General features: G+C 38.5%; 52 protein-coding genes and 1 tRNA gene (2 of these 53 only partly in view). 6 read left to right on the top strand and 47 right to left on the bottom strand.

Annotated elements, in window-relative coordinates; translation table 11 throughout:
• The 9 genes from ilvC to ACQ334_RS17070 form a co-directional block, all read right to left on the bottom strand.
• On the bottom strand, positions 1–812 hold the 5' portion of the coding sequence (gene ilvC, locus ACQ334_RS17110) for a ketol-acid reductoisomerase (RefSeq protein ID WP_430989470.1). 673 nt of this gene lie to the left of the window's left edge; the window shows 812 of its 1,485 coding nt (coding positions 1–812); the start codon lies at positions 810–812; its stop codon lies beyond the left edge, outside the window.
• A gap of 33 nt (positions 813–845) precedes the next feature.
• Positions 846–1,310 (bottom strand): DinB family protein, encoded by a 465-nt coding sequence (locus tag ACQ334_RS17105; protein WP_430989469.1) that lies wholly within the window; start codon positions 1,308–1,310, stop codon positions 846–848.
• Positions 1,311–1,379: 69 nt separating this feature from the next.
• Entirely contained in the window at positions 1,380–1,970 is a 591-nt protein-coding gene (gene ilvN / locus ACQ334_RS17100) for an acetolactate synthase small subunit (RefSeq protein WP_430989468.1), read from the bottom strand.
• Positions 1,971–1,991: 21 nt separating this feature from the next.
• Positions 1,992–3,740: a biosynthetic-type acetolactate synthase large subunit gene (gene ilvB, locus ACQ334_RS17095; RefSeq protein WP_430989467.1), complete on the bottom strand. Its 1,749-nt coding sequence runs from the start codon at positions 3,738–3,740 to the stop codon at positions 1,992–1,994.
• A gap of 11 nt (positions 3,741–3,751) precedes the next feature.
• Positions 3,752–5,431 (bottom strand): dihydroxy-acid dehydratase, encoded by a 1,680-nt coding sequence (ilvD, locus tag ACQ334_RS17090; protein ID WP_430989466.1) that lies wholly within the window; start codon positions 5,429–5,431, stop codon positions 3,752–3,754.
• 574 nt (positions 5,432–6,005) lie between these two features.
• On the bottom strand, positions 6,006–7,127 hold the full coding sequence (gene leuB, locus ACQ334_RS17085; protein ID WP_430989465.1) for a 3-isopropylmalate dehydrogenase: 1,122 nt from the start codon (positions 7,125–7,127) through the stop codon (positions 6,006–6,008).
• A gap of 6 nt (positions 7,128–7,133) precedes the next feature.
• The gene (gene leuD, locus ACQ334_RS17080; protein WP_430989464.1) at positions 7,134–7,721 is read right to left on the bottom strand and encodes a 3-isopropylmalate dehydratase small subunit; all 588 of its coding nucleotides are present in this window, start codon (positions 7,719–7,721) and stop codon (positions 7,134–7,136) included.
• A gap of 58 nt (positions 7,722–7,779) precedes the next feature.
• Positions 7,780–9,183: a 3-isopropylmalate dehydratase large subunit gene (gene leuC / locus ACQ334_RS17075; protein ID WP_430989463.1), complete on the bottom strand. Its 1,404-nt coding sequence runs from the start codon at positions 9,181–9,183 to the stop codon at positions 7,780–7,782.
• A 74-nt stretch (positions 9,184–9,257) separates the two neighbouring features.
• On the bottom strand, positions 9,258–10,430 hold the full coding sequence (locus ACQ334_RS17070; protein ID WP_430989462.1) for a 2-isopropylmalate synthase: 1,173 nt from the start codon (positions 10,428–10,430) through the stop codon (positions 9,258–9,260).
• Positions 10,431–10,557: 127 nt separating this feature from the next.
• Here ACQ334_RS17070 and ACQ334_RS17065 point away from each other — a divergent pair, with 127 nt between their 5' ends.
• Positions 10,558–12,180, top strand: coding sequence for a hypothetical protein (locus ACQ334_RS17065; protein ID WP_430989461.1), 1,623 nt, complete (start codon positions 10,558–10,560; stop codon positions 12,178–12,180).
• A gap of 12 nt (positions 12,181–12,192) precedes the next feature.
• Here ACQ334_RS17065 and ACQ334_RS17060 read toward each other — a convergent pair whose 3' ends face one another.
• Positions 12,193–13,131, bottom strand: coding sequence for a redoxin domain-containing protein (locus tag ACQ334_RS17060; protein ID WP_430989460.1), 939 nt, complete (start codon positions 13,129–13,131; stop codon positions 12,193–12,195).
• Positions 13,132–13,410: 279 nt separating this feature from the next.
• Here ACQ334_RS17060 and lpdA point away from each other — a divergent pair, with 279 nt between their 5' ends.
• Complete coding sequence (lpdA, locus tag ACQ334_RS17055; protein ID WP_430989459.1) at positions 13,411–14,799, top strand: dihydrolipoyl dehydrogenase; 1,389 nt, start codon at positions 13,411–13,413, stop codon at positions 14,797–14,799.
• A gap of 193 nt (positions 14,800–14,992) precedes the next feature.
• Here lpdA and ACQ334_RS17050 read toward each other — a convergent pair whose 3' ends face one another.
• From ACQ334_RS17050 to ACQ334_RS17025, 6 genes are all read right to left on the bottom strand, one after another.
• Complete coding sequence (locus tag ACQ334_RS17050; RefSeq protein WP_430989458.1) at positions 14,993–16,390, bottom strand: TolC family protein; 1,398 nt, start codon at positions 16,388–16,390, stop codon at positions 14,993–14,995.
• Positions 16,391–16,422: 32 nt separating this feature from the next.
• On the bottom strand, positions 16,423–19,590 hold the full coding sequence (locus tag ACQ334_RS17045) for an efflux RND transporter permease subunit (protein ID WP_430989457.1): 3,168 nt from the start codon (positions 19,588–19,590) through the stop codon (positions 16,423–16,425).
• 27 nt (positions 19,591–19,617) lie between these two features.
• Positions 19,618–20,700, bottom strand: coding sequence for an efflux RND transporter periplasmic adaptor subunit (locus ACQ334_RS17040; RefSeq protein ID WP_430989456.1), 1,083 nt, complete (start codon positions 20,698–20,700; stop codon positions 19,618–19,620).
• A gap of 676 nt (positions 20,701–21,376) precedes the next feature.
• A tRNA-Leu gene (locus ACQ334_RS17035) sits at positions 21,377–21,460 on the bottom strand.
• A gap of 159 nt (positions 21,461–21,619) precedes the next feature.
• On the bottom strand, positions 21,620–22,543 hold the full coding sequence (locus tag ACQ334_RS17030) for a DMT family transporter (RefSeq protein WP_430989455.1): 924 nt from the start codon (positions 22,541–22,543) through the stop codon (positions 21,620–21,622).
• A gap of 62 nt (positions 22,544–22,605) precedes the next feature.
• Positions 22,606–23,430, bottom strand: a complete 825-nt coding sequence (locus ACQ334_RS17025; RefSeq protein WP_430989454.1) for a 2,3,4,5-tetrahydropyridine-2,6-dicarboxylate N-succinyltransferase — start codon at positions 23,428–23,430, stop codon at positions 22,606–22,608.
• Between the two features lie 69 nt (positions 23,431–23,499).
• Between ACQ334_RS17025 and waaF the strand changes: the two genes are divergently transcribed.
• Both waaF and ACQ334_RS17015 read left to right on the top strand, forming a co-directional pair.
• Entirely contained in the window at positions 23,500–24,504 is a 1,005-nt protein-coding gene (gene waaF / locus ACQ334_RS17020) for a lipopolysaccharide heptosyltransferase II (protein ID WP_430989453.1), read from the top strand.
• On the top strand, positions 24,504–25,073 hold the full coding sequence (locus ACQ334_RS17015; RefSeq protein ID WP_430989452.1) for an L-threonylcarbamoyladenylate synthase: 570 nt from the start codon (positions 24,504–24,506) through the stop codon (positions 25,071–25,073). Before waaF ends, ACQ334_RS17015 begins: the two co-directional genes overlap by 1 nt.
• Positions 25,074–25,131: 58 nt before the next feature.
• On the opposite strand, the gene ACQ334_RS17010 is transcribed toward ACQ334_RS17015, so the two are convergent.
• Both ACQ334_RS17010 and ACQ334_RS17005 read right to left on the bottom strand, forming a co-directional pair.
• Positions 25,132–25,710 carry a porin family protein gene (locus ACQ334_RS17010; protein WP_430989451.1) on the bottom strand — a complete coding sequence of 193 codons (579 nt, stop codon included), beginning with the start codon at positions 25,708–25,710 and terminating at the stop codon, positions 25,132–25,134.
• Between the two features lie 87 nt (positions 25,711–25,797).
• Entirely contained in the window at positions 25,798–26,790 is a 993-nt protein-coding gene (locus tag ACQ334_RS17005; protein ID WP_430989450.1) for a hypothetical protein, read from the bottom strand.
• Positions 26,791–27,119: 329 nt separating this feature from the next.
• Between ACQ334_RS17005 and ACQ334_RS17000 the strand changes: the two genes are divergently transcribed.
• On the top strand, positions 27,120–28,862 hold the full coding sequence (locus ACQ334_RS17000; RefSeq protein WP_430989449.1) for a DEAD/DEAH box helicase: 1,743 nt from the start codon (positions 27,120–27,122) through the stop codon (positions 28,860–28,862).
• A gap of 23 nt (positions 28,863–28,885) precedes the next feature.
• Here ACQ334_RS17000 and ACQ334_RS16995 read toward each other — a convergent pair whose 3' ends face one another.
• The 8 genes from ACQ334_RS16995 to ACQ334_RS16960 form a co-directional block, all read right to left on the bottom strand.
• The gene (locus ACQ334_RS16995) at positions 28,886–29,644 is read right to left on the bottom strand and encodes a DUF4184 family protein (RefSeq protein WP_430989448.1); all 759 of its coding nucleotides are present in this window, start codon (positions 29,642–29,644) and stop codon (positions 28,886–28,888) included.
• A 46-nt stretch (positions 29,645–29,690) separates the two neighbouring features.
• Complete coding sequence (gene mnmE, locus ACQ334_RS16990) at positions 29,691–31,073, bottom strand: tRNA uridine-5-carboxymethylaminomethyl(34) synthesis GTPase MnmE (protein ID WP_430989447.1); 1,383 nt, start codon at positions 31,071–31,073, stop codon at positions 29,691–29,693.
• A gap of 39 nt (positions 31,074–31,112) precedes the next feature.
• Positions 31,113–31,643: an ExbD/TolR family protein gene (locus ACQ334_RS16985; protein ID WP_430989446.1), complete on the bottom strand. Its 531-nt coding sequence runs from the start codon at positions 31,641–31,643 to the stop codon at positions 31,113–31,115.
• 108 nt (positions 31,644–31,751) lie between these two features.
• Complete coding sequence (locus ACQ334_RS16980; RefSeq protein ID WP_430989445.1) at positions 31,752–32,573, bottom strand: energy transducer TonB; 822 nt, start codon at positions 32,571–32,573, stop codon at positions 31,752–31,754.
• A 267-nt stretch (positions 32,574–32,840) separates the two neighbouring features.
• Positions 32,841–33,671, bottom strand: coding sequence for an energy transducer TonB (locus tag ACQ334_RS16975; RefSeq protein WP_430989444.1), 831 nt, complete (start codon positions 33,669–33,671; stop codon positions 32,841–32,843).
• 49 nt (positions 33,672–33,720) lie between these two features.
• Complete coding sequence (locus ACQ334_RS16970; RefSeq protein WP_430989443.1) at positions 33,721–34,269, bottom strand: ExbD/TolR family protein; 549 nt, start codon at positions 34,267–34,269, stop codon at positions 33,721–33,723.
• Positions 34,270–34,314: 45 nt separating this feature from the next.
• Complete coding sequence (locus ACQ334_RS16965; protein ID WP_430989442.1) at positions 34,315–34,968, bottom strand: ExbD/TolR family protein; 654 nt, start codon at positions 34,966–34,968, stop codon at positions 34,315–34,317.
• 58 nt (positions 34,969–35,026) lie between these two features.
• Positions 35,027–35,878, bottom strand: coding sequence for a MotA/TolQ/ExbB proton channel family protein (locus ACQ334_RS16960; RefSeq protein ID WP_430989441.1), 852 nt, complete (start codon positions 35,876–35,878; stop codon positions 35,027–35,029).
• Positions 35,879–36,216: 338 nt separating this feature from the next.
• Between ACQ334_RS16960 and ACQ334_RS16955 the strand changes: the two genes are divergently transcribed.
• The gene (locus ACQ334_RS16955; protein ID WP_430989440.1) at positions 36,217–38,754 is read left to right on the top strand and encodes a zinc-dependent metalloprotease; all 2,538 of its coding nucleotides are present in this window, start codon (positions 36,217–36,219) and stop codon (positions 38,752–38,754) included.
• 100 nt (positions 38,755–38,854) lie between these two features.
• Here ACQ334_RS16955 and ACQ334_RS16950 read toward each other — a convergent pair whose 3' ends face one another.
• The 21 genes from ACQ334_RS16950 to ACQ334_RS16850 form a co-directional block, all read right to left on the bottom strand.
• Positions 38,855–40,135 carry an ABC transporter permease gene (locus tag ACQ334_RS16950; protein ID WP_430989439.1) on the bottom strand — a complete coding sequence of 427 codons (1,281 nt, stop codon included), beginning with the start codon at positions 40,133–40,135 and terminating at the stop codon, positions 38,855–38,857.
• A gap of 131 nt (positions 40,136–40,266) precedes the next feature.
• Positions 40,267–41,670, bottom strand: coding sequence for an NADH-quinone oxidoreductase subunit N (locus ACQ334_RS16945; RefSeq protein ID WP_430989438.1), 1,404 nt, complete (start codon positions 41,668–41,670; stop codon positions 40,267–40,269).
• Positions 41,671–41,712: 42 nt separating this feature from the next.
• Positions 41,713–43,209, bottom strand: coding sequence for a complex I subunit 4 family protein (locus tag ACQ334_RS16940; protein WP_430989437.1), 1,497 nt, complete (start codon positions 43,207–43,209; stop codon positions 41,713–41,715).
• A gap of 12 nt (positions 43,210–43,221) precedes the next feature.
• The gene (gene nuoL, locus ACQ334_RS16935) at positions 43,222–45,150 is read right to left on the bottom strand and encodes an NADH-quinone oxidoreductase subunit L (protein ID WP_430989436.1); all 1,929 of its coding nucleotides are present in this window, start codon (positions 45,148–45,150) and stop codon (positions 43,222–43,224) included.
• A 6-nt stretch (positions 45,151–45,156) separates the two neighbouring features.
• Positions 45,157–45,489 (bottom strand): NADH-quinone oxidoreductase subunit NuoK, encoded by a 333-nt coding sequence (nuoK, locus tag ACQ334_RS16930; RefSeq protein ID WP_430989435.1) that lies wholly within the window; start codon positions 45,487–45,489, stop codon positions 45,157–45,159.
• Positions 45,490–45,492: 3 nt separating this feature from the next.
• Positions 45,493–46,020: a hypothetical protein gene (locus ACQ334_RS16925; protein WP_430989434.1), complete on the bottom strand. Its 528-nt coding sequence runs from the start codon at positions 46,018–46,020 to the stop codon at positions 45,493–45,495.
• Between the two features lie 30 nt (positions 46,021–46,050).
• Positions 46,051–46,554, bottom strand: coding sequence for an NADH-quinone oxidoreductase subunit J family protein (locus ACQ334_RS16920; RefSeq protein WP_430989433.1), 504 nt, complete (start codon positions 46,552–46,554; stop codon positions 46,051–46,053).
• 16 nt (positions 46,555–46,570) lie between these two features.
• Positions 46,571–47,119 carry an NADH-quinone oxidoreductase subunit NuoI gene (gene nuoI / locus ACQ334_RS16915; protein WP_430989432.1) on the bottom strand — a complete coding sequence of 183 codons (549 nt, stop codon included), beginning with the start codon at positions 47,117–47,119 and terminating at the stop codon, positions 46,571–46,573.
• Between the two features lie 30 nt (positions 47,120–47,149).
• Positions 47,150–48,202 (bottom strand): NADH-quinone oxidoreductase subunit NuoH, encoded by a 1,053-nt coding sequence (gene nuoH, locus ACQ334_RS16910; RefSeq protein WP_430989431.1) that lies wholly within the window; start codon positions 48,200–48,202, stop codon positions 47,150–47,152.
• Positions 48,203–48,222: 20 nt separating this feature from the next.
• Positions 48,223–49,401 carry a 2Fe-2S iron-sulfur cluster-binding protein gene (locus ACQ334_RS16905; protein WP_430989430.1) on the bottom strand — a complete coding sequence of 393 codons (1,179 nt, stop codon included), beginning with the start codon at positions 49,399–49,401 and terminating at the stop codon, positions 48,223–48,225.
• Positions 49,402–49,428: 27 nt separating this feature from the next.
• Positions 49,429–50,784: an NADH-quinone oxidoreductase subunit NuoF gene (nuoF, locus tag ACQ334_RS16900; protein WP_430989429.1), complete on the bottom strand. Its 1,356-nt coding sequence runs from the start codon at positions 50,782–50,784 to the stop codon at positions 49,429–49,431.
• A gap of 42 nt (positions 50,785–50,826) precedes the next feature.
• Positions 50,827–51,249: a nuclear transport factor 2 family protein gene (locus ACQ334_RS16895; RefSeq protein ID WP_430989428.1), complete on the bottom strand. Its 423-nt coding sequence runs from the start codon at positions 51,247–51,249 to the stop codon at positions 50,827–50,829.
• A 1-nt stretch (position 51,250) separates the two neighbouring features.
• The gene (locus tag ACQ334_RS16890; protein ID WP_430989427.1) at positions 51,251–51,682 is read right to left on the bottom strand and encodes a nuclear transport factor 2 family protein; all 432 of its coding nucleotides are present in this window, start codon (positions 51,680–51,682) and stop codon (positions 51,251–51,253) included.
• Positions 51,683–51,696: 14 nt separating this feature from the next.
• Positions 51,697–52,116 carry a VOC family protein gene (locus ACQ334_RS16885; protein ID WP_430989426.1) on the bottom strand — a complete coding sequence of 140 codons (420 nt, stop codon included), beginning with the start codon at positions 52,114–52,116 and terminating at the stop codon, positions 51,697–51,699.
• A 10-nt stretch (positions 52,117–52,126) separates the two neighbouring features.
• Positions 52,127–52,627 carry an NADH-quinone oxidoreductase subunit NuoE gene (gene nuoE, locus ACQ334_RS16880; protein ID WP_430989425.1) on the bottom strand — a complete coding sequence of 167 codons (501 nt, stop codon included), beginning with the start codon at positions 52,625–52,627 and terminating at the stop codon, positions 52,127–52,129.
• Between the two features lie 85 nt (positions 52,628–52,712).
• Positions 52,713–53,939: an NADH-quinone oxidoreductase subunit D gene (locus ACQ334_RS16875; RefSeq protein WP_430989424.1), complete on the bottom strand. Its 1,227-nt coding sequence runs from the start codon at positions 53,937–53,939 to the stop codon at positions 52,713–52,715.
• Positions 53,940–54,076: 137 nt separating this feature from the next.
• Positions 54,077–54,577 (bottom strand): NADH-quinone oxidoreductase subunit C, encoded by a 501-nt coding sequence (locus tag ACQ334_RS16870; protein ID WP_430989423.1) that lies wholly within the window; start codon positions 54,575–54,577, stop codon positions 54,077–54,079.
• Between the two features lie 80 nt (positions 54,578–54,657).
• Complete coding sequence (locus tag ACQ334_RS16865) at positions 54,658–55,221, bottom strand: NADH-quinone oxidoreductase subunit B (protein WP_430989422.1); 564 nt, start codon at positions 55,219–55,221, stop codon at positions 54,658–54,660.
• A gap of 72 nt (positions 55,222–55,293) precedes the next feature.
• Positions 55,294–55,689 (bottom strand): NADH-quinone oxidoreductase subunit A, encoded by a 396-nt coding sequence (locus ACQ334_RS16860; protein ID WP_430989421.1) that lies wholly within the window; start codon positions 55,687–55,689, stop codon positions 55,294–55,296.
• A 124-nt stretch (positions 55,690–55,813) separates the two neighbouring features.
• Positions 55,814–57,595, bottom strand: coding sequence for a tetratricopeptide repeat protein (locus tag ACQ334_RS16855; protein WP_430989420.1), 1,782 nt, complete (start codon positions 57,593–57,595; stop codon positions 55,814–55,816).
• A 74-nt stretch (positions 57,596–57,669) separates the two neighbouring features.
• Positions 57,670–57,671, bottom strand: a 2-nt sliver of a protein-coding gene (locus ACQ334_RS16850; RefSeq protein ID WP_430989419.1) for a PstS family phosphate ABC transporter substrate-binding protein. Its footprint extends 946 nt past the window's final position; only 2 of the gene's 948 nt are visible here; its start codon lies off the right edge, out of view; the stop codon is cut by the window's right edge — 2 of its three bases fall inside, at positions 57,670–57,671.

Here is a 57,671-nt window from a genome sequence, read left to right as displayed (position 1 = left end):
GTAATACCACCTTGCTTTAACGCTTCCGTAATTACTTCCACACCATACTGTACCAGCTTAGAAGCATAGCCTTTATCAATTCCTTTTTCTACCATTTTATTAAAACAAAGTATAGAGCCTGTTTGCAACAAACCGCATAAAATAGTTTGTTCGCCCATCAGGTCAGATTTTACTTCCGCCACAAATGAAGAGCGCAATACACCAGCTTTATGTCCACCTGTTCCTGCTGCATACGCTTTGGCTTGCTCCAACCCTTTTCCTTCAGGATCATTTTCGGGATGCACTGCAATTAATGTAGGTACACCAAAGCCACGTACATATTCTGCACGAACTTCTGAACCCGGACATTTTGGTGCTACCATTATTACGGTAAGATCTTTACGTATCTGTGTTCCTTCTTCAACAATATTAAAACCATGAGAGTAAGAAAGCGTAGCTCCTTTTTTCATCAACGGCATTACTGCCGCAACAACAGCTGTGTGTTGTTTATCTGGAGTAAGATTCAAAACCAAATCCGCCGTCGGAATTAATTGTTCGTAAGTACCTACAGTAAAATTGTTTTCAGTTGCACTCTTCCATGATTGTCTTTTTGAATCAATCGCTTCCTGGCGTAAAGCATAAGAAACATCTAAACCTGAATCTCTTAAATTTAATCCCTGGTTTAAGCCCTGTGCGCCGCAACCAATAATTACTAATTTCTTTCCTTTCAATGCATTTACGCCGTTTGAAAATTCACTAATATCCATAAACTCACATACACCCAGTTGATTTAATTGTTCTCTTAGCGGTAATGTGTTGAAATAATTTCCCATCTTTTTCTTTTATTTTTTAATGATTGTGTTGTATTATTTTGTTGATAGACTTTTTCTTATTGCCATCGAATAACCCAGGTGCAACGCATCATGTACTGACACAAATCTTACGGCATCTTCAATGTTATTTAATGGATAGCCATAAGAAGTTACATAAGGTTGATAATTAATAAATACATTTTCGCCTAATGCTTTTTCAAGATCGCTGATATTGGAAAGCATGTATCCTTTAAAGAGATTTATCGTTTCTTCACTAATAAGACCTTCCGGCTTAGTACCTTTCTTAAAATTGGCAATAAAATCAGGTAACACATTTAAAGCCACTCCCGAAAGCCCGTTACACAAACCTTGCTGAGCCGCCACAATATGGCCAAAATTCCAGGCGATATTATTGCTCATGCCTGCAGGAATTTCATTCAGTTGTCCGATAGATAAACCTTCCACCAATTGAATGAAGCGATTTCTTGTTTGTTTTATTAATTCAATTTGTTTTTGCATTGTTTTATTTTTGAAATCACTTTTATTTTTTGGGTGAGCCACCCTTGAAGGGGTGACCCACCCAAAAAATTACATTGAAAACACTTCTTCGTTCTGATTTAAGAATTCATTTTCTACAGCTTCTTCACCCGGCTCCTTGTATTCAAACTCACTTAATTTTTTATGGAAGCCTTCGCTGTCTTTGATGATCGCAATTCTTGCACTGCGTACAAATTCAATCAACCCATAAGGCTCCAGCACTTTTATAAAATTGTCTGTCTCTTCTCTTTGCCCGGCTACTTCAAACACGGTGTAATCTTTACGTATCACTACGGCTTTTGCGCCATGCTGGCTTAATAATCTTTCTACTTTTACTTCTTCAGCAATAATATCAGTAGGTACTTTGTATAATGCCAGTTCCTGCCATATAATTTCGTCATTGGTATTAAAATACACTTTCAACACTTCTACCTGTTTTTCAATCTGGCGACACACTTTACGTACCACTTCTTCCGATTCGTTGATGACAATTGTAAAACGATGTACGCTATCTATTTCGCTAGGTGAAGTATTTAAACTTTCGATATTAATTTTTCTGCGGGAGAAAATAATAGCGATACGGTTTAACAAACCAATCTGGTTTTCTGTATAAACTGTTATAGTATATTCTTGCTTTTGCATGTTGTTGTTTTTTTAAAACAATTAAATTTCATCTTTCGATAAAACGATTTCCGAAACGCCTCTTCCCTGCGGTACCATCGGGAAAACATTATTTTCCTTACCTACCATTACTTCTAATAAGTAACTTCCTTTATGATCAAGCATAGTTTGCAAAGCTTCTTTCAACTGTGCTCTTTCGCTTACTTTTTGTCCGTCGATATAATATCCCTTTGCTACCTGTACAAAATCAGGGCTGGTAATATTTACAAACGAATATCTTTTTTCGTGAAATAATTGTTGCCACTGGCGTACCATTCCTAAAAACTGGTTATTCAATATCAACACTTTTACATCTACATTAAACTGCATGATCGTTCCCAGTTCCTGGATGGTCATTTGAATTCCACCATCACCTGCAATAGCAACAACAGTTCTTTCAGGCGCTCCGTATTTTGCACCAATAGCTGTAGGCAATGCAAAACCCATTGTACCTAAACCACCACTGGTAATATTACTTTTCGACTGATTATATTTTGCATAACGGCAAGCTACCATCTGGTGTTGACCCACATCTGTCACAATCACTGCATCTCCTTTCGTTAATTCATTCAACAAATTAATTACTTCACCCATCGTCAACTCATCTGTAACAGGATTCAACTCTGCATTGATGCATTTTTCTTCTTCCTTTTTTTGATACTCTTTAAATTTATTCAACCAGGCCGTATGTGTTTTTGCTTGTACCAATTCGGTAAGCATGGGTAATGTTTCTTTACAATCGCCCCATACAGGCACGGTTGTTTTTACATTCTTATCAATTTCAGAAGGATCAATATCTAAATGAATAACTTTTGCCTGCTTAGCATATTTATCCAAACGTCCTGTAACCCTGTCATCAAAACGCATTCCCACTGCTATCAACACATCACATTCATTAGTTAAAACATTAGGACCATAATTACCATGCATACCTAACATACCCACTGCAAGCGGATGATAAGTTGGTATTGCACTCATACCCATGATCGTCCATGCACTCGGAATACCAGTTTTTTCAATGAAGGCTGCAAATTCTTTTTCTGCTTTACCTAAAATTACTCCCTGGCCAAAGATCACAAATGGCTTCTCTGCTTTATTAATTAATTCAGCTGCTTGCTCAACATATGTTTTACGTACGATTGGTTTAGGACGGTAACTACGGATATGATCACATTTTTTATAACCTTCGTAATTAAATAATTGTAACTGTGCATTTTTAGTAATGTCTATCAACACTGGTCCTGGCCTTCCGCTACCAGCTATATAAAAAGCCTTTGCCAGCACTGCAGGAATTTCTGTAGCATCTGTTACCTGGTAATTCCATTTTGTAACTGGTGTTGTAATATTGATCACATCCGTTTCCTGGAAGGCATCGGTACCTAACAAATGTGCAAACACCTGACCGGTAATGCAAACCAAAGGCGTGCTATCAATCATTGCATCTGCCAAACCAGTAACAAGGTTAGTAGCACCAGGTCCACTTGTTGCAAATACCACACCTGTTCTGCCACTCACTCTTGCAAAACCCTGTGCAGCGTGTATGGCTCCCTGCTCGTGACGAACCAATATGTGCGTCAGCTTATCATGATAATCATACAAAGCATCATAGATGGGCATAATAGCACCACCGGGATACCCAAAAATGGTATCCACTCCTTCATATAAAAAAGCTTCTAATACAGCCTGCCCTCCGGAGATGGTAGTATTCTTTCTCGCCTCTACTTTTTCTTTAATTAATTCCAATGTTTCCATAACAATTTATTTTAAGCTTCGTCCGTTACACAACCCTGGCTTGCATCTTTTACGCATTGAGCATATTTGTACAAAACACCTTTGGTAACTTTTAAAGCTGGTTGTTGCCATTTTTTTCTACGCTCTGCAATAACTGCTTCGCTTACTTTAAGGTTGATCCTGTTTTTTGTGGCATCTAATTCTATGATATCATTATCTTCTACCAATCCTATTAATCCGCCTTCGTAAGCTTCGGGTGTAATGTGCCCGACGACAAAACCATGAGAACCGCCGCTAAATCTTCCGTCAGTAATTAAGGCTACATCTTTTCCTAATCCGGCGCCAGTAATGGCAGAAGTTGGCTTCAACATTTCGGGCATACCCGGCGCTCCTTTCGGACCTTCATTTTTTATTACCACTACGTCACCTTTTTTCACTCTCCCATTTGCAATGCCTGCCACCAAATCTTTTTCTCCATCAAATACTCTTGCCGGTCCTTCAAAACGTTCGCCTTCTTTACCACTGATCTTTGCCACACTTCCTTTTTCGGCAAGGTTACCATACAATATTTGTAAATGACCTGTTGCTTTCAACGGCGTTTCTAAAGGGAAAATTATTTTTTGTGTTTCAAAGTTTATCGGTTCAATAGCTGCCAGGTTTTCAGCTACCGTTTTTCCTGTTACTGTGAGGCAATCTCCATGCAGCAATCCTTTACTCAGCAAATATTTCATTACAGCGGGTACACCTCCATGTTGGTGTAATTCCTGCATCAGGTATTTTCCGCTGGGTTTAAAATCTGCCAGTACCGGTGTGCTGTTGCTGATCCGCTGAAAATCATCCTGCGTTAAATCAACGTCCACACTTTTTGCCATAGCAATTAAATGCAACACCGCATTGGTACTACCACCGAATATCATAATAGTAACGATAGCATTTTCAAATGCTTTCTTCGTCATAATATCTTTCGGCTTGATATCTTTTTCTAATAATATTTTTATTGCTTTACCAGCATCTAAACATTCCTTTTGTTTATCAGCACTCAAGGCAGGATTGCTGGAAGAATAAGGTAAACTCATTCCCAAAGCTTCAATAGCACTGGCCATCGTGTTAGCGGTATACATACCGCCACATGCACCTGCACTGGGGCAACTATGTTTTACTACTTCTTTAAAATCTTCCGGCGTTATAGATCCTGCCAGTTTTTTTCCCAGTGCTTCAAATGCCGAAATAATATTTAATTCTTCGCCTTTGTAATGCCCCGGTTCAATGGTGCCCCCATATACCATTATTGATGGACGGTTTAATCTTCCCATTGCCATAACAGAACCCGGCATATTTTTATCACAACCAGGTAATGCGATCAATCCATCATAATAAAATCCGCCGCATACGGCTTCAATACTATCCGCAATCAAATCACGGCTAACCAGCGAGTAACGCATACCGTCAGTTCCGTTACTGATACCATCACTAATGCCAATGGTATTAAAGATCAATCCCACCATGTCAGCATCCCAAACACCTTGCTTTACTGTTTTGGCCAGGTCATTCAAATGCATGTTGCAGGTGTTACCATCGTAACCCATACTGCAAACACCTACCTGTGGTTTTTTCAAATCCTCTTCTGTTAACCCAATGCCGTACAACATGGCTTGTGCAGCCGGCTGCGTTTCATCTTGCGTTAATACTTTCGAATATTTATTTAATTCCATCTTATTGAATTGCCTTTGGCGAATTATTTTTCTTTTGTAACAAACTATATTTCTCTTTTCAACTTCATTGGCGTCGCACTCTTGTACGTTATACCATTGGTGAACATTACAGATTTTTTATTTTTTGCTTACTTTCAATTCAAAGCATCTTTTATTTTCTTCACCGGGTGAGCCACTCTTTAAGGAGTGACCCACCCTGGCTTCGGTCTTCGCTTCAATCTTCCGGTTCCCTATCCTCAAGAAGAGGGGTTGGGGTAAGGTCAAAAAAAAACAACCCGCCTTTTTGGAGGCGGGTCGCTATATATATTTACTTTTATTTTATAAGCTTGTTCCTCCTCCATGCAGTGCAGGTATAATAATGACAATCACAATAATAATTACTGCGATTTTTGTAATGACATTATTTAATTTGATGCTCAACATAAAGGAATGTTATTACACAAATATACCTATACTAAAAATAAAAACCAAAGAACTTTTTAAAATAGCTGTAAAGGAAAAAGCCACAAGGGATAACTTATTGCAACCGGCTACTGTTTGCCCCCTTGAAGCTGGTAACTTCTCCCCTTCCTATTTATATAATCGTTGATTTTCTCAACTCAATATTTTCTTTATTTAACCTGCCCGGAATTTTATTACCGATATAGTCGCTGATCAATTCTCCAATGGTGGAAGTGAAATAAAAATTGATGGGCTCAATATCTTTGGTAACAAATTGATTGGTCAATGTCCATTCAACAGCTTCTCTTACTAAGGCAGCTTCTTCTCTTAATTCAAAATAATCCAGCAACATAGCTGCGGATAAAATAGAACCAATAGGATTTGCAATATCTTTCCCGGTGGCCTGAGGATAAGAACCATGAATAGGTTCGAACAATGCTGTTTTATTTCCAACAGATGCAGAAGGTAATAAACCCAATGAACCACTGATCACACTGGCTTCATCGCTGATGATATCACCAAACATATTTTCTGTAAGAATAACATCAAATTGTTTGGGATTTAAAATGATCTGCATCGCTGCATTATCAACAAATAAAAAATCCAAAGCCACATCAGGATATTGAGCTGCCAGATCTTTTACTACCTTTCTCCAAAGCCTGGAGGTTTCCAAAACATTTGCTTTATCAACCAGCGTTAATTTTTTCTTTCTTGTCTGTGCCGATTGAAATGCCAAATGTGCTACTCTTTCAATTTCTTCTTTGGTATAAGTACAATCATCAGAGGCAATAGTTTGTTCTGCATTGATCTCTTTCTTACCAAAATAAATACCACCGGTTAATTCTCTGAAGATGATGAAATCCACCCCTTCGATATTTTTAGTTTTAAGCGGAGATAAATGATGTAAAGAAGAATACGTAGTGATAGGACGAATATTTGCAAATAATTGCAATGCTTTTCTGATACCCAGCAAACCTTGTTCAGGCCTTACTTTTGCTGTTGGATCGTTATCGTACTTCGGATGACCAATAGCGCCAAACAAAATAGCATCGCTATCCAGGCAGATGTCAACAGTTTCTTCCGGTAAAGGTGTTCCTGTTTTGTCAATTGCATCTGCACCTAACAAACAATATTTGTAGTCAAACTCATGGCCAAATTGTTCAGCAATAGCATTCAATACTTTTACTGATTGTTTGGTTACTTCCGGCCCAATGCCGTCGCCTTCAATTACTGCAATATTTTTTTTAAGACTCATAAATTATTATACGGATTGTTTTTCAAAATTTTCTATTTCACCAATGCTGTTGATCAGGTAATCAATATCATCGTACCCATTGATCATGCAGGTTTTTTTATAGGAATTGATCTCAAAACTTTCTTTGTCGCCGTTTGCATCAATAGTAATAGTTTGTGCTTCCAGGTCGATAGAAAGTGTTGACGTATTATTTTGTGTAAATATTTTTTGTACAAAATCTTCCGATACTGTTATTGGCAACAAGCCATTGTTCAATGCATTGTTCTTAAAAATATCTGCAAAGAAACTGCTCACCACTACTTTAAATCCATAATCCACAATGGACCATGCAGCATGTTCTCTTGATGAACCGCAACCGAAATTTTTTCCTGCTACTAAAATGTCGCCTTTATATTGTGCCTGGTTTAAAACAAAATCTGCTTTAGGCGTTGCTTCGTTATCATTTTCATAACGCCAGTCACGAAATAAATTCTTGCCAAAACCATCTTTGGTAGTAGCTTTTAAAAACCTTGCAGGAATAATCTGATCCGTATCTACGTTTTCGTTTTGTAGTGGAACAAACCTGCTGGTGATATTTTTGAAACCTTCTTTCATTGTCGTGAGTCGTGAATTGTGAGTCGTGAGTAAACCACTCAACACTCATGTTTTAATATTAATTGTTAAGAAATTCTCTAACGTCTGATACAAAACCTGTAACCGCAGCTGCAGCAGCTGATAAAGGACTTGCCAGTAATGTTCTTGCACCTGCACCTTGCCGGCCTTCAAAATTTCTGTTGCTTGTGCTGATGCAATATTTGCCTGCAGGAATTTTATCTTCATTCATTCCTAAACAAGCAGAGCAACCTGGTTGACGCAATTGAAACCCTGCGGCTTCAAAAACTTTATCAATACCTTCTTCGATAGCCTGTTTTTCTACTTGTTTACTTCCAGGAACGATCCACACTTCTACATTATCTGCCTTATGTTTTCCTTTTACAAAGCTGGCCACCATTCTCAAATCTTCTATTCTTGAATTAGTACAGCTACCAATAAATACATAATCAATTTTTTGTCCTTTTATAGGATGGCCTTGCTGCAATCCCATATAGGCCAAAGATTTTTCCAAACCGGATTTATCATTGTCATTTACTTCTGCCAGTGTTGGAATATTTTCATTTACGCCAATGCCCATTCCCGGGTTGGTGCCATAAGTGATCATCGGCGTAATATCTGCTGCATCTAAAGTGATCTCTTTATCAAATGTTGCATCAGCATCGGTAAACAATGTTTTCCAGTACGCTAATTTTTTATCCCATTCTGCTCCTGCCGGTGCAAATTTTCTGCCTTTGATATAACTGAAAGTTGTTTCATCAGGAGCGATCATACCGCACCTTGCCCCCATTTCAATACTCATATTGCAAATGGTCATTCTTGCTTCCATGCTTAAACTGCGGATAGCACTACCGGCAAACTCTACAGCGTAACCAGTAGCACCACTTGCAGTAATCTTCGAAAGGACATATAGCACGATATCTTTAGACACAACCCCATTTTTTAATGCGCCATCAATATTGATACGCATTAATTTGGGTTTTGTCTGCATTAAACATTGTGTTGATAAAACCATTTCCACTTCGCTGGTACCAATACCAAATGCGATAGCACCAAATGCACCGTGTGTACTTGTATGTGAGTCGCCGCACACAATCGTGTTACCCGGTTGCGTAATTCCCAACTCAGGGCCAATCACATGCACAATGCCCTGGAAAGGGTGACCAAGGCCATACAATTCAACGCCATGTTCGGCGCAGTTTTTTATCAGGGCTTCTACTTGTAATCTTCCTAATTCTTCTTTAATGGGTAAATGCTGATTTAATGTAGGCACATTATGATCAGCAGTAGCGATAGTTTGTTGGGGGCGAAAAACTTTAATGCCTCTTTTATTCAGTCCTGTAAAGGCTTGCGGGCTGGTTACTTCATGAATAAAATGTTTGTCGATATATAAAACAGAAGGTCCGCCTTCGATATTTTTTACGATGTGTGTATTCCAGATTTTGTCAAATAATGTTTGTGCCATTTCTTTTTTTTAAAAGAGTGGGGGACAATCCCCCACCACTAAACTAAAACTAAACTAAAACGCATGAGAAAGAATTAAGCCGTAGCCAATGTCTTTTGTTGATGGCTCAGCGCCATATGAGCAAGATCGTTATCGTCAACTTCCTTTTTACTGTCAGCTAACTGAGTAAAATGTTCGTATAAAACATCAATATCATTTCTATCAAACTGGTAATTTAATTTTTGAAAACGGTGTGCCAGTGCACTGCGGCCACTTCTTGCCGTTAGTACAATTTTTGAGCTATCAGCACCCACTTCTTCAGGAGCAATAATTTCATAAGTGCTGGTATCTTTTAAAAACCCGTCCTGGTGAATACCAGATGAATGAGAAAAAGCATTAGATCCAACAATTGCTTTATTTGGTTGTACCGGCATACGCATGGTGTCGCTTACCAAGCGGCTCATCGGGTTTAACAAGGTTGCATTAATATCTGTATGTAAACCTAACTCTTTGTGTTGTTTAATTACCATCACTACTTCTTCCAATGAAGTATTGCCTGCTCTTTCCCCCAATCCGTTAATGGTACATTCAATTTGTCTTGCACCAGCAATAACACCTGCAATACTGTTGGCGGTGGCTAATCCTAAATCATTATGACAATGGCAACTGATGATGGCTTTATCAATATTAGGAACGTTATTAATTAAGTAAGCAATTTTTTCGCCGTACTGGTGTGGTAAACAATAACCTGTTGTATCAGGAATATTAACAACAGTTGCACCAGCTTTAATCACGGCTTCTATTACTCTTGCTAAATAACCATTTTCAGTTCTTCCGGCATCTTCTGCATAAAACTCAATATCGTCGGTATATTTTTTTGCCCACTTTACTGCTTGTATCGCCCTTTCTAAAATTTCGTCTTGTGTAGCATTGAACTTTGCCTTGATATGAGAATCAGAAGTACCAATACCGGTATGGATCCTAGGACGTTTAGCAAATTTGATAGCCTCTCCTGCTGCTTCAATATCTTTTTGCACTGCACGGCTTAAAGCGCAAACAGTAGCTTTAGTTATTAGTTTAGAAATTTCAGTAACAGATGCAAAATCGCCCGGGCTGCTGATAGGAAAACCAGCTTCAATAATATCCACTCCCAACTCTTCTAATTTCAGTGCAAGGGCTATTTTTTCGCTGCTTACTAATTTACAGCCCGGCACCTGTTCGCCGTCTCTTAATGTTGTGTCAAAAATGTGAATTTTGTCGCCTGGCATAGCTAAAGTGATTTAAGTACCTCGAAATTGTGTTTCGATTCCCCGTTAAAATTGAAAGTTTAGTTTCCTTTAATAACAAGTTCGCCATAAATTTACCACACAGGCAGCTAAGGATAAAATCAAAAGCATGGGTTTAATACGCTGTATAAGCCCCCCTATTTTCCTTAAAACCCTTACCTGTATTGACTTTAAAAGATTTTCAATTACGATGCCCAACCGCCATACAGATACCTTATTCCAATTGATAAAATCGCTGGGCAAGAGCGAAAAACGGAATTTTAAGCTATATATCAACAGAACCACGGCTTCTGAAGAGCTGAAAATTGTACAACTATTTGATGCTCTTGACAAAATGGATGCTTACGATGAAGTTATCTTGCTGAAGAAAAATAAGGGTATAAAAAAACAGCAGCTTTCCAATCTTAAGGCCTATTTATATAAACAAATTCTTTCAAGCCTGAGGCTGATCAATGACGAAAATAATATCGATATCCAGTTGCATGAACAGATGGATTATGCCCGGATCTTGTACAACAAGGGATTATATCATCAAAGCCTGAAAGTACTGGACAAACTGAAAGAGCAGGCAAAAAGCTATAATCAACTCACTTATTTACAGCAGGCGCTTTTTTTTGAAAAGAAGATTGAAGGCCTTTACATTACCCGAAGCCTGAAGAACCGTGCTGAGGAACTGAGCAGGGAAGCAGATGAAGTAAACGATCATTTGTCTGCTGTATCCAAATTGAGTAACCTGGCTTTGCAATTGTATGGCTGGTACATTAAAAATGGTTTTGCAAGAGATGACGAAGAAGAGGAAGCGGTGAAGAATTTTCTGAACGATAACCTGCCTGCAAACCTGCAACATCCTAATGGTTTTTACGAAAAATTATACCTGTACCAATGTTATTGCTGGAAGGCTTTTATACGCCAGGATTTTTTACAATATTATCGCTATACGCAAAAATGGGTGGATATTTTTGAAGAAGAACCTTACATGATTGCCATTGAAAGCGGCCATTACATTAAAGGCATGCACAACCTGATGGGGGCTCATTTTAACCTGGGCAATTTTCAAAAATTAAACGACACTTTAATTGAGTTTGAAAAATTTGCCAACAGCAAAACGGTGCAACAAAATCAGAATAATTTAATTCAGTGTTTTATTTATTACACTATTTCTCTGCTGAATAAACATTTTATCAGTGGTAAATTTTCTGAAGGTTTATTATTGATAGAAGGTATAGAAGCAAAACTGAAAGAATACGAAATCTATCTTGACCGGCACCGTATTTTAGTGATCTATTACAAAATTGCGTGTATGTATTTTGGTGCCGGCGATTTTGAAACCTCCATAGATTACCTGAATAAAATCATTAACTGGAAAGTTGATTTGCGTAACGACCTGCAATGTTATGCACGCCTCCTCCACCTGATCGCTCACTATGAATTAGGCAATTTTCAATTGCTGGAATACCTTGCCAAATCGGTGTACCGCTTTATGGCCAAAATGCATAACCTGAGTGTGGTGGAAGAAGAGATGTTTAAATTCTTACGCAAGGCATTAACCCTGCCGCCTGATAAATTCAAACCTGAATTTGAAAAGTTGCTGCATAAATTAAAGCAGTTTGAAAACAAGCCTTTTGAAACAAGGGCCTTTATGTATTTAGATGTGATAAGCTGGCTGGAAAGTAAAATTAATAATGTGCCGGTACAGGAGGTTACGCAGAAGAAATATCTGACAAGAAAGTAAAATCAACGGTATCTATTCCGGCTCCTTCATCGGATCAAAGGAATGATCTTTAGCTCCATTACTATTTTTACGTGGCTTAAAATTATTTTTGGAAAGTGCAATTGATTTCTTTGGGTCGTTCATATAAAAATCTACTGTAGGCATTATACTATCTAAATCAAATGCAGCATAACCAATCATCTGATCAGCTTTAATCTTGTCTCCTCTTTTTACTAATACTGATTTAAGATTAGAGTAAGTATAAAACATGCTATCTTTTTCTACAATTACCACTTTTATATCGTCTATAGTAGCAATAGTTGAAACCTTTCCTTCTGTTACTGCAAAAACGGTGCTGTCTTTTGATCTGAAAGTCACCATTGCATCATTGCCATGATACGCAAACGGGTTTTCATTTTCATACTCCAAAACCTTTGCATTATTCATTGGCATATAAAATTTCGGATTTGTAACTGATGTTGTATTCTCCCCTATCGCCTTCTTCAACTCTGCTTCAAATTGTTCTCCATTCAATTCTCCTTCAAAAAATTTCTTATAGCCGGTTCTGGTATTCACCATTATTGTTGCAGGAATAGCGCCGCTCCAGGCGGTATCAATCATCGGGCAAAAATAATCAGCATCGGTTTCGTTGAGCCAGGCAATATTGGTGGTAAAATTATTTTTAGCTGCAAATGTGGCAATACGTTTAGGATAAAAAGAAGGCAGGTCTAAACTTACCAGCAACAGCTTTACTTTATCTTTTTTATATTTATCCGCAATTTTTATAAAGCCCGGAATTTCACCCACACAAGGTTTACAAAACGTAGCCCAGAAGTTAATGACAAATATGCTGTCTGATTTGGTACTGAAGGACCGTACCACATCCGCCATTTTTAATTTAGGGATTGGCTGTGCGGCAGCAGTGAAGACAAAACAAAAAAAGGCAATTACAAAAGCGATCTTTTTAATCATGCTTTAAAAATACACAGAATAACGGGAATGGGTTTACGCCTCCTGTTAAAATAAGCCTTAAATAAATTTATGCTACGCATAAGGGTTGCCACAGATTGCGCAGATTACACAGATAATAAAGGAAAATTTGTGTAATCTGTGCAATCTGTGGCAAAAAAACGCCTTCGCTGAAGGCTCCCAAATAGCTTTTGGCTAATCCCCTATTTCAAACTAATTTTGCTCTGCTTTCAAAAGCAACCGGCATTCTAAAATCGCAAATCTAAAATCTAAAATAACAATATGGCATACGACGTAATAGTGTTGGGCAGCGGTCCCGGCGGTTATCCTGCAGCAATCAGGGCTAGTCAGTTAGGTAAAAAAGTAGCAATTGTAGAAAAAGAAAGCCTTGGAGGTATCTGCCTTAACTGGGGCTGTATTCCTACCAAAGCCTTGTTGAAAAGCGCCCAGGTATTTGAATATGCTAAACATTCAAAAGATTATGGTATTAATATAGTTGACCCTTCTCCCGATTTTGGTGGTGTTATTACACGTAGCCGTGGTGTAGCGGATAAAATGACAAAAGGCATCCAGTTTTTGATGAAGAAAAACAAGATCGATGTGATCATGGGTTTTGGTAAACTGATAGCCCCGGGTAAATTAGAAATTACTGCAGCTGATGGCAGCAAAAAAGTAGAAGAAGCTACCAATATCATCGTTGCTACAGGTGGCCGTGCAAGAGCATTGCCCAGCTTACCAATTGATGGAATAAAAATAATTGAATACCGTAAAGCGATGAGCTTGCCTACGCAACCTAAGAGCATGATCATTTGCGGAAGTGGTGCTATAGGAAGTGAGTTTGCTTATTTCTATAACAGCATGGGTACAAAAGTTACCATGGTGGAATTTATGCCAAGATTGGTGCCTGTTGAAGATGAAGACATCAGTAAAGAACTGGAAAAGCAATTTAAAAAACAGGGCATGACCATCATGACCAACAGCGAAGTGTTGAGCGTGGATACCAGCGGCGAGGGTGTAAAAGCTAAAGTAAAAACTGCAGCAGGTGAAGTAATTTTAGAAGCAGATATTTTATTGAGTGCTGTAGGTGTTGTAGCTAATATTGAAAATATTGGCCTGGAAACTTTGGGTATTAAAACTGAAAAAGGAAAGATCATTGTAGATGCTAACCAGCAAACTAATGTAAAAGGTATTTATGCTATTGGGGATTGTACACCAGGACAAGCGCTGGCTCATGTTGCTACCAAAGAAGGTATAAACGCAGCTGAACATTTAAGTGGCCATCATCCTGAACCGATTGATTACAACAACATTCCCGGTTGTACTTATTGTACACCTGAAATTGCCAGCGTTGGTTATACAGAAAAAGCTGCTAAAGAAGCCGGATACGAAATTAAAGTAGGTAAATTCCCATACATCGCCAGCGGTAAAGCGGTTGCTGCAGGTGCTACCGATGGTTTTGTAAAAGTTATTTACGATGCTAAATACGGCGAATTTTTAGGTTGCCATATGATTGGTATGAATGTAACCGAAATTATTGCAGAAGCAGTTGTAGCCCGTAAACTGGAAACCACTGCACATGAAATACTGAACGCTATTCACCCTCACCCTACTATGAGTGAAGGCCTGAAAGAAGCTACTGCAGCGGCTTACGGAGAAGCGATCGATATTTAATTTTAATACTCCGGTAAAAATATAAGAAAAGGGTTACAAATAATTGTAACCCTTTTTTATGGTCCCAAAGCACAAGAGAAGAGGAAGAACTTTATAACAAAATTTATACCGTATTTATACCTCAAATCAATAACTCATTAGTTTTCAATGAATGTTATTTTCTTTAGCTGCAGGTAATTTGTTGTAAAGTAGCTTATTTCCATCCTCCGCCAAGGGCCCGGTAAATATTAGTAACTGAATTAAACTGGTGTAACCTGGTTTCTATCAACTCTAATTTTGACTCCAGTGCATCTCTTTGCGTCATCAGCACTTCAAAGTAATCGGCTCTTGCTGATTTAAAAAGGTCATTTGATATATCAATAGATTTTACAAGAGCATCTACCTGTTGTGATTTTACTGTATAAAATTGTTGCTGATTTTTTAAATTCGATAATTCAGTAGCTACTTCGATATAGGCATTCAGAATAGTGCGTTCATAATTATACACAGCCTGTATCTGTCTTGCATTAGCATTGTAATACTCTGCCTTGATCGCATTTTTATTAATCAGTGGCCCTGCCACATCGCCAACAAGCGAAGCCAGCAGCGACTCAGGAAATTTTACAAGGTAACCGGGGGTAAATGCCTGGAATCCCACACCTGCAGAAATATTAAAGGATGGATAAAACTCTGCCCTCGCCACATTTACATCCAGCTTTGCTGCCGCTAATTCCAGTTCTGCCTGTTTTATATCGGGCCTGTTCTTTAATAATTGAGAGGGAATACCGGCTGCCACCTGCGAAGGCGTTAAGCTTAAAAAACCTGTGGTATCTCTTGCAACAGGTTGCGGATAACGACCCAGCAGGTAATTAATTTCATTTTCTTTTGCTGTAATTTTTTGCTGAATATCAAATTCCAGGCTTTGTGAGCCGAGTACCTCAGCTTCAAATTTTTTCACCCCTAATTCTGTTGCCCTTGCAGCCTGCTTTTGCACTTTTACAATTTCCAGCGCACTTTGCTGTAATTTGATCGTTTGTTTTACAATATCCAGTTGATTATCCAATGCCAGCAATTCATAATAAGCGTTGGCGATTTCTGCAATCAGGTTAGTGATAACAAAATTCCTGCCTTCCACAGTAGCAAGATAGCGGTCAAGGGCAGCTTTTTTTGAGTTACGCAGTTTCTTCCACACATCCAGCTCCCACGTAGCATAAGCACCAAGGCGGTAATCTGGCAGCCATTCCGGTACTTCCTTACCAGGGGTAATATCTGTAGAAGCGTCACCTGCACCCTGGCTGGTGTACCGGGCTGCTTTTTCAATACCTATGCCACCGCCTGCTTCTACTTTGGGCAATAGCAATCCCTGCCTGCTACGTATTTCATTTCTCGCAATTTCAATTTCCTGCAAGGTGATAGACAGCTCCTGGTTATTTTTCAGGGCCGTATCAATAAGGCTAACCAGGTATTTATCTTTAAAAAACTCCTGCCATTTAATATCTGCAGTATTACTGGTATCGCTGTTGTTTTCATAGGTTGGTGCCACAGCTTTTACCTGCGGAGATTGAACCAATGCCGGCGTTTTACAGCCAGCATAAAAAATGCAGCTAGCCATTACTGTTATAAAAATATTTTTGGTTACATTCATCATCTGTTATGATCTATTTCTTCGGTTAAAGGATTTTCATCTTCATCTTCCACAATGGGATTCTTTTCAGAAATTTTAGCAAAGAGATAATACAAGCCGGGTATCAGCAATACACCAAACAGTGTACCCAGTAACATACCGCCGCCTGCTGCAGAGCCGATGGTTCTGTTGCCCACAGCACCCGGGCCACTTGCAAATACAAGCGGTATAAGACCTGCTATAAATGCAAAGGAGGTCATTAAAATAGGCCGGAAACGTGCCGCCGAGCCCTGGATAGCAGCTTCCATTACAGAACTTCCTGACCTGTGCCGCTGTACTGCAAATTCAACAATCAATACGGCATTTTTGCCAAGTAAACCTATCAGCATTACCATAGCCACCTGTGCATAAATGTTATTTTCCAGCCCCAGTAATTTTAATAAAAGAAAGGCCCCGAAAATACCCGCAGGCAATGAAAGGATTACGGGAAACGGTAACACAAAGCTTTCATACTGTGCTGCCAGTAACAGGTACACGAAAGCAAGGCAAATTATAAATATATAAATAGCCTGGTTACCCTGCCCCACTTCGTCTTTTGAAATACCTGCCCAATCAATCCCAAAACCCCTGGGTAAAGTTTTTTTAGCCACTTCTGTAATGGCAGCAATGGCGGCACCACTGCTATAACCAGGCGCCGGGCCACCACTTATCTCGGAAGAATTGTACAAATTATGGCGTGTAATTTCAGACAGTCCGTATACTTTTTCCATATGCATGAAAGCAAAATAAGGAACCATTTCACCCTTGTCGTTTTTTACAAATAACTTTAAGATATCTTCCGGCAATGCCCGGTATTGAGGCAATGCCTGTACCATCACTTTATATTGCCTGCCAAAACGTATGAAGTTGGTTTCGTAGTTACTGCCCACTAAAGTGGATAAAGTGTTCATAGCATTATCAATGGTAACACCCTTTTGCTGTGCTGCATCATTATCTACTATCAGCATGTATTGCGGATAGCTGGCGCTGTAAAAACTGAATACAGAAGTAAGCTCGGACCTTTTGTTAAGTGCAGCAACAAAATCGTTGTTCACTTTTTCCATCAATTTAAAATCGCCTGAACCTGATTTATCCAATAAGCGCAACTCAAACCCACCGGCAGCACCATAACCGGGCACAGCAGGCGGTGGAAAGAACTCAATAGTGGCCCCTTTTATATCTTTTGCCTTTTCTTCAAACTCTGCAATGGTTTCCTGTACCGAATGTTTTCTTTCGTTCCAGTCTTTAAGATTAACCAGGCAGGTACCCACGTTGGCACCGGTACCTTCAGAAAGTATTTCGTACCCGGCTAAAGACGAAACTGATTTTACGCCATCAATTTTTGCTGCAATATCCTGCAACTGGTGCACCACCGCATCGGTACGCTCCAGCGTAGAACCTGCGGGTGTTTGCACAATGGCATAAAATGTGCCCTGGTCTTCGTTTGGTATAAACCCGGATGGTAATTGTGTATTTAAAAAATAGGTACCTGCACAAAAGCCTGCAAATGCCAGGAAAGTGATCACTCTTTTGTTTACAATAACACCAAGTACGTTTTTATATTTTCCTAATATTCTTTCAAACCAGTTATTAAAGCCCGTTAACCCCCTGTTCAACCATGTTTTCTTTTTAGGAGCTCCGTGGGTATTTTTAAGCATTGCGGCACATAGTGCAGGCGTAAGTGTTAGTGCTATTAAACCCGACAAAATAATTGAAGTGGACATGGTAATAGAGAACTGCCGGTAAAAAATCCCTACGGGGCCACTCATAAATGCTACCGGTATAAATACTGCCGCCATCACCAGGGTAATGGCAATGATAGCGCCGCTTATCTCGTGCATAGCTGCTTCTGTTGCTTTGGCGGGAGACAGATTTTCCTCTTCCATTTTTGCATGCACGGCCTCTACCACCACAATAGCATTATCCACCACAATACCAATGGCAAGTACCAATGCAAAAAGTGTAATAAGGTTTAAAGTAATGCCAAAGAATTGCATGAAAAGAAAAGTACCAATTAAAGATACCGGCACGGCGATAGCCGGTATTAATGTAGAGCGCCAGTCGCCCAAAAATAAAAACACTACGATACCCACCAGTATAAAAGCTTCCACCAATGTGTGTATCACTTTATCAATTGATGCATCTAAAAATTTAGACACATCATAACTGATCTCATAGTCCATTCCTTTGGGAAACGAGTTAGCTTTGATCTCTTCTAATTTTGCCTTAACATTTTTAATTACCTGGCTGGCATTACTTCCATACGATTGCTTAATAACAATTGCAGCCGAGGCCTTGCCATTTAATTTGGAGTAAATATCATAATAGCCACTGCCAAATTCTACATCTGCAACGTCTTTTATACGTAACATTTCTCCCGCAGGGGTTGCCCTTAAAACTATATTTTCATATCCTTCTTTTGTGGTAAAACGGCCGGGGTATTTTAATATATATTCAAAGCTCTGCGATCTTTTACCTGATGCTTCACCTGTTCTTCCGGGAGATGCTTCAAGACTCTGCTCATCCAAAGCTTTTAAAACTTCATCAGCAGATATCTTATACGCCGTCATGCGGTCGGGCTTCAGCCAGATACGCATGGCGTATTCCCTGTTGCCTAATACATCAGCAAATCCTACTCCATCCACACTTTTTAATTCTGCTAACAAATTAATGTCGGCAAAATTGAAGAGAAATTTTTCATCCAGTTTCGGATCATTGGTGTACAGGTTAAGGTACAACAGCATGTTCGATTCCTCACGTGTGATCTTCACCCCTTCCCTTACTACAATGGGTGGTAATTTATTGATAACAGAAGCCACACGGTTCTGGATATTCACAGTGGCAATATTTGGGTCAACCCCGGAGTTAAACACTACCTGTATGTCGCCTTCGCCATCATTACCTGCATCGGATGCAATGTATTTAACACCGGGAGTACCATTGATGGCTCTCTCCAGTGGTATGATCACGGCTTTGGTCATCAACTCTCCGTTAGCACCGGGATACTCGGCAGTGATATTTACTTTAGGAGGTGATATGGAAGGAAATTGTGTTACCGGTAATTGCAACAGGGCCACCACACCCAACAGCGTTATGATGAGTGATATAACGATGGAGAGTACGGGCCGGTGTATAAATTTATTAAACATTTTTTTTGCTTACAGGATTAGGATAATCTATTGTTTGATCAATTGAAGGCTGGATATAACGGCTGCAGGTTCTACATATTTGTACTCTATCTTATCATCATCTTTTACATTCTGCACGCCTTCCAATAAAATTTTATCCCCTTCTGAAAGACCGCCATCAATAACGTATATGTCGGATAGCCTGTTTTTAATGGTAATGTTCCTGGATTTAACCACATTGTTTTTATCCACTACAAATACATACACTTTATCCTGTAATTCATACGTGGCTTTTTGTGGTATCACTAATGCATCCTTTAAAGGAATGGTCATTTGCACCTTACCTGTTTCACCATGCTTGAGTAAAAGTTGTGTGTTGGGAAATTTTGCCCTGAATGCAATATTCCCTGTTTCATTATCAAACTGTCCTTCAACTGTTTCAACCACACCTTTGTATTTGTGTGTTTCATTATTGGCCAGTAGCAGAGAAACGCTTTTCATATTACTGGTATCGCCCAGTGCTTTGTAGTCGAGGTATTCTTTTTCGGGCACATTAAAATAAGCATATACGCTCTTGTTATCAGACAGTGTTGTTAGTAATGCCCCTTCGTCAATAAGACTTCCCAGTTTTAATGGTATCCTGTCGATCACACCATCAAAAGGAGCTTTGATCTCGGTAAGTGACAAGTGTAGTTTGGCAAGGGCCATATCAGCTTTTGCTTCATCCAGTTTAGCTTGTGCAATCGCTTGTTCCGATTTTGAAACGATATCCTTATCAGCAAGTGTTTTAGCATTCAGCATTTCCAGCTCTGCCCCTTTTACAGCAGCCTCTGCTTTTAAATATTCAGCCTGGTACATAGTAGGCACAATTTTAAAAAGTACCTGCCCTGCATGTACATACCTGCCCTCATCTACATTTATACTTTCCAAATACCCTTTTTCCTGTGCCCGTATCTCCACATTGCGGATGGATTGTATCTGTGACACATACTCTTTAATGAAAGAAGTATCAACCCTTAACGCGCTTGTAACGGTATACTTACCGGGCTCTTCCGTTTCCTTTTTTTTGGTGGTGCACCCCGAATTATATGCGAGGGTATAAAGGCTGATCAACAATACAATTCTCTTCATTGATTTTCAGGTGAATTTTAAACAACACAGTCATCATTCCATTCATTAATGACGAACTGCTTTATTATGGAATAATGGTGAAATTCTTTACTAACAGTTATTTCAACTTAATGTACTGTGCAAAAGTAATGTTGGAGAATGTTATAATTTTATCGTTAACATCTGTTTTACAAGAGAGAGAATCGGGTTATTCTGATGGAAATTAGTGCAGGAGATTGACATAAAATTTAATTTAAAGCAGGTCATACAATTATCATTCAGCGTAAAGTTACTTTGCCCAAAAAACAGAAGTTGTAAAATAAAGTGCGGCTGCTACAGGATAAATACAAGTAAAAAATTTCTGTCACTACATGTCACATATCTGCAAACAAAAAAAATCCAGATCAATGAAGAGGCGCCATCAATAATTATTACAACATAATAACCGGCTTTAATTTTCATTACCAAAAGCAATAAAAAAAGGCAGTGAAAAATATTTTTCTCCTTATAATTTTATATTCATTTTCCAATGCATGCTATTCGCTGGGCTTTTTTTGTAAGTTGAATAACAGCTTTGTTGAAGTGGCCAGAGTGTGCCATCATGCATCGAAAGTAAAAGTTACAATGCTGTTGAAATCTGGCAGGAAAATTATTGTATAAAAAAAGAGAATGACTTTTCATCATTCTCTTTTTTGGGTGCCCAGAACAGGATTCGAACCTGCACATCCTTGCGAACGCTGCCACCTGAAGGCAGTGCGTCTACCAATTTCGCCATCTGGGCGGTTTCGTTTATTGGTTAATTTGTTTATTAGTTAATTGGTAAGCCTTACATAATGAAAAGCTGCCAGCAAACTAAAGAACTACCCAGTAAACCAGTTAACCAGTACACCAATTAACTATTACGGGTTGCAAATGTAATTTAAAATTGCTCTCCAAAAAACTATATCTCATTTCTTTTCCAGCCAATCATAACAACCCCGGCAATTACCAGTACGGTTCCAACGATCTGGGCGGTAAAAATTTGCTCTCCTAAAATAAAATGGGCTTGTATAATGGTGGATACCGGGCCAATGCTTGAAACGATAGCTACATTATTTGAACCCATCTTTTTTAACCCTGCGGAGATGAGAAAAGATGGAATAACAGTTGCTACAATGGCCAGTAAGATCCCATATAACCAGAATTTAGTACTACCCGACTCTATCACGGTAAAATTGCCATTAATTACAAAATGCAGCAGTACCGCCGATGCAGCCACCGTCATAGCATAAGCAGTGAATTTTGCAGGGCCAATTTGCGGAATTAACTGGCCGCTGCCGGCTACAAAAAAACCATAGGTAATGGCACATAAAAAAATGAGCAGGCTACCGTAATAAAAGTTAGCATTACCGGTATCCAGTTTCAGCTCGCCATAAAATGCAATGGCAGTACCAAAATAAGTTAACAGCAACGCCATTCTTTGAATGGTTGAAACTTTTTGCTTAAAAAACAAAGTGGTGATGAGCATGGTAATGGTGGGATACAAAAACAAGATCAATCGCTCCAGTCCTGCAGAAATATACTGTAAGCCCACAAAATCTAAAAAGCTGCTGATATAGTAACCTGATAATCCCAGCACCAATAAAAACCACCATTGCTTAGGCGTTAGTTTTTTATTGTCACCCTGGTTGGTTTTATAAAAAGCGATGACTAAATAAAAAGGTACAGCACAAATCATCCTCACCGCCAGTAAACTCAATGCATCTACTTTTATATCTGCAAAAGCTTTTTTCACAATTACTGCTTTGGTAGAAAATAAAATTGCACCGATAAAGGTGACAACAAATCCTGCAAGAGAAATTTTTATTTTAGCTTCTTTATTCATGAAAAAAATAAAACCCCGGCATTACTTCCGGGGTTAATAAAAAATATTGTTTTAACTAACTCCTAAGCACTTACATTAAAATCCCTCAACGCATCGTTCAAACTGGTTTTTAAATCGGTGCTGGCTTTACGCTGACCAATGATCAATGCACAACCAACTCCATATTCACCCGCAGGAAATTTTTTGGTATAACTACCCGGTATCACCACACTTCTTGCAGGCACCCTTCCCTTCATTTCTATCGGCTCTGCCCCGCTCACATCAATGATCTTTGTAGATTGTGTTAACACCACATTGGCGCCTAATACCGCTTCTTTTTCAACAATCACACCTTCCACCACAATACAACGGCTTCCTATAAAACAGCCATCTTCAATAATTACCGGGCTTGCCTGTAATGGCTCCAATACGCCACCAATACCCACACCGCCGCTCAAATGCACGCCCTTGCCAATCTGTGCACAGCTGCCTACTGTAGCCCAGGTATCCACCATCGTGCCTTCATCCACATAAGCACCTATGTTTACGTAGCTGGGCATCAGTACAACGTTCTTAGCCAGGTAAGCCCCATACCTTGCTACTGCATGTGGCACTGCACGTACGCCTAATGAGGCGTAATCGCTTTTCAATTTCATTTTATCATAAAACTCAAATGGAGGTAATGTGTAGGTATGCATCTGCTGAATACCAAAATACATTAGTATCGCCTGTTTTACCCATTCATTTACCTGCCAGCCACCCTGAGCGTCAGTCGAAGGGTCAATTGGAGATGCAGTTCTTAACCGTCCCTTATCCACTTCTTCAATAACTGAACGTACGGCATCTGAATATTTCTCGTTTTTCAACAATTCCCTGTTACTCCAGGCTTCTAATATCAAGTCTTTCATCTTTTAAAATTTTTGCAAACATAATAAATAAAATAGTTGATTTTTGTAACCGTGTATATTTAATTGATATTGAAACAGGTACAACACATATTAATTCGCCTCCCCAACTGGCTGGGAGATATGGTAATGAGCACTGCTTTTGTAAAGGCAGTGCATGATCAATACCCCGATGCTACAATTGATGTAATTGCAAAAAAAGGAATCGATTTCTTATTAGATTATTTTCCTGTGCATAGCCAGCGTTTTATTTTTAATAAAGAAGAATATAGTGGTTTAACCGGTGCTTATAAATTTGGCAGGCAAATTCAAAAGCAAAAAAAATACGACATCTTCTTTTGCCTCCCCGATTCATTATCCTCTGCTGTAATGGGCTTAGCTATTGGTGCAAAAAAAAGAATAGGCTATACAAAAGAATTGCGTTCTGCATTACTTACCAATGCTTATCATAAGAAAAAGAATATACACAGGGTTGAAGAGTATATTGATCTGCTGCAACAATTTTTAAAGAGGGAAATAAATGTGCTACCGGTTGAATTAAAAAATAATGCCCGTGCACAAAAAAATGCAGTGATTGTAAACATAAATTCTGAAGCCAGTTCAAGAAGATTACCGAAGGAAAAAGCAGTGAGTGTTATTAATCTGCTGAGAAAAAATATTGATACAAAAATTATTTTAGTAGGTAGTAATAAAGAGGCAATATTTGTTGAAGAAGTATTTAATGCATTGGATGACAAAAATAATATCAGCAATATGGCTGGTAAAACAAATTTACAGGAACTGCTTATTTTACTTGGCTCCTGTACCACAATGCTTACCACCGATAGCGGGCCTGCGCATGTAGCAAACGCATTGGGCACACATACGATTGTTTTGTTTGGTGCAGGTAACGAAAACAATACGGCACCTTACAATCAACCCGGGCGAACCATCATTCGCCTGGGTGCATTACCTTGCGAACCTTGTGTGAGTAATACCTGCAAAGTATTTGGCACACCGGAATGTTTATTAAGGCTGGATGATAACATGATCGTACAAAATGTAATTACTATACTAAAAAATAAAAAGCATAACTGATGCTGTTTTCAAACGATATAAGAGAGTGCATTACCGTTTTAGAAAATGGTGGCCTTATTCTCTACCCTACCGATACTATCTGGGGTATTGGCTGCGATGCCACCAATGAAAAGGCTGTAGCAAAAATTTACGAATTAAAGCAAAGAGCTGATGAAAAAAGTATGGTGGTTTTAGTAGCTGATGAAAAAACAATTACAGAATACATTACCCAACCTGATGTAAAAATATTTGATTACATAAAAGGCATTTACAAACCCACCACTGTTATTTATGAAGGTGCAACAGGTTTAGCAAAAAATGTAATTGCAAAAGATGGCAGCGCTGCAATAAGAATTGTGAAAGATGATTTTTGCAAACAGCTGATCAGGACTTTTAATAAACCCATTGTATCTACTTCTGCAAATATTTCCGGCTATCCCCCGCCAACTGTTTTTGCAGATATTGATATAGCCATACAAAGCGGTGTTGATTATATGGTGCAGTACAGGCAGGATGATGTAACACCTGCAACCCCTTCTGCTATTGTAAAATGGAAGGCTGATGGTTCTTTACAGATCATTCGTTCATAAAAAATCCCGGAGGCATTAAACCTTCCGGGAATTGTTGTTTGTTTGTACTGTAGTTATTTTATAATGTAAGCCCCACGCCCAACTGCACACTCTGGCTTTTCCATTTATCTTTATTATCAATATCGTTCAGGTTATTTAATCCCACGGCATAACGGCCGTACACTTTAAAATGAGAAATATTTAATTGTACACCACCCAGCATGCTAAAGTCACCGCTTTTAAAAGCATCCTTTCCATTTTCAATAAAGGTGTTGCTTTTATTCATCAATATACCAAACTGTGGACCCAGTTGTAAAGTGATCAGTTTGCCTGCATTGTAATTTAATAATATTGGAATGCTCAGGTATTTCAACTGCACATTGTCTAATTTATTAAACTTATATATAGAGCTGAATGTACTGGACGTATCTACATTAATCTGATTGAATAATACTTCGGGTTGAATAGCAAATTTTTTACCCAGGCCAATGGTTGCAAAACCTCCTATATGATAGCCATAAGAAAATTGCTCTTTAAAAGTTTGCCCGGTTATTTTATTCATTGTAACACCACCTTTTGCCCCGATCTTTAAGCTTTGAGAAAAAGCGCTGAAACTGATAATGCTGATTGCAGCGGTTAATAAGAGTTTTGTTTTCATAAAAATAAATTGTTTAGTTGCGGATTAACATTCAACTAATATGCCAACGGCAAGCCGGCCTGCCTAATTTTTTGTTAAGACGATCAACTAAAAGGATAAACCTGCGGTAACAGAAAAAATTGCCGTAAATCTTTTGGCTGTTGTTTCGGGCAGGTAATAATCTAAATAAAGATTGGGCTGCAAAAAGAATTTGCCTACGCTATAGGTAAAATCCAGGGACGTTGCAATTGACTGCATTTCAAATTTATTAGTAGGTGTATTTTTTTTCCTTCTGGCCAATAATTTTTTAACCAGCGGTCTGTTGATGGTATTAGTATGCGTTTGCTCAAGATCGTCTTTACCAAAATTGAGCAACAGGGATGGCACAAAATCTAATTCATCATCTTTAGAAAATAGTTTGTAAAAACTAAAATCATGCTCAATACTTGCTGTTGCGGAAAAATAAGTAGTCTTGTTGTCGGTTGAGTCAATGCCGGTAATTGTTGTATCTCCTCTCGGATTTAATGGTCGCTTCAAAATAACTGAAGCCAGGTCCGCTTCTTTATATTTACCATTATCAAAACCTAAAGCCAACCCTGGCTGTATAATACCTTTTGCTTTTTTTATAAACCCATAAATATCGTTTTGATAAAGCGACTTGGTATTGTATTTATTTTTGTCACTTAAATACCTTGTATAAGTAATCCCTGTAGTAACTTCTTTTCCATCATATTCATATCCTGCACTAAGGCCTGTTTGATATAACTCTGTACCCTTTGCACTGTCTGATGTTAAAAAACCTGTTACCCCAAAACTGAAACCGCTTTTAGTGCGGTACATTAATGACGGTGTAAAAATCATCTTGTTATCGACCCCGGTGGCATTGGCCGCATTATTGTGGGAACTAAATGCCCCGTTGCCAATACCGATACTCACATCAAAAGAACTTTTTGGCCCGTCTTTCATCATTTTTAAAAACTCATCATTGTCCAGCATTGAATCCAAGGCTGCCTTGTCTTTTAGAGAAAGCGAATCGGTTTGGGCAAAAGCAAGAGAACAACTGCATACAGCTATAACAAGAATCAGGTAATATTTACGCATAAGATTAAGTAGGTTTTGTAAGACTGCGGTAGTCAAAAATAGTTTAACGGCTTGTAAATTACCGGTTAAAAACGCAAACTTTGCCATTAAGATTGTTTTACCGGCTAAAAACCTTACCTTTGCGCCCAATTATTAATAACTGAGAATTACATGACATGCTCAGTTGCTGTTGAAAGAGGATTGCTGCAATCAGGTTTCACTACTCACTAACAACCGCTGAAGGTCCTGCCAAATTGCAGGAGCCAACGGGGTTCTCTAACGGCCAAAGCATGACACACTCCCGATGGATATCGGGAAACAAACATGTGGCTATCACAAAACAAATTTAAATGAATGCATTTGAAGCCTTAGGCTTAAACGAACATTTGGTACAAGCTGTTGCCGACCTGGGATTTGAAAAACCAAGTGAAATACAGGAAAAAGCAATTCCGGTATTATTATCCGGCACCACCGATTTTATCGGCCTGGCCCAAACCGGTACAGGAAAAACTGCGGCTTTTGGATTACCGCTTTTACAATTAATAGATCCAACACAAAGACACGCCCAGGCCTTAGTGGTTTGCCCTACCAGGGAATTGTGCCTGCAGATTACCAATGACCTTGAGAAATTTAAAAAACACAGTAAAAATATCTTTACCGAAGCAGTATATGGCGGTGCATCTATTACTATGCAGATCCGCAACCTTAAAAAAGGAGTACAGATCGTTGTTGCAACACCGGGCAGGTTAATTGACCTGATCGAAAGAAAAGCTATCGACCTGCAGAAAGTAAAATACGTGGTATTGGATGAGGCTGATGAAATGCTGAACATGGGTTTCAGGGATGATATTGATTTTGTATTAAAAAATACCATCAACAGGGAAAGCATCTGGTTATTCAGTGCAACCATGCCACCGGAAGTAAGGGCTATTTCCAGGAACTATATGGAAACACCAAAAGAAGTTACTGTAGGTAAAAAGAACAGTGGTAACGTTAATATCGATCACCAGTATTTTGTAGTGCCACAGCAACATCGCTATGAAGCATTAAAAAGACTGATCGATTTTAACCCGGGTATGTATGGTATCATCTTTACACGTACCAAAATTGATGCACAGGAAATAAGCGAACGCCTGGCAAAATCAGGTTACGAAATTGAAGCCTTACATGGCGATCTTACACAACAACAGCGTGATAAGGTAATGGGCCGTTTCCGTACCAAAAGCCTGCAATTACTAATTGCAACCGATGTGGCTGCAAGAGGAATTGATGTGGATGGCGTTACACACGTAATCAACTTTGAATTGCCTGATGATATGGAAGTGTACACCCATAGAAGCGGACGTACGGGCCGTGCCGGTAAAACCGGTATCTGTTTATCTATCTGCCATAGCAGGGAAACTTTTAAGATCAAATCTTTAGAAAGAATGATCAACGCACAGTTTCATAAAGTGGATGTGCCATCCGGTAAAGATGTTTGCCGCAAACAATTCTTCCATTTTATGGATACTTTGATGCAGGCCGACGTTAGCAGTGGCGATTATGAAACCTACATGCCCGACCTGATGGAAAAATTTGCATCAGTAAGCAAAGAAGAAGTTTTACAGAGAGTGGCCTCTTTGGAATTCAACCACTTTTTAAAATATTACGAAAACGCTGAAGACCTGAACAGAAGCGATATACGTGGAGACAGAAGACAACCGTCGACAGGTGGCGATGCAAGAGATGGCAGCAGAAAAGAACGTACTGATTTTAACAGGCGTGATAATGGCTATACAAGATTGTTCATTAACCTTGGTACCAAAGATGGTTTTTACAAAGCCAGCTTTTTACAATTCATTTTAGATGAAAGCAATCTTAAAAAAGAAGTGCTGGGTAAAATTGATATGAGGGATATGAACAGCTGGATAGAAATTGATAAAGCTGAAGCAGGAAGAATGATCACTGCAATTGATGGTAAACGTTACAACAACCGCACCATTCGTATGAATGAAGCTGACGGTGGTTTTAAACGCCCCAACGATGAAGGCAGCGGCGGTGGAAGAGAAAGAAAAAGAACCTACGCTCCAAAAGAAAGAAGGAGTTTCAGATAATTTTTTGATGCAAAAATCCCCGGTTAAATTTCCGGGGATTTTTTTATTGCAGTATTTGCACGCTTAGAAAATATTATTGACACAATAACGAGGGCATACAAAAAACTACCTGTAACACCAATAATACTATCGTCAAAACTTTTGTGTGTTGTATCCAATAAATAGTGTATCCCAAAAATAGCAGCAGCAAGTAGTATCATACTCAGCCAATAAAAAATTGAACCCTTACTTAATGGCAATTCATTTCCTTTTGGCATTTTAAAGATCACCCACAATATATAAAGGCCTCCCAGCAAAGACCCCATTAGCTGCAATATAAAATATACGGGAAATGTAAATTTCCAAATAGCAATTTCGCTGCTGAGAAAAGAATACATTTTTACAAATACACCATCACCGTGTGTAAACTCGTCTGATAAAACATGTGATAAAATTCCTATCGCAACAGAAATAAAAACCTTTCGTTTATTTTCTTTAAAATAATTTATCCAGTTAAAAACTGTAGATCCAGAAAGCCTTACCCTGAAAAATTTTGGTAAATACTGTACCAACGTATTTCTTATTAATAAATGAAAAACAAAACTCAGCAATAAGGCTACAGGAATATCAAATACAATAATGCCTAGCCAGGTGTGACCAAAGTTTTCCGTATTCCTCAGGAAAATTAAAAATTCCACATCTGGAACAATACTTCCAGCTATTAAACCAGTTAACGAAAATGGCTTTCGCTTTAATTTATCAAAGGGTAAAACAATCGCCGGATGTGAAAATGTAAAAGGCATATAAAAATAAAATCAACTGGTCATTTTAATTGAATGATTGAAAAAATTATTTCCCGATACAGAACTGGCTGAAAATAAGATCCAGCACTGTTTCATTGGTAATATCACCAGTTATTTCTGAAATATAATGCAAACACCTGCGTATATCCAGCGCCAGTAAATCGCCGGGAATATTATTATCAAGGCCATTTTTAATTTCAATTAATGATGCCTGCACCTGTTGCAACGCTTCGTAATGTCGTGCATTAGTTACAATGGTGTTTTCGGTATTGAGGTTTCCTTTAATGATTTTATCTACCAGTTTTTGTTTCAGTAAATTAATATGTTGTTGTTCCTTAGCCGAAATATACAATACGGATTCTCCTGCAAATTTTTCTGCCGCCGCTGCGTCACCTGCCACATCAGTTTTATTACCTACCAGTAAATAATTTTTATTTTTTTCTTTTATCAATGCTTTAGCTCCCTGAAGTTCTCCGGCGGATTCTGTATTCACATCAAAAATATAGATCACTTCATCAGATTGCTCAATTTTTTCTCTGCTTTTTTCAATACCGATTAACTCGATGATATCACTGCTATCATCACGTATACCGGCTGTATCAATCAGCCTGAACAATATTCCATCTATGTTAATTATTTCCTCAATGGTATCTCTTGTAGTGCCCGCAATTTCGCTTACAATGGCCCTGTTTTCATTAAGCAAAGTATTTAACAAGGTAGATTTGCCTGCGTTAGGTTTACCTACAATAGCCACACTAACACCATTCTTTATTACATTGCCTAATTGAAAGGAATGTAATAAACCTGTTGTTGTCTGTTCTGCACTCTGAATTAATGCATAAAACTTTTTCCGGTCTGCAAATTCCACATCTTCCTGGCTAAAGTCCAGTTCCAGTTCTATCAACGCAGAAAACTGTATCAGTTCTTCTCTTAATTTTTTAAGTACATCGCTAAAGCCCCCACGGATATTATGTAAAGCTGTTTGTTGCGAAGCCGCTGTATTGCTGGCAATCAGGTCCGCTACGGCTTCTGCCTGGGTTAGATCCAGTTTGCCATTTAAAAATGCCCGTTGGGTAAATTCGCCAGGTTTGGCCAGTCTTGCGCCTTTATGTATGCAAGCCTGCACCACCTGTTGCTGCACATAAGGGCTTCCATGGCAACTGATTTCCACCACATCCTCGCCTGTGTAGCTTTTGGGATTTTTAAATAACGACACTACCACTTCATCAATTGCTGCATTATCTTCTTTGATCAATCCTACATGTAATGTATGGGAAGGTTGCCTTATTAAATCTTTAGAAGGAAATAATTGATTGGTAATAACAATGGCATTTTTTCCACTCAACCTGATAACACCTATTGCTCCAATGCCCTGTGGGGTAGCTATGGCAACAATAGTATCATCCCAACCTGAAAGTTTTTGCGTCATATTGCAAAGATACTTTCTCTGCCAGCTAAAGGGTAAACTTTACAGCCTATTTTTTGCCAGTAGTTTTTCATCGTCTGCATTTATCTCGTCAAGAAAATAATGCTTTATATTATTGATGGTTACTTCGTCAGCCATATCCACAAAATTTTTAAACGCCGATTCACTGCCTGGCTTTATGATCAACACCATGTCATTGGCTGTTCCTTTTGCGTCTTTTACCGCCTTCAGTTTTTGCAATAATACTTTCCTTATTCCATCTGGTGCAAAAGTAGTTTCTTTAACTACGGCTTCATTTCCGGGCATGCCCTCGTAGTAAAAAATCTTATCGTCCTTATCAAGCATAACGGTTAAAACACAGCTTTCACAAATTTCAGTTGGATTACCTGCTATTTTATCATTTGGAGTAACCAGGTTCATTGCTCTTGGTTTTGCCATTGACGTTGTAAAAACAAAAAATGTGAGTAATAAAAATCCCAGGTCAACCATTGGAGTTAAATCTACCCTGGTACTTTTTTTATTTAGTTTTTTACCGTATTTAGGTTTTGCTGTTGAAGTTTGTATCTCTGCCATAATAATTAGTTTCCTTATAGATAGCAAAGCCATTGTTTTCCATAAAATTGAAATAAAAAAACTTCCGGAAATTTCCGGAAGTTTTATAAGTAACCGAGATAATAATTTTTACAAACCCTGTACCTGGAAAGTAATGGGCTGTCTACGGTATGCGTTAACGTTATTTCCATTCTGAAGTGCAGGGATCCAGTTCTTTGTCTTTTTAATAACCCTGATAGCTTCCTTACAAATGCCATAGCCGGGATCTGATTCGCAGGTGATATCACTTAAGCTACCGTCTTTACTTACAATAAATTTTACAACCACAGTATACACTCCTTCCGGTGCTCCGTTGTCATTAGGTACATCTGCATTAAGATTTCTTTTCAGGAAATTTACCCAGTCGCCATCAAAAGCGGCTTCTTTTTCTACCTTCAAAAATACTTTAGTATCATCTTCGTTTTTCTTTGGCGCTTCAAAGGCACCACTGTTGGATTCTTCAAGTGGCGCCTGTACCACCTGGTTAGTATTGTCCGTTTCTTTTGTCACCGTACTTATAGCCTGGTTGTCTTTTATCTCTTCAATTTTTTCATCTGGTTTCACATCGTCATCTTTTACAATCACAGGAGGTGTAAATCTTACCTGGTTAAGTGGCGGTGGTGGTGTAGCTTGTGGTGGTGGCGGTGGCGGCATTACTGGTGGCGGAGGATCTTTCTTTAATTCTGCCATTCGGGTATCTACCACGTCGATTGCTTCATTTTTATTTTTGCCGATAATATTTGCAAAAACAGAACTGAAGAAAAATAATAGTGCAACCAGTCCCGTTACCGCCAAAGCTTTAACGAGCCTTTTGTTATAAGATTTGCGAAGTGCATACGCTCCGTAATTTTTATTCTTTCCATCAAAAATGATATCAAGAACATCAGCATTTAAAATTTTGTTAGTATCCATAATTATTAGTTTTGCTAATTAGATTCAAAACAAAAGCGCTTCCATAAAATTATTTTCCTAATATTTTTATTAGCGTAATAATATTTCACTCTTTACTACCTGCAATTTTCTCACACCATTTATCTCTTTTTATTATGTATTTTTTTGTGGAGGCTGAATTATTTGTTTCATTAAAATTTATAAAAGATAATTAGCTAAAGGTTGCCGCATAAAAAAAACCTTTCGGTTGTTACCGAAAGGTTTTTAAAATAATTGTTGCTTGATAGCTTATTGAGATTGTACCAGGAAGGTAATTGGCTGACGGCGATATGCATTTACATTACGTCCGTTTTGAATTGCCGGAGTCCAGTTTTTGGTCTTTTTAATTACTCTCTTAGCTTCGTCACAAATACCAAATCCGGGATCATTTTCGCAAGATATATCACTTAAGCTACCATCTTTACTTACGATGAATTTTACCACTACAGTATAAGTACCTTCAGAAGCGCCATTATCAGTTGGCACGTCGCCATTAAGATTCTTCTTCAGGAAATTATTCCATGCAGCCGCTCCACCAGGAAACTCAGCTTCTACTTCCACTTTTGTAAAGATCTTACCTTCATCATCTTCTTTTTGAGGCACTACAGCAACACCAGTTCCTTTATCTTCTATCGGAGCCTGAACAATTTGTTCTTTATTGTCGCTTTCAACAGTTTTATTGCTGATTGCAGCATCATCCTTGATCTCTTCAATCTTTTCTTCAGGTTTTACCTCTTCGTCTTTTACAATTTTAGGAGGTGTAAACTTAACCTGGTTGATTTCCGGTGGTGGTGGTGGCTTTGGTGGTGGTGGTGGTGGTACTACAGGTGGTGGTGGTTCTTTCTTTAGTTCCGCCATCTGGGTATCTACCACATCGATAGTTTCTTTCTTGCTTTTGCCTATAATATTTGCAAAAACAGAACTTAAGAATATCAGCAGCGCAAGGGCAGCTGTGATCAACAAAGCTTTGGTTAGCCGTTTGTTGTAAGATTTACGGAGATCATAAGCACCATACTGTTTATTTTTTCCATCGAATATAATATCGAGGACATCGGCGCTTAAAATTTTGTTTATATCCATTGTAATAGACTTTGTTAATTAGATTCAAAATTGAAACAATTCCATAAAGTTACTTCCCGCCATTAGCTTCTTCTGTTTTTTGAATAAGCATTTCTTCGGTTGGTGTAATATCAACCTCTGCATAGTGGCCGGGAGGAACATTACTGATCGTCATTTCATCCAGGATATCAATAGCATTTTTAAAAGTAGCATCTTTGTTTGCTTTAATGATGTACATTAAATCACCCAAAGGGGTATTTTTTGCTTTTGTAGCTATAATTTCCCTGATGTCTTTAAAAGTCGAACTTTTAAATTGTTCGCTTATCGTTTCAGGTAGTAATTCCCCAAAGTAGTAAAACACATGGTCATCTTTCCCTAACAACAGGGTCATAGCACCTGAGTTTTTTACCTTTAGCTGGTTCAGCGGATCATCTTTAGGTTCGTTCATTGCCATACCCTTTGGTGTACTCATTGTTGTAGTAAACACAAAGAATGTCAGCAACAGGAAACCCAGATCAACCATTGGGGTCAAATCTACCCTGGTAGATAATTTTTTCGGTTTTTTGACGCCGGGGCCTTTCTTATGGCCACCACCCGACGATGTATCCATTTCTGCCATATCAGTACTTTTTTTATCCCTTTATCAACGGGACGTTAATTAAAATTATTTAACCGCTTCCGGTTTTGGCGGGTGCAATCCTAATTCAGAATCAGCAGGTATTCCCTCTGGATTGGTAACGATCTTGAATTTAAAGATATCGGCCTTTTTAAAAGCTGATTTAATGTCTTTAAAGGCAGGATATTTAGCCGCATTATCACCTTTTACTAACAAGTTAAGGTTATCTATGCTTTCGCCTGCAAATGAATTGGAAACACTTTTAATCCAGTCGGCCAGTTCATTATTAGTGCTGTCTGTAGGTATCCCGTCCATTTTTGCAGCAGGTACAGATTCACTTAGGTCAAGAAAACTTTTTAATTTACTAAAAGGCATCCCGATAAAATCCAGTTTTTTAAGTTTAGCTATTTCCGCAGTTGTTAAGCCTAATCCCTTTGTCTTGTTGATATCATCAATGATATCATCTTTATGTTTCCTGTCGTTAAGCATCAGGAAAACCTTCCCGTCCTTTCCTAAGGTTACAACAATGGCTTCGTCTTTAACAACTTTTGTAGACACCGAGGTAGGTGTAACCACTGGTACCGCCTCTGGTGGTTTTGTTTTTGTTGCCAGTATGAAGAACGACAACAGCAGAAAAGCCACATCACACATCGCCGTCATGTCGATGTTTGTGCTCTTGCGTGGTATTTTAACTTTTGGCATTACTAAAATTTAATTATTGATACTTAATAGATGCAAAACTCTTACAGTTCCATAACAATTACTTGTACAGAGAAGCAAAACTTTGCGTTAAAGTAAACCCTGATTCATCAATACCATAAGTAATTCCATCAATTTTTGTTGTAAAGATGTTGTACATAATAATAGAGATGGCAGAAGTACCAATACCTAATGCCGTGTTATACAAGGCTTCAGAGATACCCACAGACAATTGTTCTGCAGCAGCACCACCACCACTATCAGCACCTAAGTTACCGAAGGCTCTGATCATTCCCATTACCGTACCTAACAAACCTAACAGGGTTGCAACAGAAGCGATAGTTGAAAGGAATACCAGGTTTTTTTCCAGCATTGGTAATTCCAGGGAGGTAGCTTCTTCCACTTCTTTTTGAATTGCCATTACTTTCTGGTCGGTACTCAATTCTGTATTGCCGATCATGTCTTTGTAGCGGTGTAAACCTGCTTTCATTACATTACCAACAGAACCTTTTTGTTTGTCGCATTCAGCCAAAGCAGCATCAACATTTTTATTAGCAAGATGATATTGCACTTTGCGGATGAAATCTGCATTACTTCCTGTACCATTAGCTTTAGAGATAGTTAAGAAACGCTCAATCACAAATGTAAGAACGGTTAAAAAACAACCGATAAGGATCGGAACGATAATACCTCCAAGGTACATTTTGCTTAAAGCAGTTTTTGGTTTTTCATGACTTGGCCAAAACCATCCTGTTCCCGGCTTGTCAAAGTTTGATGAGGCGCCCAGCAAAAAACGCCAAATGATGAAGCCAACAATAATACATATTATTGGAGCTAAAAGAGAAATTGCATTTCCTGATTTTTTTACCTGCACTGAAGCTGCTGGTTTTACAGATGGTTTTGATTCTGCCATGACATTCAATTTTTAGTTAGTGAAAATGTTAATTTTGAATTTTTGTTGTTTAAACTTTGCTTGCACAATTCTACTAAAAAATATAATCAAACAATCAGTTTTTCTACACTTTTTTAAGTAGGAACGCACAAGTTAATAAAATAATCGAAAGCAACAACTGACTACATAATTTTTTTTATTTTTTTAATACTGATGCCGGATTCTGCGTTTTGCACAAAAAAAATCAAATTCCTCCAACTGTATTATTTATTTACCTTTTATCCATAAATACTGATATTTCAAATGGTATTCGATATTTTCGTTTATTAACATTATCTGATCAAAATAAAACTAAACACATGAGATTTAATTACTGTAACAAGAAAATCTGCCTTGCGCTTTTGGCGCAATCGTTTGCATTTTTTGTAACGGCACAGGATAAGCCTGCTATGCCGCCAACTACTGCTCCAGGTATGCCTCCTGCTGCTGCAAAAGCAGGCCCAAAGCCTTATAAAGAGGTTATTACAGACAAAGCAAAAACCAGCAAAGGTTTGTTTACTGTACACAAAGTAGAGGATAAATATTATTTTGAATTACCTCCCCGTTTACTGGGCAGAGATATACTAATAATAAACCGTGTGTCTAAGTCTTCGGTAGAGAGCCCTAAACAATTTAATGGATATGCAGGTGATGAAATAGGTAACAATGTCATCCGTTTTGAAAAAGGCCCCAACAATAAAATCTTTTTGAAGAACATCTCTTACAATGTAAACCCGGATAGTACCAAACCAATGTTCCGTTCGGTAATGAACAGTAACGTACAACCTATTGCCATGGCATTTGATATTAAAGCAAATGCATCTGATAGTGCTGGTGGTGGTATTGTAATTGATATTACTGATAACATCACAGCAGATAATGAAATTTTTGGCTTTGCAAGTTTTGCAAAATCATCATTCCAGGTGGGAGGTTTTCAACCGGATAAATCATACATAGTGAGCGTAAGGCCTTATGCCACTAATATTGAGATAACCACGGTTAAAACATTCTCAAAAAGTGCAGGCGCTCCGATGCCGGGCTTTGCTCCATCGGCACCAAGCCAGGCTACGGTAACATTAGAGATGAACAGTTCTCTGCTGATCTTACCTGAAAAACCAATGAAACCAAGGTATGAAGATAACCGTGTTGGTTTTTTCAGCACCGGCTTTACTGATTTTGATGCTAATCCACAAGGTGTAAAAGACATCAACATGATTGCACGCTGGAGATTAGAACCTAAACCGGAAGACATGGAAAAATACAAACGTGGCGAACTGGTAGAACCTGCAAAGCCAATCGTTTATTATATTGATCCTTCAACACCTAAAAAATGGGTGCCTTATTTAATTCAGGGTATCAATGATTGGCAGGTTGCTTTTGAAAAAGCTGGTTTCAAAAATGCTATCATGGGTAAAGAAGCCCCTACAAAAGAGCAGGACAGTACCTGGAGTTTGGAAGATGCCCGTAACAGTGCCATTATTTACAAACCATCGCCGATAGAGAATGCTTATGGACCAAGCACTACTGATCCAAGAAGCGGCGAAATTATGGAAAGCCATATCGGCTGGTTTCATAACGTAATGAAATTGTTACACGACTGGTACATGATACAGGCCGGAGCTATTGATCCTAAAGCCCGTAAAATGGTTTTTGATGATGAGTTGATGGGACAATTAATTCGCTTTGTGTCTTCTCATGAAGTGGGACATACACTTGGTTTACCGCATAATTTTGGTTCTTCTGCCGGTGTACCAGTTGAGAATTTACGTAATAAAGCATGGGTTGAAGCAAATGGACACACTCCAAGTATAATGGATTATGCCCGCTTTAATTATGTGGCACAACCTGAAGATAATATCACTGCTGCAGGCATTTACCCCCGCATTGGCGATTATGACAAATGGGCTATTGAATGGGGTTATAAAATGATTCCTGAGGCTGCAACTGCCGAAGACGAAGTGCCTATTTTAGATAAATGGATTGAAGCCAAAGCAAACGACAAACGCTTTTATTATGGCCGCCAGGGACAACCTGATGATCCACGTGACCAGAGCGAATGTATAGGTGACAATGCTATGAAAGCTTCTACTTATGGTATTAAGAACCTGCAGCGGATTTTGCCTAATCTTATCAGCTGGACAAAACAACCTAATGATGATTATGGTGACTTAAGCAACATGTACGATCAACTGACCACACAGTTCCGCAGGTATATCGGGCATGTATGTTATAATTTTGGTGGTGTATATGAAACTTTAAAAAAGAATAACCAGGCGGGTAACGTTTACGAATATGTAAGCAAGGAAACACAGAAAGAAGCTGCAGATTTTATCAACAAGCAGGTATTTACCACACCAACATGGCTTATTAATAAGGATATCACCAGTAAAACAGGAGGAAACCCTACTGCAACTATTTTATCATTGCAGGAAACTGCTTTAGGCAGGATGTTATCCACCACCACAATGACTAAGATGCTGAATGCAGAAGCATCCATCGGAAGCCAGGCTTATACCGTAAATGACCTGCTTGGCGATCTTAAGCAAAGCATCTTTACCGAGTTGAGCACGAAAAAACCAATTGACATCTACAGGAGAAACCTTCAGAAATCTTATGTAGAAAGATTGGGGGCACTTATTAATCCTGCTCCGCAACAAGGCATTGTCATTAATTTTGGTAATGGCCCTGCACCATCAGTTGATACTAAAAAATCTGATGTACTTTCTTATTTAAAAGGAAACGCAAGAGAATTAAAAGCAGCTATTGACGCAGCTGCAGCCGGCACCACTGATAAAGCCACTAAATATCACTTACAGGATTTGAGTGACAGGTTAAAAAAGATTTTAGATCCTAAATAAATACTATAAGAAGATTACAAAATAGTAAAGAGGCGCTTCGTAATTGAAGCGCCTCTTTATTTATACTTAACATTATTTAAATAACGAAATCCTGCTTTACTTATTCGTACCGCAATGCATCAATCGGATTTAATTTACTGGCTTTAATTGCGGGGTATAAACCTGCGACTAACCCTACCAGTGAGCATACAAAAATACCTGCTATTACCCATGCCCATGGAATTACAAACCCTGTTTTTAAAAGAATGGCTACCACATTACCAATGAGAACACCTGCAATAATACCTGCAATTGCCCCCATTAAACTAATCAATACACTTTCCCATAAAAACTGATCCCGGATATCTTTTTTTGTTCCACCCAATGCTTTTATTAAACCAATTTCTTTTGTTCTTTCATTTACTGCAACCAGCATAATATTCATCAGCCCTATTGCTGCACCTATTAAAGTGATCAAGGCAATAGCAATCATTGCATATTGCAAATACTGAGAGGCAGACAGGAATTTTTCTGCAATACTGTCGCTCTTATCAATATAGAAATTATCTTCCTCTTTTATATCCAGTTTTCTTATTGGCCTGAATGCCCCCCTGGCTTCGCCAATAGCAGCATCCATCAGGTTGATATCAGGTACCATTACCGCAATGGCAAAAGAAGAATTCTGCGTAGCATATAAACGGCGGATATTATTGTACGATGTAATTACTACTTTGCCTGTACTTAAAAAAGCGCTGGAACCCTTGTCATCCAAAACGGCAAGCACCCTATATGGAATATGATCTACGCTTATTACTTTATCAACGGCTTTGGCAGCATTGCCCGGGTATAATTTTTCTGCCACATCGTTGCCAAGTATACAAACATTACTTCCGGACTCTACATCTGCAGCTGTAATATTTCTTCCATAAGCGATCTTGTAGCCATTTAACTCCAGGTAATTTTCATCACCACCTGTAACGTTAATATCCGGGTTGGTTTTTTTATTTTCATTATTCACCACTATCCCCCCCGCTCCCCGTATTGCTAAACCTACTTTAGCAGGAAATGGATACCGTTCTTTAAATTCTTTTGCTTGTTCGTAGGTAATTATTTTGCCAATGCTGGAGTTTTTTTGCTTCAGTGCAGATTTATTGGTTTTTATAATAGTGCGTTGTGCACCACCCCCAAATCTAATATTCTTGTCTTTAAACCTCACACTAAAAGCATTGGCACCCATTGTAGAAAAACTATCTGTCAGGCTATTACTGGCCGCTTGTATAGCGGTGATGATAAGTATTAAAGCAAAAATGCCAAGGGCGATAATAATCACAGTAATCACAGTCCGTAGCCTGTTGCCCGTAATATTACCCCAGGAGAGTTTAACTGTGTCTTTAAAAGTCATTAGAACTTATTATACCTAAAGTTAACAACAGAAAACAGATGCTGAAGAAAAACTTTTATGAATGGCTATAAATACAGATGCTGATTTCTTTGTGAGAAATTGGTTCCAGGTATTATTGTGCCAGTAAATGTTTAATAATACAACCAGTTGATAATAAGGTTTGGATAGATTCCCAGTACAATAATTAAAGCCGCAGTAATAATAAGCAGGGCTTTAAATGCCGGAGTAATATCCCAATCCTGGGTTGTTGCAGCATCATTGCTTTCTTTGAAATACATGGCTTGTATTACCCTGAAATAATAATACGCACTGATTGCAGCACATAGAACCGCCAGGATAACCAACCACATGGAATGGCCATTTTTTACCGCTGCCAGCAGCATATAAAATTTAGCCTGGAAGCCGGCAGTTAAGGGTATACCTGTAAGGGAAAGCAGGAATATTGTTGCGGTAATAGCCAATACGGGTTGTTTTTTTGCCAATCCGTTAAAGCCATCAATGGTGTAATCATTCATTTTGATAAGCACTGCAAAAATACCAATAGTGGCAAGACTGTAGGCTGCTGTATAAAGCACCAGCCCCTCTTTGGCTTCCCTGTTTAAAGCAAACAATGCAAACAGCATAAAGCCTGCCTGCGCAATACTGGAATAAGCCAGCATACGTTTTACGCTTTGCTGAAAAACCGCAGTAAGGTTACCAATTAATAAAGTTGCAGCAGTGATTATTACAATCAGTTTTTGCCACTGCGGTTGTATAGTACCAAAAGCTTTTTCAAACAAACGTACAAAAGCATAAAACGCAGCTGCTTTTACAATAGTAGCCATAAAGGAAGTAAATACAGTGGGTGCACCATCGTAAACATCCGGCGTCCAGAAATGAAAAGGTGCAGCTGATACTTTAAAAGCCAAAGAAACCATTAAAAGCACTAATCCTACTGCAATCAGCGGCGACATTACACCAGTGCCTATATTGATCTTATCTAAAAAGAAAGAAGCTGACGGTGTGCCACCATAAATAAATGCAATCCCCATCAGCATTATACCGGTGGAAAATGAACCCATCAGGAAATATTTGAGTGCGGCTTCGTTACTCTTCAGGTTTCGTTTATCACTACCTGTTAAAATATAAAGAGGAATAGAAATAATTTCAATACCAATAAATAACATCAGCAGGGTATTAAAAGTAGCTACTATCCCAACACCACAAAGAATAAAAAATATCAATGCAAAATACTCCGATACATTAGCCCCAACTTTTTCAAAATCACGGCCATTCAGTAAAAAATATAATAAGGTTGCAATAAGCAGTACCGCAATAAAAGTTAAATGATAGGCGCTATCGCCGTTTACATTCAACATATCCTTTACATCAAAAGTGAAGAAGGATTCCCTGTAATAAAGTTCCTGGCAATTGGCAATAATAATAAGTACCAAGCCTACAATGGCAAGATATTTCGGCGTGCTTTTATTTTTTATAAATGCACCCGCCAGCATCATTACTATACCCCAAACTGCTGTTAATATAATTTCGTTCATACCCGGTTCTGCCAACGGCAGATAATTATGTTTTGTAATTAATTATTTTCCTTTTCCTATTATTAATGTTACGGCATCCTTTGTTAAATTAAACATTGGCTGCGGAAATACACCCATTAAGAATATAGCTACTACTATTACAGCCAATATTATTTTTTCGTTTAACGCAATTTCTTTTATGGTTGCAGTAATTGAATTGGTTTCTCCGTAAAAAACTTTTTGTACCATATTTAAAGTGTACACGGCGGCAAGTATGATACTTAGTCCTGCAATAGCCGCATACCAAACATTAAATGTAAACAGACCATTGAACATCATGAACTCGCCTACAAATGCATTAGTTAAAGGCAGAGCGATATTTGCAAAAGCAATCACTACCAGCATAATGGTAAGTACCGGTGCTTTATGAGCAATACCACCGAGTTGAGATATTTTTCTAATGCCGGTTTGTTTTTCAATCAGGTCAATAACAATCCACAAGCCAATAATGTTGATACCATGACTAAACATCTGTATCATTACCCCCTGCACACCAACTGATGTAGAAGAAAAAATAGCTGCACACATCAAGCCTATATGAGCGATAGAAGAATACGCCACCAGCCTTTTCAGGTCGTCTTGTTTTATTGCAATCAAACTGGCATAGATCATTCCGAAAACAGAAAGCCCGATCACAAACGTGCTGTATTTTTCAACACCGGCAGGAAAGACAGGTACCAGCCAACGCAATACGGCAAACACACCCATCTTAACCATAATACCACTCAGTACCATAGTAACCGCTGTTGGCGATTGCTCGTAAGTATCCGGTTGCCAGGTATGAAAAGGGAATATGGGCATTTTAATAGCAAATGCAACAAAGAATAACCAGAACAACCAGAACTGTTGCTCAAACGGAATGTGCAATGCATAAAAAGCACTGATAGAAAACGAATGATTTGAAACCAGTACATGATTAGCATCAAATACAGCCGGCGTTTGTAAATACACATAGATAATGCCTATCAGCATTAATAAAGAACCGGTAAATGTGTACACGAAAAATTTAAATGTAGCCTGTATCCTTTTTTCTCCGCCCCAGCGGCTGCATAAAAAGTACACCGGAATTAAAGCCAGCTCCCAGAAGAAATAAAATACCAATGCATCCATTGCTGTAAACACACCCATCAGGCCAGCTTGTGATAATAACATTAAGCCATAAAAGGCACTGGCATTTTTATATTCATTTTTATATGTAGCTACAAAAATTAAAGGAAAAGAAAAGGCCGTTAATAAAGTAAGTAAATGCCCCATTCCATCTAGCCCTATATTAAAGCTGGCGCCCAGATAAGGCATCCAAACATAACTATCTTTTAATCCGCTTAGTTGTCTATCATCTGCATACATTAAACTGGCAAATGAAATAGCCAAAGTAACAATTGAAGAAAATAAAGCCACAGCCTTTGAGTTTTTATCATTTTTAATGATAAAACAAAGCAAACCGGCAATCAGCGGAGACCATATTAATAATTCAGGGAAACGTAACCCAAGATTTTGCATATCTGTAACTTCTTATTTCAAAAACAATTGTACTATAAATAAAATTAAAATTCCTATTACCATCAGCAATACATAATTGCCCACATGACCGCTTTGCAATAACCTTACCTGGCGGCTGCCATAATTCACTGCCTTACCCACACCATTTACAAAACCATCAATACCCTTTTTCTCCAGTACATTATTAAAAAATGCAGCAATGGATTGAATTGGTTTAACTATGATTGTATCATACAATTCATCTACATACCATTTATTTTCCAGCACTTTGCCAAGGCCAGTTTCAGCAACATCTGTTTTTTCATATTTGCTGAATTTGTTCCATGCATATAAAAGTGCTGCTAATGCACCCACAACAGAAACCGCCATTAAAGCATACTCGGTAGTATGACTCAATTCATTTACTATCGTGTGTGCTTTTACATATTCATTGCTACCTGCAAAAATGGGTTCTAAAAATGCTTCCAATTTATGGCCGCCATGCATGAATACTTCAGGAATTCCCACCAATCCTCCCACTAAAGAAAGAATGGCTAATATGATCAAAGGAATAGTAATTGCCTTAGGGCTTTCATGTAAGTGATGTTCCTGATCGTGTGTGCCTCTGAATTTTCCTAAGAAAGTCATTGCGTATAAGCGGAACATATAGAAAGCCGTCATAAATGCGGTTAACACACCCACGCCCCATAACACAGGATTTTTTTCAAATGCATGTGCCAGAATTTCATCCTTACTAAAAAAACCGGAGAAAGGAGGCATACCGGCGATTGCCAGGCACCCAATTAAAAAAGTAAGCTGGGTTGTGCCCATATATTTTTTTAAGCCGCCCATATTACGCATATCCTGTTCTCCCCCCATTGCATGTATTACACTACCTGCGCCAAGGAACATCAGTGCTTTAAAGAATGCATGCGTCATTACATGAAATACTGCGCCGGTGTAAGCGCCTACACCTAATGCTAAAAACATATAACCTAACTGGCTAACAGTACTATAGGCCAATACTTTTTTAATATCGTTTTGTTTAAGTGCAATTGTTGCAGCCAACACTGCAGTTGCTAACCCCACAATAGCCACTACCGCTTGTGTGGTGGGAGCCATAGTGTACAATATATTGCTTCGGGCAATCATGTAGATACCTGCAGTAACCATCGTCGCAGCATGTATAAGAGCGCTCACAGGTGTTGGGCCAGCCATTGCATCCGGCAACCAGGTGTATAAAGGAATCTGTGCACTTTTACCCATTGCTCCTACAAAGAGAAGCATAGTAATACCGGTAATATCAAAAGTTGTAAGAGGATGATTATTGGGATTTGCTACAGCCGTAAACACCGAATGAAAATCAACCGTGCCCAATTTAGTGATCAACCAAAATACTGCTAATAAAAATCCAAGATCACCAATGCGGTTCATTACAAATGCTTTTTTAGCAGCATTGTTATAGCTGGTATTTTTAAACCAGAACCCTATTAATAAATAAGAACAGAGCCCCACTCCTTCCCAACCGATAAACATAATTACATAGTTGGCGCCCATTACCAGCAGCAACATCGAAAACACAAACAAGTTGAGGTAAGCGAAATATTTTGCAAAATCTTTACTGTCTTCATCATGCATGTACGCTGTAGAGTACACATGAATTAAAAAACCAACGCCTGTAATGATCAGTAAAAAAAGAGAAGACAACTGATCGATCTGCAGATCGAAACCAATTTTAAGTGTTTCAATATTAATAAAATTGAAATAATGTGCAACATGTGTATTGCCACTTTTTACACTAAAGAAAACATAAAGGCTGATAGCAAAAGAAATTAAAATAACACCGCTGCCAATAATACCACTAAGTGTTTTTGACAATTGCTTTCTTCCCAAACCATTGATTAAAAAACCAGCCAACGGTAAAAAAGGTATCAACCAAACCATTTGTAAAACGTTATTCATGCCCTGTTAGTTCTTTAACCTGTTTAAAAAATTTACATCTACCGAATGTACATTCCTGTACATCATCACAATTATTGCAAGACCTACGGCTACTTCTGCCGCTGCCACCACCATTATAAAAAAGACGAAGATCTGGGCGTCGCTCACCACCGATGGCATTGCTTTGCCAATAGGAGCAGCGGCGTGCATTTTAGAAAATGCCACCAATAATAAATTCACTGCATTAAGCATTACCTCAATACACATAAAAATGATGATGGCATTGCGGCGTGTTAATACGCCTATTATCCCTATGCAGAATAAAGCCACTGATAAACTGATGTACCAATTAATTTCCATAAACTATAGTTTCACGTAAACACCCATACCTATTGTTGAAGATGCAGGTGCTACTGATAAAATATCTTTGATTTTTCTTTTTACTACGCCGTTAAAAACATCTACCGCTTTATAAGAAGCTCCTTTAGTTAAGAATTTAACTACAAGGCCTGTTGCCAATGTACTTAATGCTCCCACCAATGGTTTCTGGTAATCTTCTTTAAGAGCAGATTTATCAATTGCTTTTATAGCACTGTAGGCAGCAATAGCACCACCGGCATAAGAAGCAATTTTATATACTGTACGCCCTGTTTTAAAAGTGTTGAATAATTTAATAGCCTGTTCACTTTTTTTAAGCCCGATGATCTCAGCCACTTTTGCAATTTTTGGAATAGACACTTTACCCAAAGAAAACTTAGGTGCAAAGCCGCGTTTTACATTTAATACCTTGCCCAGAATATTATCGAGTTTTAAGTTATTAAAATCAATTTGTGCTGATGCACTACCTGCCAATGCACAAATAATAAAACAGGAAATCATTACTCTCTTCATGTTGTTTGTTTTGTTTGGGTTACAATTAAATTAGTGTTCTTTTTTACTGATTACAACAGCTCCGATCATTGCGCTTAAAAATAAAACACTGCTTATTTCGAAAGGCAATACGTAATCCTTAAAAAGTACCTGGCCTAAATTTTTCACTAACCCATAATTTCCTGTTTGCATTTCCACTGCGCTGCTTACCTCTTTTGATTTAATTAATGCCGCTATTAAAACCAAAAACAAACTTCCCCCGGAAATAACACCTGCAAACTGCAGTAATTTATTTTTTTGCGGCTCTGAATTCGCATTTAAATTCATCAACATTACTACAAATAAAAACAATACCATGATAGCACCGGCATAAACAATAATATTTACTACCGCTAAAAACTGTGCATTTAATAAAATATAATGACCTGATATAGCAAAAAATGTAACCACCAGGTACAACACACTGTGTACCGGATTCTTCCTGGTGATCACCATCAGGGCGCTGGCAACTGCCAACGCTGATAAAAGCCAAAATAATATTTGTGTAAGACCCATTACTAATTGTTACTTTTTAATGTTTAATTGTTGCCTTATTACCCAATGCTTTTTTATAAGCTTCCGGTTCATTTACCGGATGTGGTATCAATAATTCATCCTTGCTATAAATAAATTGTTTACGCTGGTAATCTGATGGCGCAAATGTTTCACTTAAATAAATCGCATCTTTAGGGCAAGCTTCTTCGCACAATCCACAGAATATACAACGCAGCATATTGATCTCATACTTGGCTGCATATTTTTCTTCCTTGTATAAATTTTCTTCGCCGGCTTTTCTTTCTGCAGCCTCCATTGTAATGGCTTCTGCAGGGCAGGCAACAGCACATAAGCCACAAGCTGTACAATTTTCTCTTCCTTCTGCATCCCTGTTTAACACATGCAAACCTCTGAACACGGGACTGAATGGCCTTTTCTTTTCGGGGTAATTTATTGTGGGCCTCTTTTTAAACATATGACCAAATGTGATGATCATTCCTTTAAAAATAGCAGGCAGGTATAAACGTTCCATTATACTTAATGGCTTTCTTTCTACTTGCTTTACCCTGTTTGTTAATGCTTGCATATGTATAAAACCTTTTTAAGGCTTATTTAATTATTTGTTTAAGAATAAAAGTACGCCGCCTGTTGCCAGCATATTTATCAAAGCTAAAGGTATTAAAACCTTCCAGCCAAGATTCATTAACTGATCGTAACGAAAACGTGGTATCGTCCACCGTACCCACATAAAGAAAAATATAAAAGCAACTACTTTGGCTAAAAGACATAACACCTGTAACAATACTGCCCATTGGCCAATGCTTTCCTGCAGGTGTTGTTCATTTACAAAAGGAATGTCGTAGCCTCCAAAAAACAAGGTGCTCATAATTACACTGCTGATGAACATGTTGATGTATTCAGCAAATAAATAAAACCCAAGTTTCATGGAAGAGTATTCGGTGTGATAACCACCGATCAATTCGCTTTCAGCTTCTGCCAGGTCAAAAGGTGCCCGGTTACATTCTGCAAAAGCACAAATTAAAAATATAAGGAAACCCAATGGCTGATAAACTATATTCCACCATGTGCCGCTCTGTTGCTGTAATACTATTTCTTTAAGATCGAGCTTGCCTGTAACCATTATTAATGCAATAAGAGAAATACCCATTGCCAGTTCGTAACTGATGATCTGCGATGCGGCTCTTAATCCTCCCATCAAAGAAAATTTATTATTACTTGCCCAGCTACCTATCATAATCCCATACACGCCCATACTTACCACACCAAAAACATATAATATTCCAACGTCCACATTAGCTATCTGCAAGGAAATATCCCTGTCAAAGAAATGTATTTTATCACCCCATGGCACTACAGCACTCGTCATTATTGCTGTAAGCATTGCCATTGAAGGGCCAAGAATGAATAAAAACTTAGAAGAAAAATCAGGAATGATCTCTTCTTTAAAAAATAATTTCAACCCATCGGCCAATGGTTGTAAAAGCCCAAACGGGCCTGCACGGTTTGGACCACGCCTGTCTTGCAAAGCAGCGGCAATTTTACGCTCTCCATAGGTGGCATACATGGCAATAACCAATGATCCCATCACCACAATGAGTATCAACACTAATTTTTCTATTATCAATCCCAGGTCAATTGCTAAAAGCATAATCCTTTATTAAAATATTTTTACTCTTTTGTTAAACCCCATTGGGTTGATTCTCCTGCACCATCCACATGATCTGCTGATTTTGCAAAATCCTGCATGTGTGCCGGTCCTGCTATTTTACTTAGATGCACTGCCGGGTTATTCACCTCACTTACATTATGTATGTTCATTAAAAGCTTAGGATCACGGCCACCCATAACCTCTTTTACAGTTTCTTTAGGCATTACCAATCCCTGGTAATGGCCTTGCGAAATTACTGAATGACGATTTACTTTTGTTACGCCTTCAATAGTCCAGTCACTGGTTTTCTTTTTATCAAAGCGGCAGGTATTGCATATCCATCCAGGTTTACCATCATAGCTTTGCACTTCGCCCCATTCGTCTTTACGGGCAGTTACTCTAAACACCTCATCGCCACGTAACCACAGCGTAGTTTTACCACAGCATTTTGGATTATCACAATCACGATGAGCATCCACAGGTTTTGTAAACCACACCCTGTTTTTAAAACGGAATGTTTTATCTGTTAATGCTCCTACCGGACAAACATCGATCATGTTGCCGCTGAAATCATTTTCTATTGCTTTAGAAATGTAAGTAGATATTTCTGCATGATCACCCCGATCTAAAATACCATGCACCCTATGATCAGTAATTTGATCTGCAACATACGTACAACGGTAACAAAGAATACACCTTGTCATGTGCAGTTGTATATAAGGGCCAATATCTTCTTTTTCAAAAGTGCGGCGACCGAATTCGTAGCGGGTGCCTTCTTTACCATGTTCGTATCCAAGATCCTGCAGATGACATTCACCTGCCTGGTCGCAAATGGGGCAATCCAACGGATGGTTCAGCAATAAAAATTCCACCACACCTGCTCTTGCATCTTTTACTTTATCGCTGGTAATATTTTTTACGATCATGCCATCCATAACAGTTGTTCTGCAGGAAGCTACCAATTTAGGCATTGGCCTTGGATCGGCAGTTGAACCGGCAGCCACTTCTACCAGACAGGTACGGCATTTACCACCACTACCCTGTAGCTTGCTGTAGTAGCACATTGCAGGCGGTGTAACATCGCCGCCGATAGTACGTGCTGCGTTTAATATTGTTGTACCAGGAGCCACCTCAATAGAAATATTATCTATTGTTACCTTAAAGTTTGCAGGTGGTGCAGGTTTTGTTTCGTCAGCCATATAAATGATTCGTTCTTTCTAAATTTTTTATGCAGGCACTGCTACATGAATCGGATCGGCATAATGCGCCAATCCATAATTTTTCCTCAAACACTCTTCAGGATTCAACACATGCCATTCAAATTCATCACGGAAATGCCTGATCGCTGCCGCAACAGGCCATGCTGCTGCATCACCTAGGGGGCAAATAGTATTGCCTTCAATCTTTCTCTGGATATCCCACAACAGGTCAATATCCTTCATCTCTCCTTTGCCGCTATCGATCTTTTTTAATATTTTTTCCATCCAGCCGGTGCCTTCACGGCAAGGGCTACACTGTCCGCAACTTTCGTGGCGATAGAATCTTGCTAAAGTATAGGTATTTTTAACCACACACTGGTCTTCATCCAAAACAATAAATCCACCGCTACCCATCATACTACCGGTTGCAAAGCCGCCATCGCTTAAGCTTTCATAGTTCATTAATCGCTTTTCACCTTTGGCAGTAGTCAACAATAAATTTGCCGGTAAGATGGGCACTGATGAGCCACCGGGAATACAGGCCTTTAATTTTTTGCCATTGGGAATACCACCACACCATTCATCGCTGTAAATAAATTCTTCCACACTGATGGTCATATCAATTTCATATACACCAGGTTTATTAATATTGCCACAGGCTGAAATTAATTTTGTACCGGTACTTTTTCCCACGCCAATTTTTGCATATTCTTCACCACCTTCATTAATGATGGGAACAACAGCTGCAATAGTTTCTACATTGTTCACCACGGTCGGCCTTTCCCAAACACCTTTTATTGCCGGGAATGGAGGTTTAATTCTGGGATTGCCTCTCTTACCTTCCAGGCTTTCAATCAATGCAGTTTCTTCTCCGCAGATATAAGCGCCTGCACCTCTGTGCACATAAATTTCACAATCAAAATTGCTGCCTAAAATATTTTTACCGAGAAAACCATTTTGTTTGGCTTCCCTGATAGCTTCTTCTAAAATATCAACGATCCATGCATATTCGCCACGGATATAAATATAGCTTACATTACTCCCAAGCGCAAACGAAGACACGATCATACCTTCAATCAGGTAATGCGGAATAAATTCCATCAGGTAACGATCTTTAAAAGTACCCGGTTCACTTTCATCTGCATTTACCACCAAATGCCTTTGCACCCCTTCAGGCTTGGCAATAAAACTCCATTTCATACCTGTAGGAAAACCGGCACCACCACGGCCACGCAAGCCGCTCTTCTTTATTTCGTCTACAATTTCGGCAGGCTGCATTTTCAAAGCTTTTTCCACACTACGGTAACCACCTTCACGGCGATATACTTCGTAGCTGCGGATGCCCGGAACATTTGCGTTTGCTAATAATAATTTTTTACCCATATACCCAAACCCAAAAGGGCTTTAATTATTTTTTTATTTTAATTATCCTCTTATCGCCTGTCTTGCAAACAACACCCAGCGTTTTCCTTTCTTTACCCACACTTCCAGCACTTTTAAATGAAAGTTGCTGGTAGTCTCTTTCATTGTTGCTGTAACATCGGCTACAAAACGCACATTGGCCATGTTCTCATTTATTGCAACGGTTATACTATCTTCCTTAAAACCCTGGTAACTGATATAACCCGTTTCAAAATCTTTGATCAGATCTTTTTTACTTTGTACCCAGCCATTGCTATGTCCATAACTCAATGCTTTATCTGTTTGCTGGTTTAAAGCAATGGTATTCTTTTGTATTAATGCCTGGTGAAACTCTTTCACTGTTTCAATCAGTTTTTTTTCATCAGCAGTTTGTGCAACTGCAGAGATAAAAAACAACAAACTTAATATGACGAAATAAAATTTCATCTTACTTTAAACTTACCGCCTGCCTGCCCATTAATTTCCATTTCCCTTTTTCTTTTATCCAAACCAGCATCATACTAAAATCAAGATCAGTAACAGTACCGTCTTTCTTATTTTCTTTTGCTTTAAAAAGATAACGCACAATCGCTGTTTTATCTTCTATAAATATCTTAATACCGGAAACTGCGGTATCAGTATAATTAGATTGATTACGGCTTACCCCTTTTATCATTTCTTCCCTGGTTTGCAGGTTGCCGTGAGAATGACCGTAAGAAACTGTTTTTGCCAAAAGCTTTTCCAGGGTCAAACTATCTTTTGTACCAAAAACAGTATGGCTTAGCAAATAGGTTTTTTCGGTCAACTCTTTTTCATCTTTGGTTTGTGCTTTAACTGCTACAAACCCAAGAAGGAAAAGAAAAGTGATAATTATTTTCATTTTTTGTTTATTAATTATTTATCCTTCTGCTCTTTATCATGATTGAACATCCAGTTCATTCCAAATTTATCAGTAAGCATTCCAAATCTTGCCCCCCAGAAAGTATCCTGCAATTCCATTGTTATTTTTCCGCCTTCTGATAGTGCTTCGAAAGTTTTATCAATTGACGGTACATCAGTAAAATTTAAAGACAGGCTGATATTACTCCCACTGGTAACCTGGTGTTCAGGCGGGCAATCACTCACCATGATAATCAATTTATCTGCCTGGAAAGTGGCATGCATAATCTTATCCTTCATTTCTGGCGAGGAGGGCATTGGAGATTCTCCAAAGGTTTGCTGAAAAAGAATTTTACCATCCAGTGCTTTTGAATAAAAAGCAAGAGCCTCAGCTGCATTGCCATTAAAATTAAGATATGGTACTATTGCTTCCATGCGTAATGTATTAGTTATTTTTCCCTGCGTTATTCCTGCATTCCTCAATTATCGCATCCACTTTTTCTTTAGTTAAATGTTCCCTGTAACTTTTTCCCAACTGCATCATGGGTGCATAACCGCAGGCGCCTAAACATTCTACTGTTTTTAAAGTAAACATCCCGTCGGTAGTTGTTTCACCAACACCAATGTTTAATTTCTGTTTGATGTAGTCAATAATGTTATCGCTGCCATTTACCATACAGGGACCAGTCTGGCAAACTTCAAACATATATTTACCTACCGGTTTTAAATTATACATGCTGTAAAAGCTGGCTACTTCATATACTTCGATAGGTTCGATCTTTAATAGGGTAGCTACATAATCCATTACCGGCACATCTAACCATCCGCCAAACGTATCCTGTGCTAAATGTAATACCGGCAACAAAGCACTTTTTTGTTTGCCATCCGGATAACGGGAGATGATCTCCGTTACCTTATTTAATTTATCTTCTGAAAATTGTATCATTTCCACGTATTTATTTTCTGTAAAAATTTCAAATACCCTTCAAACAGAAAACATTATTAATTATCAATTATTCATTATTCATTGCCTAAGCATCCAATTCTCCTGCAATCAAATTCAAACTACTCATAGTAATAATTGCATCACTCATCATACCACCTTTTATAATTTCAGGATATGCCTGGTAATAAATAAAACATGGCCTGCGAAAATGCAATCGATATGGTGTTCTTCCGCCATCACTAATTAAATAAAAACCCAGTTCTCCGTTACCACCTTCCACACTGTTATATACTTCGCCTACCGGAATATCAGTTTCTCCCATTATAATTTTAAAATGATAGATCAGTGCTTCCATTTTAGTATATACATCCTTCTTTTCAGGCAAATAATAGGCAGGCACATCAGCATGAAATACTTCAGCTGCCTCGCCTTTAAATTCCTGTACTTTTTGGTAAGCCTGTTCTATGATGCTTAAGCTCTGCCACATTTCTTCGTTACGTACTAAAAAACGATCGTAACAATCACCGGTTGTACCAACAGGAACCGTAAAATCAAAATCCTGGTAACTACTATACGGAGTGTGTACACGAACATCATAATCCACACCAGCGGCACGTAAATTAGGCCCGGTAAAACCGTAGTTTAAGGCACGTTCTGCTGATATTGGTCCGCAGCCAACTGTACGATCAATAAAAATACGGTTGCGGGTAAACAGGTTTTCAAACTCTTTTAAAGTTTTGGGATATTCCTTTAAGAATTTTTCGAGTTTTTCAAACGCTGTATTTGTGAAATTCCTTTCAAAACCGCCAATACGCCCAATATTAGTAGTAAGACGGGAGCCACATACTTCTTCATATATTTCATAAATTAGTTCACGGTATTGCATCAGGTATAAAAATCCTGAAAAAGCGCCGCTATCAACTCCCACAATTGAGTTACAGATCAAATGATCGCTGATACGTGACAGCTCCATTATGATGATGCGCAAATAATCAACACGTTTAGGTGTTTGTACACCTAACAATTTTTCGCAGGTTATATGCCAGCCCATATTATTAATGGGTGACGAACAATAATTTAACCTGTCGGTAATGGGAGTGATCTGGTATAAAGGCCTGCGCTCTGCTAATTTTTCAAAAGCTCTGTGAATATACCCTACTGTAGAGGTAGCTTTCATGATACGCTCGCCATCCATCTCCAGGATATTCTGAAACACACCATGCGTAGCCGGATGCGTTGGCCCCAGGTTAAGCGTAGTGGTTTGTTTCTCTATTGAGCCTTCGGGTAATAATATGTGTGATAAGTCAGTCATGCTCCTATCCGCCAAGGCGGATTGATTATGTTTTATAAAAAATATTTTGTTACCAGCATTTTTTCTTCCTCATCTTCATTGGCGTCGCACTCTTCAACTACACATCTTTATTGAGCTGTAATTGCATTTTTCACTTATCACCTGCCAAACATTTCATCATCTTTATCAATCCTCGTCTGATCTTCCAGCGGAAATTCTTTTCTCATCGGGAAATAATCCATTTCATCAACATTTAAAATGCGTATTAAATTTGGATGGCCTACAAAATTTACCCCGAAAAAATCATAGGTTTCTCTTTCCATAAAATTAGCCGACTGGTACAAAGCTGTTGCTGTGAATACGTCTGGCTTTGTAATATCGGTAAACACTTTAAAACGTATCCTTACATTATCAATCAAATTATGCAAATGATACACCACTGCTAACTCCTCTCCTTTTCTATCGGGATAATGTACGGCCTGCAGATCGGTTAAAAACTGAAAACGCAGTTCTGCATCATCATACAAAAACTGCATTACTTTAATGTTGAGGTCTTTGGCGGCAGTAAAAGTTAACATGCCATAAGGCTCCTGCCAATCGGTTAACTGGTCGCCGAATTTATCCGTTAGTTTTTGTTGTATTATATCGTTCGTTAACATCAGCTTCAAGTTTCAAGCTACAAGCTTCAAGAAAAACTATTGCAAACTTCCTTGTAGCTTGAAGCTTGCAGCTTTGTATTTTATTGTATACCGTATCCTGCTAAAAGTTCTTTATACTGATCACTATGCCTTCTTCTCAAACCCTCGGCATCTACCAGTTTTTGGATATTCATAAACCCGTCCAAAATAGCTTCCGGCCTTGGTGGGCAACCCGGTACATAAACATCTACCGGTATTACCTGGTCGATACCTTGCAGAACTGAGTAGGTATCAAATATACCACCACTGCTGGCACAGGCACCCACGGCCATTACCCAACGGGGTTCGGCCATTTGCAAATATACCTGGCGTAAAACCGGCCCCATTTTTTTTGAAATGGTTCCCATTACTAAAATTAAATCGCACTGGCGTGGAGAAAAGCTCATGCGCTCTGCGCCAAACCTTGCCAAATCGTAATGACTGGCAGCGGTAGCCATAAACTCGATACCACAGCAGGAAGTTGCAAAAGGTAAAGGCCAGATAGAATTTTTACGGGCCAGGCTCACCACCTTTTCAAAATTGGTAGCCATAAAGCCCTCTCCCATGTATCCTTCAGGAATACCTTCGAATTTTACATGATTGTTATATTGTACCGGACGACTCATAATATAAAATTTAAAATGGTTGAACCCTGCTTATTAATTTGCAACTATTCAACATAAAATATCGCTATTGGTTTAATCTTCCCAATCCAATGCTCCTTTCTTAATAATATAAATAAACCCTACGGCAAATAATGCTACAAACATGGCTACTGCTATAAACCCTTCCTTGCCTAACTCTCTGAAATTTACTGCGTAGGGATAAAAGAAAATAACTTCCACATCAAACAACACAAATAAAATGGCAACTAAAAAATATTTAATGGCCATTGGCTGGCGGGCATTACCTTTTATTTCAATACCACTTTCAAAATTCTGCAGTTTATCGCTGGTTTTTCTTTTAGGCCCTAAAAAATTGGAAAGCACAATGATGGTGGCAATTAAACCTACAGCAAAAAGCAGTTGCAAAGCAATAGGTAAATAATTAGCTGTATTATTGGTATTGGCCACCTGGAGGAAGAAAAACTGCATTATCGGATATTAATTATTAGATTATCCGCAAAAATAAGGCAGCGATTGCAATAATCAATATTATGTAGCACAAAAAACCCCGTTACTTTTTGGTAACGGGGTTATATCTTTTAATTTTTAGATTTTACTTTTTTTTTGCAGGAGCCGCTTTAGTCGTATTTGCTTTAGGAACTGTAGCCCCGGTTGCAGGTTTTGTGGTAGCTGGCTTTGCTGGTGGAGCAGGAGGTGTTGGCGGAGCGTTTGTTTTAGGCTTAGCAGGCGTAGCATTCATATTCAGTTTAGGAATAGATGTTTTGTAATTTCTTACATCCACGTCAGTAGAATCAAGTAAAAATGCCCTGTCTGTGTAATCCAAAGCTCCTGGTTTATCCTTTTTAATATTAGCATCATAAATAATCATGTATTTATAAGCCGTCATCAGCTGGGTCTTTATTTTTGATTTATCTGTCATTGGTTCACCCAGTTGTATTACTTTTTCAAAAGCGGGATTTGCCATAGCAAGTGTCATTGTAGTATCAATAACCCAAGAGGCTTTACCCACCCAGTAAAAACCTAATACATCTTCAGGGAATTTTTGAGTGTAGATATTAAATACATCAATACTTGCCTGTGGATTTCCACTACGGTAGTAACTATAGCCGGCATTAAAAACGTCTGTTTTTGAAGGCACTTTCTTAAGGTCAACTATCTTCTTATACCAATTAGCAGCTTCGCCATAATTTTTTTGTGCCTCGTATTTAACAGCAACTGATTTTAATAAGGTCACTTTACCAGCTTCTGTACTATCTGCTTCCACAGCTTTATTAATATATGTTCCGGCTAAAGCCTCATTACCAGGAAACTTCAACAAAATCCTTGAATAAGTCTCATAATCGGTTGGCCCGATTTTCTCAGGTTTTTGAAACTGGAAGAATTTTTCAAAAGCGGATTTTGCTCCTGTTGAATCATTCAATTTATCTTTTGCATAGCCAATCAATCCATACAATCTCGGATCGGCAGTTGTTCCTGCAGCTGCAATACAACTTTCTGCCTGTGTAACTGTTTCGGCAAATAAGCCCTGGGCATATTTAATGGTAGTTCTGAAATAACAAGCCTGAGGTTCATCCTCGCCCATTAATACCAGGTATTTTTCCAGGTATTCCCCTGCTTTTACAACATTATACTTATAATAAACATCATACAATGTATAATATACCGGTATGTAATTAGCATCCAAAGCAATGGCATCATTAAAATACTGCATATAAATATCCTGCTGGGTAATGCCCTGTGTAAGATAAATTTTACCAATACGGTATTTAGCCCTTGCATATTTGGGATCTATCGTTAATGCGTTCTGATAAGCAGTTAATGCACCGCCACCGTCTGCCAGTTTACGATAGGCATCACCTAATAAGCAATAGGTTTCAGGATCTTTAAACCCTTTTAGCGTAGTAGCCAGTTTTAATTTTTCAACAGCATAAGCACCATCGCCATTTTTAATATTAAAATCGCTGTTGGCTGCGCCTATAGCATTAAGTACAGCAATATTTTTACCCTGACTTAATGAAATAGCTGTTTCAAATCGGTTACGGGCATCCTGTGTTTTGCCTTCCAGCAATTCAATATGCCCCATACCTGCTGTAAGCAATGCGCTATTGCTGTTAGCTTCCAGCGTTTTGCGGTACAATTCTTTTGCACCTGCAATGTCTTTATTGTCATCAGGTGCTATCATTGATTGCCCTAACCAATATACTGCATCAACGTTATTAGGATTTGCAGCTACAAGTTTTTCAAATACCCCTTTAGCACTTTTGTATTTTTCATAATAGAAAAATTTTTTGCCGTCTTCAATGCTTTGTGCGTTAACAAAGTTTACAACAAGCATTGTAGTTAGAAAAAATAAGGCTGCTTTAATCTTGTTCATTTTTTTTTGCTGTTTTATACTTTACAATGTTATTAATTTTACAGATACCGTATTCAAAAATCGTAATAATCTTTTT

Source organism: Ferruginibacter sp. SUN106 (assembly GCF_050611765.1).
GTDB lineage: Bacteria > Bacteroidota > Bacteroidia > Chitinophagales > Chitinophagaceae > Ferruginibacter.
Note: the sequence above shows the minus strand (reverse complement) of the source record. Positions and strands in the feature narration are given on the sequence as shown.

Coding starts and splice junctions, on each gene's coding strand:
- ACQ334_RS17000 (WP_430989449.1), top strand. CDS start 27,120: ATGAATGCATTTGAAGCCTTAGGCTTAAACGAACATTTGGTACAAGCT.
- ilvB (WP_430989467.1), bottom strand. CDS start 3,740: ATGGAAACATTGGAATTAATTAAAGAAAAAGTAGAGGCGAGAAAGAAT.
- ACQ334_RS17060 (WP_430989460.1), bottom strand. CDS start 13,131: ATGATTAAAAAGATCGCTTTTGTAATTGCCTTTTTTTGTTTTGTCTTC.
- nuoL (WP_430989436.1), bottom strand. CDS start 45,150: ATGAATAACGTTTTACAAATGGTTTGGTTGATACCTTTTTTACCGTTG.
- ACQ334_RS16860 (WP_430989421.1), bottom strand. CDS start 55,689: ATGCAGTTTTTCTTCCTCCAGGTGGCCAATACCAATAATACAGCTAAT.
- ACQ334_RS16855 (WP_430989420.1), bottom strand. CDS start 57,595: ATGAACAAGATTAAAGCAGCCTTATTTTTTCTAACTACAATGCTTGTT.
- ACQ334_RS16895 (WP_430989428.1), bottom strand. CDS start 51,249: ATGAAATTTTATTTCGTCATATTAAGTTTGTTGTTTTTTATCTCTGCA.
- ACQ334_RS17065 (WP_430989461.1), top strand. CDS start 10,558: ATGGGTTTAATACGCTGTATAAGCCCCCCTATTTTCCTTAAAACCCTT.
- ACQ334_RS17105 (WP_430989469.1), bottom strand. CDS start 1,310: ATGCAAAAACAAATTGAATTAATAAAACAAACAAGAAATCGCTTCATT.
- ACQ334_RS16870 (WP_430989423.1), bottom strand. CDS start 54,577: ATGTTAACGAACGATATAATACAACAAAAACTAACGGATAAATTCGGC.
- nuoI (WP_430989432.1), bottom strand. CDS start 47,119: ATGCAAGCATTAACAAACAGGGTAAAGCAAGTAGAAAGAAAGCCATTA.
- ACQ334_RS17015 (WP_430989452.1), top strand. CDS start 24,504: ATGCTGTTTTCAAACGATATAAGAGAGTGCATTACCGTTTTAGAAAAT.
- leuC (WP_430989463.1), bottom strand. CDS start 9,183: ATGGCACAAACATTATTTGACAAAATCTGGAATACACACATCGTAAAA.
- ACQ334_RS16985 (WP_430989446.1), bottom strand. CDS start 31,643: ATGGCAGAGATACAAACTTCAACAGCAAAACCTAAATACGGTAAAAAA.
- ACQ334_RS17010 (WP_430989451.1), bottom strand. CDS start 25,710: ATGAAAACAAAACTCTTATTAACCGCTGCAATCAGCATTATCAGTTTC.
- leuD (WP_430989464.1), bottom strand. CDS start 7,721: ATGAAAGAAGGTTTCAAAAATATCACCAGCAGGTTTGTTCCACTACAA.
- ACQ334_RS16955 (WP_430989440.1), top strand. CDS start 36,217: ATGAGATTTAATTACTGTAACAAGAAAATCTGCCTTGCGCTTTTGGCG.
- ACQ334_RS16875 (WP_430989424.1), bottom strand. CDS start 53,939: ATGACTGACTTATCACACATATTATTACCCGAAGGCTCAATAGAGAAA.
- ACQ334_RS17050 (WP_430989458.1), bottom strand. CDS start 16,390: ATGGCTAGCTGCATTTTTTATGCTGGCTGTAAAACGCCGGCATTGGTT.
- mnmE (WP_430989447.1), bottom strand. CDS start 31,073: ATGACGCAAAAACTTTCAGGTTGGGATGATACTATTGTTGCCATAGCT.
- ACQ334_RS17070 (WP_430989462.1), bottom strand. CDS start 10,430: ATGCCAGGCGACAAAATTCACATTTTTGACACAACATTAAGAGACGGC.
- ilvN (WP_430989468.1), bottom strand. CDS start 1,970: ATGCAAAAGCAAGAATATACTATAACAGTTTATACAGAAAACCAGATT.
- ACQ334_RS16920 (WP_430989433.1), bottom strand. CDS start 46,554: ATGGGTCTTACACAAATATTATTTTGGCTTTTATCAGCGTTGGCAGTT.
- ACQ334_RS16975 (WP_430989444.1), bottom strand. CDS start 33,671: ATGGATATAAACAAAATTTTAAGCGCCGATGTCCTCGATATTATATTC.
- ilvD (WP_430989466.1), bottom strand. CDS start 5,431: ATGGAATTAAATAAATATTCGAAAGTATTAACGCAAGATGAAACGCAG.
- ACQ334_RS16885 (WP_430989426.1), bottom strand. CDS start 52,116: ATGGAAGCAATAGTACCATATCTTAATTTTAATGGCAATGCAGCTGAG.
- ACQ334_RS16905 (WP_430989430.1), bottom strand. CDS start 49,401: ATGGCTGACGAAACAAAACCTGCACCACCTGCAAACTTTAAGGTAACA.
- nuoF (WP_430989429.1), bottom strand. CDS start 50,784: ATGGGTAAAAAATTATTATTAGCAAACGCAAATGTTCCGGGCATCCGC.
- ACQ334_RS16950 (WP_430989439.1), bottom strand. CDS start 40,135: ATGACTTTTAAAGACACAGTTAAACTCTCCTGGGGTAATATTACGGGC.
- ACQ334_RS16965 (WP_430989442.1), bottom strand. CDS start 34,968: ATGCCAAAAGTTAAAATACCACGCAAGAGCACAAACATCGACATGACG.
- nuoH (WP_430989431.1), bottom strand. CDS start 48,202: ATGCTTTTAGCAATTGACCTGGGATTGATAATAGAAAAATTAGTGTTG.
- ACQ334_RS16865 (WP_430989422.1), bottom strand. CDS start 55,221: ATGAGTCGTCCGGTACAATATAACAATCATGTAAAATTCGAAGGTATT.
- ACQ334_RS16995 (WP_430989448.1), bottom strand. CDS start 29,644: ATGCCTTTTACATTTTCACATCCGGCGATTGTTTTACCCTTTGATAAA.
- ACQ334_RS17045 (WP_430989457.1), bottom strand. CDS start 19,590: ATGTTTAATAAATTTATACACCGGCCCGTACTCTCCATCGTTATATCA.
- ACQ334_RS16940 (WP_430989437.1), bottom strand. CDS start 43,209: ATGCAAAATCTTGGGTTACGTTTCCCTGAATTATTAATATGGTCTCCG.
- lpdA (WP_430989459.1), top strand. CDS start 13,411: ATGGCATACGACGTAATAGTGTTGGGCAGCGGTCCCGGCGGTTATCCT.
- ACQ334_RS17025 (WP_430989454.1), bottom strand. CDS start 23,430: ATGAAAGACTTGATATTAGAAGCCTGGAGTAACAGGGAATTGTTGAAA.
- ACQ334_RS16890 (WP_430989427.1), bottom strand. CDS start 51,682: ATGAAAATAATTATCACTTTTCTTTTCCTTCTTGGGTTTGTAGCAGTT.
- ACQ334_RS17030 (WP_430989455.1), bottom strand. CDS start 22,543: ATGAATAAAGAAGCTAAAATAAAAATTTCTCTTGCAGGATTTGTTGTC.
- ACQ334_RS16960 (WP_430989441.1), bottom strand. CDS start 35,878: ATGGCAGAATCAAAACCATCTGTAAAACCAGCAGCTTCAGTGCAGGTA.
- ACQ334_RS16925 (WP_430989434.1), bottom strand. CDS start 46,020: ATGAAGAGAGTAATGATTTCCTGTTTTATTATTTGTGCATTGGCAGGT.
- leuB (WP_430989465.1), bottom strand. CDS start 7,127: ATGAGTCTTAAAAAAAATATTGCAGTAATTGAAGGCGACGGCATTGGG.
- ACQ334_RS16970 (WP_430989443.1), bottom strand. CDS start 34,269: ATGGCAGAAATGGATACATCGTCGGGTGGTGGCCATAAGAAAGGCCCC.
- ACQ334_RS17040 (WP_430989456.1), bottom strand. CDS start 20,700: ATGAAGAGAATTGTATTGTTGATCAGCCTTTATACCCTCGCATATAAT.
- ACQ334_RS16945 (WP_430989438.1), bottom strand. CDS start 41,670: ATGAACGAAATTATATTAACAGCAGTTTGGGGTATAGTAATGATGCTG.
- nuoK (WP_430989435.1), bottom strand. CDS start 45,489: ATGGAAATTAATTGGTACATCAGTTTATCAGTGGCTTTATTCTGCATA.
- nuoE (WP_430989425.1), bottom strand. CDS start 52,627: ATGATACAATTTTCAGAAGATAAATTAAATAAGGTAACGGAGATCATC.
- ACQ334_RS17005 (WP_430989450.1), bottom strand. CDS start 26,790: ATGCGTAAATATTACCTGATTCTTGTTATAGCTGTATGCAGTTGTTCT.
- ACQ334_RS16980 (WP_430989445.1), bottom strand. CDS start 32,573: ATGGATACTAACAAAATTTTAAATGCTGATGTTCTTGATATCATTTTT.